Origin of the sequence: Rhodanobacter sp. MP1X3, assembly GCF_014207165.1 — a bacterium.
Classification (GTDB): Bacteria; Pseudomonadota; Gammaproteobacteria; order Xanthomonadales; family Rhodanobacteraceae; genus Rhodanobacter.
In genome coordinates this window covers 288,155-344,144 of the sequence record NZ_JACHCO010000005.1, presented here as the reverse complement: position 1 = coordinate 344,144, position 55,990 = coordinate 288,155, and the positions used below count along the sequence as shown (strand labels likewise).

The window sequence follows — 55,990 nt, the reverse complement described above, 5'->3', positions numbered from 1 at the left end:
GCCGGTCAATGCGGCTTGTGTGCGTGGGCCAACGATGCCGTCGACCACCTGGCCATGACTACGCTGAAACGCGCGCACCGCGGCCTCGGTCGCAGCGCCATACCAGCTGTCGACGGTGAGTGGCTGACCCGCGCGGACCAGCCGCGTCTGCAGCACGGTGACGTCGCTGCCGTGGTCACCGACGCGCAGGCTGTTGGGGTTGTTCATCGTGGTTCGTCCGTAGGATGGCGGCGACGTTGCCGCGGGCGGTGAGGCTGAGTACGCACAGCACCAGGGCAATGCCGATGTCGCCGAGGTGAATGTCACCGGGTGGGTACTGGCCGAGTGCAATGCCGAGCGCCGTGCTGCCGGTGGAGACGATCAGCAGCCAGGCGGCGATGCTGACGATCGGCCGGTAGCGGGCGCCCTCGCGGCGGTAGAGGAAAAGGCGCACGCCGGTGATGGCGTTGGTGGCGAACAGCAGCAGGGCGATCAGGTGATCCATTACGGGCCTCCGCGGCGCAGCAGATTGCTGATCCACGCCGTGAGGTCGATCGTCTTGATGCGCTCGATCAACTGGACGGTGAGGGCAATGACGATGGCGGCGGCGATGAAGGACGCGACGCCGGATTCCTGCAGGGGGATCTGCCGCATGAGCAGCGGTGCAGCGAGGTAACCCATGATCCAGCTGATGCCGAAGTAGGCCAGCCGCGAGCGCATGGACACCTCACGCGCATGCAGCGCCATCAGTGCGGCACCGGCAAAGGCGCCGATGATGGCGTTGCCATCGATGCCGGGGATCAGCGTGGCGATGCTGACGCCGGTGGCGACGAGAGCGATCGAGCTGGTGGTGGTCGGTTCGGCCATCGGTGGTCCCCTGTCAGTTCCAGAGCTGCACCAGCGCGGTCTGCGACTGCGTGGCCTGTACGGTGTCGGGCAGGTAGACGACAGTGCCCAGCGGCAACACGACGCCGAGGTCGGCGAGGCCGGGATTGGCAGCGAGCGCCGCTTCGGTGACGCCCTCGGTGCGGCCCAGCACGCGCCAGCACAACGCGTCCAAGGTCTCGCCCTGGTTGGCGCGCACGATCACAACAACTCCACATCGGCACGTGGCCGGCCGAGGATGTCGCGGATGGCGTAGCGCACGTTGCGGCGGTAGTCGTCGATGGTGGAGTCGAGTGTGTCGGCGTGTTTGTGGCCGGCGTGCGTGGTGTCGACATCGCGGTAGCGCTCGATCAGTTCGGCCTGCGCGCTGGCGTACACCGCGCGGCGATACAGCCGCACCAGGCGCGAGGTGCCGGCGATGATTTTGCTGGGCACCTCAACGAGCGTGGCGCGGCCAAGGGCGACCTGTTGCTGTTGCCAGGCGTCGAGCTGATCCTCGACGGCAGACATGGCCAGCGCGATGCACTCGGTGAGGCGCTCATTGGTGACGGTGCCATCCACGCGCATCACAGCACGCGCCTCGGTAAGGTCGATGGACGGATACCAGTCGCCGGAACGCAGGGGATCGGGCGCGGTAGCAGGCGCGGTGGCGACGAGACCGGACATCATGACCTCACAGGGGTGTGGCGCGGAATAAGTGCGGCGGTGATCGGTGGTGCATCGGGTGGGAGAGAGGTCACACGATGTCCACCGAGCCGCCGCGGTGCTCGGGGCGAGCTCAGGTGGCGACCGGCGTCGACAGAGCCAGCTGCTTTTGCAGCTTGGTGATCTCTGTCTTGATGCCCAGTCGCGCGTTCAGTTGCAGCGCACGCTGCAGATGGTCGAGTGCCTGCGCGGGCGATGCATCGCGCAAGGCCAGGCCGATGGCCTTGTGGAGTTTGGCGCGCACCTCATCCGGCATGTCGCGCCCTTCAGTAAGTTGGCCCACTTGCAGTAGCTGGGATGCGGTGACGTTGCCGCTATCCGCGTGGCCGGCACGCTCGGCGATTTCTTCCACCACCAGGGTGGCGAGGTCGCGCTGGTAATGTTCGGGCAGCTTGAGGTTATGGGTAAGCATGTGCGTGGCCATGACCAGCGCGCCGTCGATGTCGCCGGTGTCGATACGCCAGACCATGACGGTGGCGAAGACGTCGTCCTGCACCGGCTGATCAGCCTGCAGCACGCCGTCGATCCATGCCGCGTACTCCGGCAGGCGCTGACGCTTGACCTCGATCTTCTGCGCGATCGACTGGATACCTTTGAGCGCGCGCTTGTCCTCGGCGAGCTTGGCGAGCATCAACGCGTACGCGCTGCTGGCGACGACGGCGCTGTGATCGGCATCGGTTGCTACGGTCTGGGACATCGCGGCGGCGATGCGCTGGCGGTGCTGTTGGGCGGGTGACGGCATGGCGATGCTCTCTCGCGGTATCGGCGGGGCACCGTCGACCGGCTCTCCAGCCGACGGGCTTCGCTGTGGGGGAGGGGTTCGGTGATTACGAGACGACGATGTTTTCGACGAACGCTGTCAGCAGGTAGTTCTCGACCACGTAGGCGTCGTTGCTGGATTCGTAGTTCTCGACCCGGTCGCGCTTGGCGTTGTCCACCAACTGCCGGCGACGTGCGCCTTCCTGCGAATAGATGGACAGGTTGTCGAGCGTGGTGATCAGCATCGCGTTCTTCGGAAAGAACGGCACACGCACCGCCTTGAGGCCGCCGATCTGTTTCTGCGACACGATGATGTCGGTCGCCAGTTCGTTCTCGGCGGTCTGCTGCTGGTTGATGCGCTTGAAGTACTTGTCCTGCAGCAAGTCACGACCGCAGATGACCACCAGCGCCGGGTTGTCGCGCACGGCCTCGGCGATCAGGTTCTCGGTCACATCCGACACCAGGGCGTCGAGGTTCTCGTAGTCCTTGCCGGCACCGATGGTGACCTTGCCGCTGGCAGGAACGACTTCCTTCATCCAGTGTGCCGGTGCATCGGTGCGGATGTGTTCCAGCCAGCCGATGTTGACGTCCTGCAGCAGCGGGTTGGTGACCCGGTTGGTGTTCGCGGCCGCGCTGGTGCCGTGGAAGCCGATCATGATGCGATCGAGCGCCTGCTGGCCGACGACCGCATCGCGGAACATCGTCTGGAAGTTGGGGAACTTGGCCCACGCGTCGATCTTGGAATACTTCAGCGACGTGTCGAAGTTGGTCTTCTTGCAGGTGTAGTCGTTCGGGAAAAGATCAGTCGGATCGGCCGGCGCGCGGTCGGTGGTATCGGTGTCGGTACGGCTGGCGATGGTGCCGGTGGTACCCAACGCGAGTTTCTCGCCCCATAGCTCGGTCACCAGAACGACGTTGATCTGTTGGAGGAACGCGCTGGATAACTGGATCTGTTTTTCCAGCGTCTGTTGCACGGTCGGTGCGACGGTGAAGGTCTCGCCTGCCGACGCCACGCCGTTGAGCTGGGCGATGCGCTGCGAGAGGGCGGTGAAAGCAAGGCGGGTTTCGTTGCGCATGGGGTGCTCCGTGACGTGCAGGCGATGACGTGGGTCGGCGGTTCGGAAAGAAAGGGTGGATGCGATTAGCAGTCGGTCTGGCCGACATCACCGCCGCCGGTTGCCGCGGGACGCGGCAGACCGCCGGGCGTAGCTTCGAGCTGGGCGCGCAAGCTGGCGAAGTCCTGGCGATGCGTGGCGTTGGCGGCTTCGATGGAATCCAAGCGCGCGCTTAGCGTGCTGAATTGATCGGCGAACCGCTGGGTCAAAGCGGTATGACTGCTGGCGAATTGCTCCAGCGTGTCGGCCATGCTCTGCAAGGCTTCGCCGACGTCGCCCAGCTGGCCGTCGTTGACCTTGAACTTGGTGCTGATCTTGGCGAGCTTGTCCTTGATCGCGGCGAACAGCGTGCTGGCGCTGGTATCGGCCGGTTCGTCTTCCCACTCGATCTCGACAGCATCGGTGGCGGCGGTGAACACGTTGTCCGGATGCTGTTTGCGTGAGGCGAACGGGTTGGCGTCCGGATGCTGCGCGGCGAAGGTGAGGATCTCGGTGCCGAGGCTGGCCGGACTGTCGGTGATGCCGAGGCCCGATAGATAGGGCAGGCCGGTGTCGGCGAATTTCGGGGTGATCTCGATGCTCGAGTAGATCTTCTGGCGAGCCTTCACCAGGTTGACCATTTCTGGCGTGGGATCGATCTGCGCGTACAGCGCGAGTTTGCCCTTGAGTGGACCGTCGGGAATTTCCTCGGCCTTCACGGCGGTGACGTCGCCATACGCCTTGAACGGGCTGTCCGGCGCGTAGCCGCGAATGTGCTCGGCGAAGATGCGCGCGCCGTAAAGCACGGGGTTGTAGGTCGCGGCCATGCCTTGAATAGCGCTGCGCTCGATCGCTCGCCCATCGGAGGTCGCACCTTCGACAGCGACGCGGAAAAACTTGGACTTGGCCATGGACGAAACCTCGGGGTGGCGGCACGTTGGGGAGACGCGGCCATCGTCGGCACCGTGCGCGAGCCGGGCAACGCGGGGCCGATGTACCAACGGGCTGGTACATCGCGGCAGGCAATAGTTACGTCGGTGCGCTTGCGACGATGCCGCCATGTTGATGCCTGTCCCCCACGTCGATCAGCGACGCGCTGCGCGCTCCCTGTTTTTTCGGGGATGGCCGGTCACGGATATCGCCGACGAGCTGGGTATTGCGCGCACCACGATCGAGTCGTGGAAGACACGCGACGCATGGGCGAAGGCGCCGATGATCGAGCGCGCCGAGAGCTGCATCGAGGTGCGGTTCCAGACGCTGATCGAAAAGGAGAAGAAGACCGGCGGCGACTTCAAGGAGATTGATCTGCTCGGTCGGCAGATCGAGCGGCTGGCGCGGGTGCGGCGCTACCAGGCGCCCGGTGGTAACGAGGCTGATCTCAACCCGAACGTCGAGGCGCGCAACACCGGGCCGAAGCGCGCACCGAAGCGCAACGAGTTCACCGAGGAACAGGCCGCGGAGCTACGCCGGCAGTTCCATGAGTCGTTGTTCGCCTATCAGCACAAGTGGCGCACCTCGGCGGATGAGCGCACGCGCATGATCCTCAAGTCGCGCCAGATCGGCGCGACCTGGTACTTCGCACGCGAGGCGTTGGACGATGCGATCGCCACCGGTCGCAATCAGATTTTTCTGAGCGCGTCGAAAGCCCAAGCGCACATCTTCAAGCAGTACATCCGCCAGTTTGCGCAGGAGGCGGTGGGCATCGACTTGAAGGGTGATCCGATCGTTCTCTGGAACGGTGCGCACCTGTATTTCCTCGGCCAGAACGCGCGCACGGCGCAGGGCTATCACGGCAATTTTTACTACGACGAGTTTTTCTGGTCGCAGAATTTCGAGGAGATCAACAAGGTCGCCAGCGGCATGGCGATGCACAAGCAGTGGCGCAAGACGTACTTCAGCACGCCGAGCGCCACGAGCCACGCGGCGTACCCGTACTGGACGGGCGATCGCTACAACCGGCGGCGCAAGAAAGAGGATCGGGTCGAGATTATCACCGACCGCGTCGCGATAGCCGAAGGCCTGCGCTGCGCCGACAAGGTGTGGCGACACCTGGTGACGATCGAGGACGCCGAGCGCGGCGGCTGCGATCTGTTCGACCTGGAGGAACTGCGCACCGAGTACCCGCCGGACGAGTTCGCCAACTTGCTGATGTGCCAGTTCATGGACGACGGCGACAGCCTGTTCACGCTGGCGATGATGCAGGGCTGCATGGTCGACAGCTGGGTCGACTGGACTGACCTCAAGCCGTTGTTGATGCGGCCATTCGGCATGAAGCCGGTGTGGGTGGGTTACGACCCGGCCTTGGGCCAAGGCGGCGATGGTGCCGGGTTGGTGGTGCTGGCACCCCCGGACAAGCCGGGCGGCAAGTTTCGCGCGCTCGAGCGACACCGACTCAAGGGCATGGACTTCGAGGCGCAAGCCGCGTTCATCCGCACCATCACCCAGCGTTACAACGTGCAGCACATCGGCATCGACGTGAGCGGACTGGGCCAGGCGGTGTACCAGTTGGTGATTCAGTTCTTTCCGCTGGTGCGCAAGATTACTTACTCGCCCGACGTGAAGTCGCTGATGGTGATGAAGGCGCAGAACGTGATCGACAAGGGTCGACTCGAGTTCGACGCCGGCTGGGTGGATCTGGCGCAGTCGTTTATGGCGCTCAAGCGGACGATGACCGACTCCGGTCGGCATGTGAAATACAGCGCAGGACGATCCGCGGAAATCGGCCACGCGGATCTCGCGTGGGCCTGCATGCATGCACTGATCAACGAACCGCTGGAAGGTCGCACCGCGGCCAATACCAGCCAGATGGAGCTTTACTGATGCGCAATATGACCGTGACAACCGGTACGGATAACACGCTTGCACCACGGGCGACGGCTTTCAGCTTCGGCGATCCGACGCCGGTGCTGGATGGGCGAGACATCCTCGATTACATCGAAGCGTGGCGTAACGGCAAATGGTACGAGCCACCAGTGTCGCGCGAAGGGCTGGCCAAATCGTTTCGGTCGACACCGCATCACAGCTCGGCGATCTACGTGAAGTGCAACATCCTCACGTCGATGTTCCGGCCACACAAGCTGCTGAGCCGCGAGACGTTCGGTGCGTGGGTGCTGGATTTTTTGGTGTTCGGCGACGGCTACCTGGAGCAGGTGAAGAATCGACTCGGCCAGCCGATGCCGTTGAAGCACGCGCTGGCGAAGTACATGCGCCGAGGTTGCGATGATCTGGACACGTACTTTTTCGTGCAGGGCTGGAAGACGGACCACGAATTCGCCAAGGGCTCGGTGTTCCAGTTGCGCCAGCCGGACGTACACCAGGAGATCTACGGACTGCCGGAGTACCTGTCGGCGCTGCAGAGCGCGTGGCTCAACGAGGCCGGCACCCTGTTTCGTCGCAAGTACTACCTCAACGGCTCGCACGCTGGCTACATCCTGCACCTCACCGATGCGTTGACCGACGAGACACAGGTCGAGGATCTGAAGAAAGCGTTGAAGGAGAGCAAGGGGCCGGGCAATTTTCGCAACCTGTTTCTCTATGCGCCGGGTGGCAAGAAAGACGGCATCCAGATGATCCCGATCAGCGAGGTCGCGGCCAAGGATGAATTCTTCAACATCAAGAACGTCACGCGTGACGACGTGCTTGCCGCACATCGCGTGCCGCCGCAGCTGCTCGGCCTGGTACCGACGGGTACGACGGGGTTCGGGTCGGTGATTCCGGCCGCTCAGGTGTTCGCGGTCAATGAACTACAACCGCTGCAGACGCGCTTCCAGCAGCTCAACGAGTGGATGGGTCAGGAGGTGGTGACGTTCGATGACTACAAGGTCGCTGGCTTGGCTGCCAATGGAACAGATGCTGCTATCTAGCACTATGCAACCTGCTCATGGAAGGACAGATATTGGCTATGCCAATATCTGTCCTTGGCGCGGCTGAACTATTGCAGTTTCGATTCGTCGAGACCGGTGCTGGTAAAGTCCATTTTATGAACGTTTGAGTTGTGCATGCGCCATATACAACAATTCCTCCGAACGTTTGTGCAATTAAATCGATGGCTTGATCCATAGGTATATCTACATGGAACCCGGAAGATGAGGCAGTCCATTCGCCGGCGGCGTGATCGCCTGATTAGAGACTGTTGGACAAGGGGTGTGAATTTGCTTTGAGATCTGCACCCATACATCATCATTCCTAAAGTTAATGACGACTTTGTTATCAATACAATTGATTTTTATGATTTTTGAAGTGAATAAGTGATAGGGCGCATATGTAGTAAGATCATATTTCCACCCAGCCTTTTCTCGATCCAAGAAAATCCTTAAATCAATATATGTTTGATTACTTTTACTAAGTGACACGTTTTTTGTTGCAATCCCATGGTTGTACTCTGCATATGTTAAATCTGATGGATATTCAAAAACAGGTAAATTGACGCGATAAAATGGGAATATGAGCATCAGAATGGCTTTTAAAAAGAACATTTAATCAATACCTCATGCCTAATACGAGATTGAGTAATTTGAAATATTGAGCCTGTGAATAATTTCGGCAGCTATTTGTCATAACGTTATAGGGCCCAGCATTTCCTAGCTGTTTTCTTAGGTACGCTATAGCCGCAAGATCTTCTAATGGAGTTGTTTTGAGATAAAAGCGGTTGTCTATATTTGTGATGGGATCTTCGTCCTCATAGACCTCTCCACTTCCTTTACCACCCGGCGCCGGATCAGCTGCCGATGAAGTCGACTGCTGGGGTGAATCCCTACTCGTCATTCCGAAACTTTGCCCATATAAAGGACCACCAGGCGGGCCGACAACAATTTTTTCGTGTAACCCGCCCACCTGTGCTGTGTTCGCGACGTAGATATCAAGCCCCTTGGGATCAACGAATCTGACAGGATTATTTCCGACATAGGCATAAGTATTGATGCCGCCTGGCAAGCCACTTGGGTCACTCTCCAGATAGCGCCCCAACCCCGAGTTAAAGTCCCGATAACCATTGTTCCAGGTCAGCGTCTCGGCATCGTAGTATTGCCCCGGGAAACCCAAGTTCAACGTGATGTTCGAAACGATAACCTTCTGGGTAAAAGCAAAGTTCTGTGCTCGCCACACCACGTTCTGCGACGCATCCGTCACCGCTTCCGGTCGACCGACTTGGTCGTCATGAATGGCATAGGCCTGGCCATTGGCGATTCGACCGATCATTCGTCCGTTGAGCCATACGTAGTCTGTCCAACCACTCCCCTGGCTCTCCGCCAACATGCCACCATCGCTGCCTGGAGCAAAATAGGTCGTACCTGCACTCCCGGTTTTGCGCAGGCGCTGACCTTCGGGATCGACGTAGTAAGTCATGCCTGACGATGTGTTGAGTCGATTGAAGGCGTCGTAGTTGTACGCTGCTCCACCATTGACTACCGTGCTGTTGCCCTTTGCATCGTAGCCGTAGGTAGCATTGAGCGTCCCCGCGACACTCGCCAATTGATTGCTCGTACTGCTGGGGGTTTCGTTCAGCGCTGTTCCGTTGACGTTCTGGTAGGTGCGATTGCCGTTGGCGTCGTATTGGTAACTCTCGTTATCCGCCCCGGAATAGACCGACGTCAACTGCGACATGTAGTCGTAGCCAAAGTTCTGCGTCAGCGTGTTATCGATGCCGTTGGTGATCTGCGTGATGCGGTCGGCGGCGTCGTAGGTGAAACCCAGGCTCTGCTTGCCAGGCACGCTAATGCCCGCCAGCCGGCCATCGGTGTCGTAGTTCAGGGTGTTGATCAGCCCGTTGCTGGAGGTCCACGACGCCATCGCCATGTCCGTCGGCCGATACGTAATCGCCGTCGCGCCGTTGATCGGTGAGGCGCTGCCGATCTTCAAGGAGACGCCGGAGACGACGCCGTTGGTGTAGTAATAAACGACTTGATTGCTATCGGGGTAATTCACTACGGTAAGGCGACCTACTTCATCGTAATTGAAACCCAGCGCATACGTCGTGCTACCTATAGTAAAGCCACGCCCGCCGATCCATCCTTCCGGCGTATAGCTGTAGGACGTCGCCCCAATAGCATCGCTGTCTGAGCACAGACGACCCAGGCCGTTGGTGCAGTTGTCGTAGGCGAACGTCTGGGTCAGGCCACCGGCACTCACGCTCGTGCGGCGGTTGAGGCCATCGTAGCCATAGGTGGTCTGCACGCCATCGGCACGCGTCATGCTGGACTGACGGCCATAGCCATCGTAGACGAAATTCGTGGTGCCCGTGTCCGGACTGGTCTGTCGCCACAGCAGGCCCAGGCCATCGTGGGCATAGGTCGTCACCAGACCTCGCGGATCGGTGACGCTCGCCACGTGATCACCGGCGTCGTAGGTCATCACCGTGGTGACGCTCTGGGCGAGCAGCGACGCGGGCGACAGTGAAAGTATCAATAACGCCGGTAACAACTTGAGCGGAAGGCTCCGCTTCTTGGGTTCGCACATGGTTTCTTTCCTTGAAGTTTCCACGCGAAATAGGAACAAAGACGAGGAAATTTCCATTAGTCGGTCCCCGTTATTTCTGACGTCAACGTGCAGGTCGAACTCGAAATGTTTGCACCTGCGGCATTAAAAAACGTCACCGTCAGCTGATATATCTCGCCACGTTGTGGCGACGCAGGACCGTAAGTACCGGTCGTATAGTTACTCACGGGATTGGTGCTGATGGCCACCGGTGAAGCCGCCGGGTTGGTCACTGTACCGGCGGACCCCGATTCACCTTGAGAAGGACCCTCAAGAGTCCACGTGTACTGCACCGTTACCGCCGCACTTGGAACCGTGCCCGTTGCCGCTGCCCTATACGCGCCGCCTGTGCTGGGCGAAGCAGTAAACACTTGCCAGGTGTTACTGCCGGTTATATCGAACCCAATAGTCGTGTAGCCAGTTGTCTTCGCGGGGACAGCGTAGCCAACACTGTACGACTGGCCATTAATCGCGATAGGCACAGGAATCGTCACCACGGTCGTACCGGTGGCGCTGTCAGGCCCACAGCCACTGATATTGCAGCCCTGCACGCGATAGCCGTAACTGCCATTCGTTTCGCCACTGACCCCCACACTCGTCGCCGCCGAATTTTGCAGCGTTGTCCAGCCACCCCCGTTGACCTGCTGCTGCACCGTATAGGTGGCCGCACCATTTACCGTGCCCCAGCTCACCGAATAACTGCCCGTGCCATTCGTTGCTGGCACCGTCAGCGCCGGCGCGGTGCTGGGAACTGCTGGCAGGCTGACCGTGATAGTTCCCACCGCACTCCATGGACCACAGCCCACCGCGTTACAGGCCTGCACCTGATACCCGTAACTGCCACTGGCCCGTCCACTGGCATTCCAGCTCGTGGCCGCCGCCGATTGCACCGTCGTCCAGCTGCCGCCGTTCAACCGCTCCTGCAGGGTGTAACTGCTCGTGTTCGCGACACTGGTCCAGGTCACCGAATAACTGCCCGTGGTGCTGCTCGCCGGTACCGTGAGTGACGGTGCGGAGGTGGGCGCCGACGGTACGTTGACCGTGACAGAACCAGCTGCGCTCAACGGACCGCAACCCGTCGAATTACAGGCCTTCACCTGATAGGCATAGGTGCCGTTGGCTTTACCGCTAGCGCCCCAGCTCGTCGCTGCGCCATTGGCCACAATGACAGCGCCCCCGCCATTCGCCTGTTCCTGCACGATGTAACGGGTCGCCCCACTCACTGTCGTCCAGGTCACGGTATAGGCGCCGGTCGTACTAGTGGCGGGGACCGTCAGTGTCGGTGCCGTTGTGGGCATTGGCGGACTCGCACCGCCGGTCTCGGTCGTCTGGCTGACCCGGTCCAGATGATCGTATTGATTGGTCACTACGTGACCGGCGGCATTCGTCGCCGTCAGCACATTGCCGTTGCCATCGTAACCGTAGGTCACTGTCTGGCCGTTATTGCCAATCTTCTGATACAGCCGACCCAGAGCGTCGTACTGCGCTGTCTCGGACAAACCGACATCGCTGCCGCGCGTGACGACGTGACTGGTTACATCGCCGTTGGGATCGTACCCAAACGTCTCGGTCGACGTGCCGTCCTTGTCGTTGTGCGTGATGGTTTGCACCATCATTTCCGCATTGCGATTCCAAGTGGTCACCTCGTTATCGGGTGTTGTCAGCGTGTAGAGCAGCCCGAAGCCATCGTAGGTATACGTCCACGTCCCGGCGACGCCGTAGGGATGCGTTGTCTTGGTGGCGATGCGACCACGCGTATCGTAGGTGTAATCGGTGGCATCCCCGTTGGGTCCCACGACATGCTGGACTTCGTTGAGCCCGTTGTAGTTGCTGTTGGTCGTGGTGTGGCCTAGGCCGTCGGCAAAGGAGCTCACGTTACCTAGCGCGTCGTACGTCGTCACGTCGGTGTCGCTGTTGTTCGGCGACGGATGCGTCACCGACATCGTTTGCACCATGCCATTGGCGTACAGCGTGTAGTTGTAGGTGGTGGTCAGCGTCTGGTTGGCGGTGCCGTTGGCCGACAGGTTGGTCACGGCCAGGGAGGCTAGGCGATTCTGCGCGTTATAGGTGTAGGCGGTCTTGGACCAGCCCTCGACCGTCACACTGGTCAGGCGATTCAGCTGCGCATTGGGGTCCCAGACGTAGTCGGTCGTCCGTGCCTGCGTCGTCCCCGAGGCCTCTGTCTCCGTCTGCAGCTGGCCGTTGGCCGCATAGGTGTACGTGTGAACGTTGCCGTTGTTGTCCACCGTCTGCTGTAGAAACCCGTTGCTGTCGTATGTACGCGAGTTAACGGTCGACCCACAGTCGGAAACGGCTGTATCGCTAACGGACGCCAGCAAGTTACTGGCGTTGTAGGTTTTTGTTGCCGTATGGCCCAATGGGTTTGTGACAGCAGCCGATACGATTCCCGTTCCACCCGCAACATACTGAATGCTCGACTGCTGGGAATTGTCCGCCAGATATTCGCTCGTCGCATAACCCGTCGTATTATCGTAACTCGTGTACGCGTAAGGGGTGCCGTTATAATCAATTTCGGTAAGGCGCTCAATACCCTCACTGGTAAACGAGCCGTATTTATAGGTAACAACTGTCGCCGGCGTACCCGGATAGGTGACAGAGGCGATATCGGTTGGATGAGCATTTGCAGCGTAACCGTTGCCGGTTTTATAGGTATAAACATTACCACCGGGGTCGGTAACCGTAATAACGTTCGTATAAGTCGACCCGTTTAAAGTGCTTTGCTCGTTGATGGTGATGTACTGGCCGTTGGTATGTGTGACCTTGATGGGCTCAGATTGCGGTGCGGTAACACCCGGGGCGAAAGTGAATGTCCAGCCGATGCCCGATACGTCAACGATCGACTGAATTTGGCCAATGGCGGAGTACGTTTGTGTCGTACTGTCTTCATCCTTGAGTACAAATGTTCCATCAGCATTGTGGGTAAGGCTAGCTGCGCCCTGCGTCCAAGTGGAATAGATCGTTGGATCGGCGTTAAAAACGATGGTAGAACCATCGGGTCTATAAATGCTTACTTGATGGCATTTCCCACTAAGTGCGCCTTGGCATGTCGGGTCAAGCCAATAGGAAAAATTATCATTCCAGTTGGGATTTGTGGCGGTATTGTAGTAGCGCTCGTATTTCAAGCCCATTTCGCCGGGGAGCGCGAAATCGGTATAGCCAAGCACTTTACTTCCCGTGCTTAAAACGATGGGATCGCCGACGCGGCCTTCGCATCCACTGGGATCAAATATTTTCTTAACTGTGGTCTTTTGATTGGTACTTTTGGCGAAGTGTCCGAGGACATTTACCGCCGGAAGCGCTGTCGCATTCGTTTGCTGTACACCGGGAGCGACAGACACGGGGTTAGCCGTCGGGTCAGAAGGTCCAATGACATAATTCTTCTGCAAAAGTTTTGCGTTGGCAGGATCTGGGCCAGTAGCTGCGTACGCCGATCCGATTACCACAGATAAAAGACAAACGCCGTACAACCCAATCTTGGTATTTATTGCTTTTGTTTTCATTAGGAGTCCGTTCCCACGGGGGAATTAGAAATTGAGCGAAAGGGCAGGCTTTATATTCGCCTGGAAATTAAGCGGTCTAGGGATTCCGCTGCATTCCCCATCAAGGCCTGCCCCTATGTACTGATCACCGAGCGCTTAAAATTCAGGTTTGCATTTGGCAAATGCCAGCGGCGCATGGGAACCACGTTGAGACGTTAATCTCAACGTGAATAATTTCGCGAACACGCGATCGTTGGAACGTACTTGCCCGGTCATCCCCTATCCCCTGACTCATCCATGCGCGAATTCATCCTACTCCGCGCCGACGGAGGGTGCGGCTGACGAGCCTAACTTGTCAAGCGCGCATGGATATCGTCATGCGTCCGGGGTCTTGCACGTCACCCGAGCCGCGCAGTTTCCCCCGCCGCACCCGCGTGGTCTTTAGAGATCGATTCTGACGATGGTATCTACAGGCGCCACACGGCGCTGTGTGGCTCTCACGAAGAACTTGGGAAGCCGCCATATATGACGCAGAACGACGCACCAAAGAACCGAATCCCAAAAGAGAAAGGCCCCCTTTCAGAAAGGGGGCCAGTGAACCGCGCAAAGGGGATTGCTAACGGTTCGTGGCGCCCGGTGCATCGGTAAGGAACCAGACTTCCCGGGCGAGGACAGATTGCTGCTACGGCGACGGGACGCCTAGCGGGTAATGACCCGTGACTGCGTAGGCATCTGCTGATGCCTTGTCAGGTGCTGGGCTAGTCACTTTGACCACGATAAGCGGGTGGGGTGCGGAAAAAGGTAATCACGGTGATATGCGGTCAAATGTGGCATAACTTCATGATTTTATTCATTAAATAAATTACCTTTTGAAGGTAATTCCAGGTAACTGGCAAGGTAATTTAAATTTAACCATTTGATTCGAAAGGGTTTTATTTCTTGCCGACGTTACCCTTTGCTATGGTAATTGATTACTTTCAAATTACTATTAAATTACCTTTGGCGTTTGTCCGTATTGCTTTGATTTTTTTGACTAAATAGTCAATGTTGAGCAACGGGTTACCTTGATTACCTTTTGCCGAACGGCTCGGAAATTTTGGCCAGTTAAAGGGGAATGTTCGAGCGTTGGGGCTGATCTTTCGGTAACATTGACTAAACCGGCGCCGCCGCGCTGGGGTACTTGTGGTGGTACGTGTACAGAAGGTCTTAATTATTACCTTTTGTATCATGAACTTACGGTTCTAGTGCGGCGGTACCTATAGCCACCATTTCAGGCGTGTATTGCTCCGCCAACCCACTCCGGCACGCGGGCGTTTGCCATGCAGATCTTCAAGGTATTTCAGCTGGAGGCAGCGCATAAGTTGCCGAATGTGCCGGCAGGACATAAGTGCGCGCGTCTGCATGGCCATTCGTTTCGCATTGAAATTCACGTGGCGGGCGAGCCGGATCCTGCGATGGGATGGGTCATGGATTTCGCCGACCTCAAGACGGCGTTCGCTCCGCTTTACGATCAGTTGGATCACCATTATCTCAACGACATCGAGGGGCTAGAGAATCCCACCAGCGAAATGCTCGCCCGCTGGATCTGGCAGCGACTGGAACCGCGTCTAGCGGGATTGGACAAGGTCGTCGTGCATGAAACCTGCAGCTCGGGCGCGACCTGCAGCCGGGCCAGTTTTTGAGTCGACATCCTGACGTAAAAATATGACCTTCATGGTGCCGAACTGAGTCGCGGCAGTAGCTGAAGTGTGCCGCACTGCAGCGCAAAATCTTCACGTTACAAGTCTCGATGCGAGAGTTGCGCGGTTGTCGTCTAGCAGGAGCGGCTGATATACTTTTCGGGATTGGGATCGTGGCCCGTAGCTGTAGCGGTGCCGCCTGGTGTAAACCGTGCGGGGACCTTACTTGCTAAATAGTCTTGCCTCCGGTCGACGTCTAGCCTTGCGCACCGTATTGCTGCAGCTTGCTGTAGCCGTGTTGGCCGGCCTTGTTTTTTTGACGCTGGGGCGTCGTGAAGCGATGTCAGCCGCTATGAGTGCGGCATTCGTGGCGCTCGGCACCATGCTGTTCTCGATGCGATTTTTTAGCGGATTGAACGGTGCGGGTATGGCTTTCAGCCGGTTGATCGCGGGCGTGATTCTGAAATGGTTCGTGATCGTCGGGGGGCTGTTTTTGATCCTGGCTAAATTCAAGCTGCCACCGCTCGCCGCCATTACGGGGTTGGTGGCTGCCCTCGCGGTTTACTTATTTGCATTCAGATTCAAGGGTTGAGACATGGCAGGCGAGCCGCAGGGCGGACTAACCGAATACATTCAGCACCACTTGACGCATCTCATCCCGATGAATGTCGAAAAGGGTGCGTTTTGGGCGGTGCATATCGATTCGGTCAGCGTATCGCTGGCGCTTGGTGTGGTGTTCTGCCTGCTGTTCTGGCTGAAGGCACGCAAGGCGACGGCTGGTGTGCCGGGCCGCGGGCAGGCGTTCGTCGAGATCGTGCTCGAGTTTGTTGACGGTCAGGTCAAGGACGTCTTCCACGGAGATCGCCGCGTACTGGGGCCACTCGCGCTGACCGTGTTTGTCTGGGTACTGCTGATGAACGCGATGGATCTGCTGCCGGTGGATCTGTTGCCGCTGATCACGGAAAAGTTCGGTCTCGGCCACTTCCGCTCCGTGCCGACGGCTGACATCAACATGACGTTCGCGATGTCGCTGACCGTCTTTGTACTGATCATCTTCTACAGCTTCAAGGCCAAGGGTTTTGGCGGCTACATGCACGAGCTGTTTACCGCGCCGTTTGGCGCGAATCCGCTGCTGTGGATCCCCAATTTTCTGCTCAACGTCGTCGAACTGCTTTCCAAGCCCGTCAGCTTGGCGATGCGACTGTTTGGCAACATGTATGCGGGCGAGCTCGTGTTCATGCTGATCGCCGGATTGTTCAGCGCCGGCAGCTGGGTGCTTTATGGCATGGGCATCATTGGTTACACCGTGTGGGGCATTTTCCACATTCTGATCATCGGCATTCAGGCGTTTATTTTCATGGTGCTGACGATCGTGTACATCTCGATGGCGCACGATCACCATTGATTGCAGTTTCCGCATCACTCATTTAATCAAATAATTTTTCAGCTTCAATTTGCCAGGAGACCACCGTGGAACATCTCGTTCAATTTGCACAAATCCAGGGCTTTACCGCCATTGCTCTCGGCCTGATCATCGGTTTTGGTGCGCTCGGCGCCTGTATCGGTATCGGCATCATGGGCTCTAAGTTCCTCGAAGCCGCTGCACGTCAGCCGGAGCTGGTTCCGCTGTTGCAGGGTCGCATGTTCCTGTTGGCTGGTCTGATCGACGCGGCGTTCCTGATCGGCGTGGCGCTGGCGATGTACTTCGCCGTGGCGAACCCGCTCCTGGGCAAGGTTCTGTCGGCTGCAGGCGCTGGCCAGTAAGTTTCATGTTCCTGGCGCGCCGCGTTTGCGGTGTCGCCGTGTATCCGGCGCGGGTGTATTGATATCCGTACCGGTTTCATTCCGTATCTACAGGTAACGCAGCGATGGATTTCAACGCGACCTTGATTGGCGAAATGCTTTCGTTCGCCATCTTGATCTGGTTCTGTGTCCACTTCATCTGGCCGCATCTCACAAAGGCTATTGAGGATCGGCAGGTCAAGATTGCCGAAGGTCTCAATGCGGCTGAGCGTGCGCATGCTGAATTGCGTGAGGCTGACACCAAGGTTGCCGCTGAAATCAAGGTAGCCCGCCAGCAGGCGACCGAGATCATCGACAAGGCCCAGCAGCAGGCTAATCAGATCATCGAAAAGGCTCGCGCCGAAGCGGTGATCGAAATCAACCGGCTGAAGGCTTCCGCGCAGGACGATATCGCCTCGATGGCGCAGCGTGCGCGTGATCAGCTGCGTGAGCAGGTGGGTGCGTTGGCCGTGCAGGGCGCCAGCAAGATCGTGCAGCGCGAGGTCGATGCATCGACGCACAAGGCGTTGCTCGACCAGCTCGCGGCCGAGATCTGATCGATGGCCCAGGCAATCACCCTCGCCCGTCCGTATGCTCGCGCTGCTTTTGAAGTAGCGCACGCGGCTGGGTCGCTGGATAGCTGGTCGCAGTCGCTGGCGTTCGCGGCGGCGGTTTCGGCGGATGCCCGCGTGGTCGATCTCGACAATGATCCCCGGGTCAAGCCCGAGCAGATCGTGGCACTGCATTTGCCCAATGGCATCTCTGCTGATGCGCCGTTTGCACAGTTTCTGGCCGAGCTGGTCGAAAACCGTCGGGTCACGTTGCTGCCTGAAGTGGCCGAACTGTTTGAAGCCTACAAGCGCGAATCCGAGTCACAGTTGCTGGTCAAGGTGACCAGCGCGATGGCGCTGGATGCCTCTCAGTCCGAGCAGCTGAAGGTGTCGCTCAAGCGCCGCTTCAAGCGCGAGATTGAACTCGAGACCGAGGTCGATGCGTCGCTGCTGGCTGGTGTGGTGATCGATACCGGTAGTGAAGTGATTGACGGTTCCGCCCGCGGACGTCTGGCCCGTATGGCCAGCGCGTTGGCAGTTTAAGTTTTACGCGAAGTCCTTTTCGCGGAAGAGTAAAAGCCGGCCATCCGTGGCCGGACTCTTGAGAAAACAAAATTTCAGGATAACGACCATGTCCAGCACCACTTTGAATCCGTCTGAAATCAGCGAGCTGATCAAGACCCGCATCGAGCAGTTCAAGCTCGGCGCCGAAGCACGCAACGAAGGCACGATCATCAGCGTGTCCGACGGCATCGTGCGCATCCACGGCCTGGCCGATGTGATGCAGGGCGAAATGATCGAGCTGCCGGGCAACTCGTTTGCGCTGGCGCTGAACCTTGAGCGCGATTCCGTCGGCGCCGTGGTGCTCGGTGAATACCAGCATCTGCGCGAGGGCGACACCGCCAAGACCACCGGCCGCATTCTCGAAGTGCCGGTTGGCCCGGAGTTGCTCGGCCGCGTCGTCGATGCGCTGGGCAACCCGATCGACGGCAAGGGCCCGCTCGGTGCCAAGCTCAACGCGGCGATCGAAAAGGTGGCGCCTGGCGTGATCTGGCGCAAGTCGGTCGACCAGCCGCTGCAGACCGGCTACAAGTCGGTCGACGCGATGATTCCGGTTGGCCGCGGTCAGCGTGAGCTGATCATCGGCGACCGCCAGACCGGCAAGACCGCGCTGGCGATCGACGCGATCATCGCGCAGAAGGATTCCGGCGTTAAGTGCATCTACGTGGCCATCGGCCAGAAGCGTTCGTCAATCGCCAACGTGGTGCGCAAGCTGGAGTCGCATGGCGCGCTGGCCTACACCATCGTCGTGGTTGCTTCGGCCTCCGAGTCGGCGGCGCTGCAGTATGTGGCACCGTATTCCGGTTGTGCGATGGGTGAGTATTTCCGCGATCGCGGCGAAGACGCGCTGATCGTGTATGACGATTTGTCCAAGCAGGCCGTGGCCTATCGCCAGATCTCGCTGTTGCTGAAGCGCCCGCCGGGTCGCGAAGCGTATCCGGGCGACGTGTTCTATCTCCACTCGCGTCTGCTCGAGCGCGCATCGCGCGTGTCCGAGGAGTACGTCGAGAAGTTCACCAACGGTGAAGTGAAGGGCAAGACCGGTTCGCTGACCGCGCTGCCGATCATCGAGACCCAGGGCGGTGACGTGTCGGCGTTCGTGCCGACCAACGTGATCTCGATCACCGACGGCCAGATCTTCCTGGAAACCGACCTGTTCAACGCCGGCATCCGTCCGGCCGTGAACGCCGGTATCTCGGTGTCCCGCGTCGGCGGTGCCGCGCAGACCAAGATCGTCAAGAAGCTGTCCGGCGGCGTGAAGCTGGCACTGGCACAGTACCGTGAGCTGGCCGCGTTCGCGCAGTTCGCCTCGGATCTGGACCCGGCCACACGCGCGCAGCTGGATCGCGGTCAACGCGTGACTGAGCTGATGAAGCAGGGCCAGTATTCGCCGCTGTCGATCGCCGAGTTGGCGCTGTCGGTGTACGCGGCTGAGAAGGGCTACCTCGATGACCTGGCGGTCAACAAGGTACTGCCGTTCGAGAAGGGCCTGCATGCCTTCATGCACCAGAATCACGAAGAGCTGATGACCAAGATCGTCGCTACCGGTGACTGGAACAACGAGATCGAAGCCGTCTTCAAGTCGTCGGTGGACGAATACAAGAAGACCGGTAGCTGGTAAGCAGAAATCGGAAACAGGATGCGGCACCGAGTCGCCATCCTGTCCCACGAGCGAGCAGAACGAGCGGATAGAGCATGGCAAGCGGACGCGAAATCAAAACCAAGATCAAGAGCACGCAGAACATGCGCAAGGTCACGCGCGCGCTCGAAATGGTCTCGGCGGCGAAAATCCGCCGCGCGCAGGACATGATGAAGGCCTCGCGCCCGTATGCCCGTTCGATGCGCAAGGTGATTGCGCATGTAGCCCAGGCCAGCACCGATTTCAGCCATCCGTTCCTGACCCAGCGCGAGAACATTGCGCGCGTGGGATACATCGTGGTTTCGACCGATCGCGGCCTGTGCGGTGGCCTCAATTCCAACCTGTTCCGCCGACTGCTGCCGGCGATTGCCGAATGGCACAAGCAGGGCGTGGAAGTGGACGTGGTGGCCGTTGGCCAGAAAGCGATTTCGTTCTTTCGTCGTATCAAGGGCGTCAACCTGATCGGCAGCGTCAGCCATCTCGGCGAAAAGCCCAAGCTCGAGCAGTTAATCGGCGTGATCAAGGTGATGATGGACGTCTATACGTCCAATGGCCTGGATCGGGTATTTCTCGCCTATAACGACTTCGTTAACACGATGACGCAGAAGCCCACCATCGATGCGTTGCTGCCACTGCCGGCTGTGGCGGCGGAGATGGAAAACACAGATGGCGTCAAGCTCGAGCAGACGAACGAGTGGGACTACATCTACGAGCCCGACGCACAGACTGTGCTTGAGCATGTGCTGGCCCGTTACGTCGAGTCGCTGGTGTACCAGGCTGCGCTGGAGAATCTGGCCAGCGAGCACGCGGCGCGCATGGTTGCCATGAAGAGCGCATCGGACAACGCGAACAAGGTAATCGACGAGTTGACGCTGATCTACAACAAGGCGCGTCAGGCCGCGATCACCCAGGAAATTTCGGAAATTGTGGGCGGCGCAGCGGCGGTGTAAGCGCCGCGGTAATTAAATAATTGGCGACGCGTAGCGGCGCCGCAACAGAAACTTGAAAGATCCATCCGGAGCAGGTTCATGAGCCAAGGCAAAGTAGTTCAGATCATCGGTGCGGTTGTCGACGTGGAGTTTGCCCGTCACGAAGTGCCACAGGTCTATGACGCACTGAAAATCGACGGCACCGAGATCACGCTGGAAGTGCAGCAGCAGCTCGGCGACGGTATCGTGCGCTGCATCGCGCTCGGTTCCACCGACGGCCTGCGCCGCAACCTCGTTGCGCGCAACACCGGTGAAGGCATCAAGGTGCCGGTTGGCAAGGCCACGCTCGGTCGCATCATGGACGTGCTGGGCAACCCGATCGACGAGGCTGGCCCGATCGGCGAGCAGGATCAGTGGGTGATCCATCGCGAGGCGCCGAGCTATGACGACCAGGCGGCGGCCAACGACCTGCTGGAAACCGGTATCAAGGTGATCGACCTGATTTGCCCGTTCGCCAAGGGCGGCAAGGTCGGCCTGTTCGGTGGTGCTGGCGTGGGCAAGACGGTCAACATGATGGAGCTGATCAACAACATCGCCAAGGCACACGAAGGCTTGTCGGTGTTCGCTGGCGTCGGTGAGCGTACCCGCGAGGGCAACGACTTCTACCACGAGATGAAAGACTCCAACGTGCTCGACAAGGTCGCAATGGTCTACGGCCAGATGAACGAGCCGCCGGGCAACCGCCTGCGCGTCGCGCTGACCGGTCTGACCATGGCCGAGTACTTCCGCGACGAGAAGGACGCCAACGGCAAAGGCCGTGACGTGCTGTTCTTCGTCGACAACATCTATCGCTACACACTGGCCGGTACCGAAGTGTCCGCGCTGCTCGGCCGTATGCCATCGGCGGTGGGTTACCAGCCGACGCTGGCCGAGGAAATGGGCGTGCTGCAGGAGCGCATCACCTCGACCAAGACCGGCTCGATCACCTCGATCCAGGCCGTGTACGTGCCCGCGGATGACTACACCGATCCGTCGCCGGCCACGACCTTCGTGCATCTGGACTCGACCGTCGCGCTGTCGCGCGAAATCGCCAGCCTGGGTATCTACCCGGCCGTCGATCCGCTGGCTTCGACCAGCCGTCAGCTCGATCCGCTGGTGATCGGCGTCGAGCACTACGAAGTGGCTCGCAAGGTGCAAGGCACGTTGCAGCGCTACAAGGAACTGAAGGACATCATCGCGATTCTCGGCATGGACGAGTTGAGCGAAGAAGACAAACAGTCCGTCACGCGCGCGCGCAAGATCGAACGCTTCTTCTCGCAGCCGTTCCACGTGGCTGAAGTGTTCACCGGTTCGCCGGGCAAGTACGTGCCGCTGAAGGAAACCATCCGCGGCTTCAAGATGATCGTCGACGGCGACGTGGATCACCTGCCCGAGCAGGCTTTCTACATGGTCGGTGGCATCGACGAGGCGATCAAGAAAGCCGAAGACATGGGCGCCAAGAAGGCGGCCTGATTTCGCGGGGCGGCTTCATGCCGCCCACCGCTCTTGCATTCGGAACCTGAGTCATGACCAATACCATTCGCGTCGACATCGTCAGTGCCGAAGCCGAGATCTTCTCCGGCGACGCGACGATGGTCATTGCTACCGGCGAGCTCGGTGAGCTAGGTATTACACCTCGCCACGCGCCGCTGATCACTCGCCTCAAGCCCGGCCATGTCGACGTGGTGCTGGACGGCGGTGAGCGTCAGCAGTTCTACGTCTCTGGCGGCATTCTGGAAGTGCAGCCTCAGGTGATCACCGTGCTGGCCGATACGGCCGCCCGCGCGTCGGATCTGGACGAAGCCGCCGCGCAGCGTGCCAAGAAGGAAGCCGAAGACGCCCTCGCGCATCGCACCGAAGCGGTCGATATTGCCGAGGCCCAGGCCAAGCTGGCCGAGGCGATGGCCCAGCTGCAGGCGTTGGAGCGTTTGCGCAAGAATCTCAAGCACTGAGTTCGTGACTGTTTCGTGGAAATAAGAAACGCCGGCCTCGCGCCGGCGTTTTGCCATACGTGCATCTCTACACCGCCGGTTCTTGCCAGCACGCGGACATTCGCACGACTAGAATGCAGTGACTCGCACTGCGGACCGATCACCATGAAGCTCCATTACCGCCGCCACCTGGCCGTGCTGCTGATCGTTATCGTGCTGCTGTTGATCGTGCGGGCCGTGCTGCCGTACGCGGTGCGTCACTATCTCAACACCCGCATGGACAAGATGGGCGACTACCACGGTCAGATCGCCGATATCGATCTGCACCTCTGGCGCGGCAGTTACACGATCAACCAGCTGAGCATCGTCAAGGACGCCGGCAAATTGCCAGCGCCGCTGTTGGATGCCCCCCGCACCGATATCTCGCTGAGTTGGAGTGCGCTCACTCATGGCGTCTTTCGCGGCAAGGTGACCTTTACCCAGCCGACAATCAATTTTTTCGATGGAGGCAGCCAGGGCGATAGCCAGACCGGCAAGGGCGTCGACTGGCGCGATCAGCTCAAGCTGCTGGCGCCGATGCGGCTGGACGAAATCAATGTCATCAACGGCACGGTCACCTTTCAGAGTTTCGTGTCGAGCCCGCGTGTCGATCTGAAGATGACCGACGTCAACGGCACGGTTACCAACCTCACCAATATTCAGCGCCGCAACGGTAACCGCGTCGCGGAGCTCCATGCTACCGCGAAGATCTTCGGCGGCGCACCGTTCGAAACTCAGGCGACGTTCGACCCGTTGCAGCAACTTGGCGATTTCTCCTACGAACTGCGCGCCACCAATATCCAGCTGGTGAAGGCCAATGATCTGGCGCGGGCTTATGCGGGCCTTGATTTTGCTGGTGGCACCGGAGATTTCACGATGGAGCTGCAGGCCAAGGATGGACGTTTGGACGGCTATGCCAAGCCGCTATTCCATAACCTGCAAATCTTCAGCTGGAAACAAGACGTAGAGCAGGAAAAGAAAAGCCCGCTCAAGATCGCCTACGAGGCTGTCGCCCAGGGTATGGTTTCGGTGTTCAAGAATCAGGAGAAGGACCAGTTCGGCACCCGCGTGCCGATCTCTGGGCGCATTGGCGACAAGCACGCCGAGCCGTCGCAGGCGATTCTGGGCATTCTGCACAACGCGTTCGTGCAGGCGTACACGCCGCAACTGGAAAAGCTGAAGCCGGCCAGCGATGCGCCGAAAGAGTAGTGAGAGCAGATCTTGATCAACGCCGCGACTGATCCAGCCAATACTGGTGGTCAAAAGCAAGAGCAACGTGCCGCGGAAGACGGACTATATTCTTCGCGGTCCATAACCCTGAATAACGTGGTGCTGTTATGCCAGAGCAAACCTTGCACGTAATCATCCTTGCTGCAGGCGAAGGCAAGCGGATGAAATCCAGGCATGCCAAAGTGCTGATGCCGCTGGCGGGTCGGCCACTACTGGCGCATGTGCTAGTTGCTGCGCGCGCGTTGCAGCCGGTAGGTATTCATGTCGTTTATGGGCATGCCGGTGAAGAGGTACGGACGGCATTCGCTGATCAGGCAGACCTGCACTGGGTGTTGCAGGCTGAGCGGTTGGGCACCGGCCACGCGGTCGAGCAAGCGCTGAAACAGATTCCTGATGGTTCGCAGGTACTGGTGCTCTATGGCGATGTACCGTTGATCCGCACCCAAACGCTGCAGCTACTGGTGCAAGCTAGCGGTGAGCTGCGCCTGCTCACGACGCGTCTCGATAATCCGCATGGTTACGGTCGAGTCCTTTGCGATGCTGCAGGACAGGTCCTCGAAGTCATCGAAGAGAAAGATGCCAGTGATGGCCAGCGCGCGGTTGACCTGGTCAATACCGGCATTCTCGCCGCCGAGTCGATGGCGCTGCGTAGCTGGATCGCCCGGCTCGATCGCAACAACGCTCAGGGCGAGTATTACCTCACCGATATTTTTGGTATGGCTGCGCATGAAAACCGTGCTGCACTGAGCATCGAATGTGCCGATCCGATCGAGGCGGCTGGTGCCAACGATCCATGGCAACTCAGCGAACTCGAGGCGCACTTCCGTCTTCGTGCGGCTCGCGCCTTGGCGCTCGATGGGGTGCGTCTGGCCGATCCGACACGCGTTGATGTGCGCGGTACGGTTACTGCTGGCTGTGACGTCGAGCTTGATATCAACGTCATCCTTGAGGGCAACGTGGTGCTAGGCGATGACGTGCGCGTCGGTGCATTCAGCCGGCTGAAAGACGTGCAGCTCGCCGCCGGTACCGTGGTGCATCCGCATTGCGATATCGAGGGGGTAGTCACCCATGGTCCGTGCATCATCGGCCCGTTCGCCCGCCTGCGTCCCGGCACCGAACTGGCCAGCGGCGCGCATGTCGGCAATTTCGTCGAGGTCAAAAAAACCACTATCGGCGAAAACAGCAAGGCCAACCACCTCAGCTATCTCGGCGACAGCATCATCGGTCGTGGCGTCAACATCGGTGCCGGCACCATCACCTGCAACTACGATGGCATCAACAAGTCGATCACCCGCATCGAAGACGGTGCCTTTATCGGCTCCAACAGCGCACTGGTCGCGCCGGTAACGATCGGCGCCCAGGCCACCATCGGCGCTGGTTCCGTGATCACCCACAATGCGCCCGAGGGTGAGCTGACTCTGACACGCGCGAAGCAAAGCACGCTGCGTGGCTGGAAGCGGCCAACAAAAAAATAAGCAGCTTGCTAGAAAATCTTTTCCACACTTTCGAATCGCCAGATGTTTCAAAGGCACTACAGCATGGCCAACGTTCGAGTTCGTGCGATGGTTTGCTTTGCAATGCTGTTCATGGCCATGTTTGTTTCCAGCTTGGCCGTGGCTAAGGACGGTAACGTCAAACAGCTCCCGCAGGGTCTCGACAGCCGTCATGGCAACCAGCCGACAAGCTTGGAAGGTAAGGATTTTCGCCTTCATCGGACTCACGCGATGGATGCAAGCGGCAGAGTGATTGACGACGTGCCGGCTTGGTTGGTGGACGTGAGGGACGCATATCCAGGGAACGATAAGTTTGATCCCATGTATGACACCAAGATTCCGGCTTTCGAAGGAGCCATCCCCAACGTGCTACACGGGAAGATTGCGCTGTACTATTTTTACGGATGGAAGATCGTCCCAAAGGATTGGCAAATTCGATATGCCTTTATTTCTGTAGATGGAAGTGATGGTTTTTCGCTCGTCGCTCCTGCGGGAGAGCAGCAAGGATGGATGGATTTTTCGTGGTTCAATGCCTGCGTTGGCTGTATGGATGAGGAGGCGGACGGACTCATTCTTGGAGCCCATCAGGCATACAAGGACGATATGCAGATCGACGACATGCCTTCGGGGGAGCCAAGGCTTTTACCGAGGCCGTGGATGCTTGTTCGTCCGGACAAGTGCAGTGTCTTATTTGCTTATCGACCGAAAGAATCGCTACCGGTTGAAGCGGCGATGGTCGCAGTGTGGTCTGAGCGCAATCTGATCTTTGTCGGCAGTGTCTACGCGGCGCTTCCGTCCGCGCAAAAGTCGTTGGCAGATTTCATCGTGCGCCAATATCGGAAAGATCGGTCAAGGTGCGTACATCAGCGGCTCTGAACGATAAATATCACTCCCTACGCATACCGCCACCCATCGATCTCCGCCAGCAGCTCGCGGCGGCAGATATCGCCGTGCAGCAGCAGCACCGGTACGCCGGGCAGACGGCGGCGGAAGAAGTCGCGTACGCGCGGGGCGTCGATGGCATGGCGCACGTAGGCTTTTAGCGGCGAGTGGGTGTCGAAGCCGGCGGGCATGTCAGCGCTGGCGAGCAGGGCTTCGAGGTTCAACAGGGTTTCGTCGAGTTGCGCATCCAGATCGTCGTTATGCGCCGATGCGTGGCCTACCACTGCCGCTGTGCCGGAGATCGCCAGCACATCCTGCGCGGGCAAACTCATGGCGCGGGCGAAGCTCGGTGGCGTGCGGCCGTACTGGCGCGGATAGCGCCAGGCACTGACTTGACGAGGATTTTCCACGCGTGCACCGGGCTGATCGCAGGCCAGCAGATAGACCTGCAACCGGTGGGCCGGACCGTGGTGGCCGATCGCGCTGGCCGCAGGGAAACCTTCGGCGAAAAACGCGCCCATACCGGCGGCGCGACCGTCGCAGAATTGCTTGTAGCGCTCGGCATCGCCCGCGCCCTGATTGATCGCGTCCAGGTAATTCCAGATGCGCAACACGTGCTGCTCGTTACGCTGGTGGATGAACTGACGTAGCTGCGCATAGGCGCTGGACGCAGCGCCTTCGGGGCCGCCGTGTTCGCGTTCGTCCAGCTCGATTGCGGCGAACAGCCAGCCGCCGCCGGCTGACCAGCGCAGGGCGCCTTCAGTACCGCAGTTCACCGGTGCATCGACGTGCCAGATCTCCAGCGCAGCGGGCGCATCAAAGCACTCCAGGGCGACTTGTAGCACCCGCGGATCATTTACAGTCTGACTACCGGCGCCAAAGCTGAGCAAGGCCAGCGTGCCAGCTTCCTTCAGCGTCGAGGTGATATCGCCAACGCGATACGACACGCGCGGCGCGCGGCGCATAAGCGGGTCAAACTGAGGTTTTTCACATCCCTGAACCATGTGGTGCAACCGAGAGCATTAAGGTCGCTATGTTACACTCCGCGGGCACTGCCACCGGGGGGGAGGCAATGAATCACGATGACGGAATCGAGCATGGCAGAGCAGACAGCGGCAGAACACGAATTGGCCACATTGGTCGTGGAATGCCTGAATCTCGATACCGTCACGCCGGATCAAATCGACCCCGATGCGCCGCTGTTCGGCGGTGATCTCGGTCTGGACTCCATCGACGCGCTGGAAATTGCGCTGGCCGTGTCCAAGCGCTATGGATTCCAGTTGCGTTCGGACAATCCCAACAACCGGCAGATCTTCACCAGCCTGCGCACACTGTCGGCGCATGTCGAGCAGAATCGCATCGCAGCATAACGACACCCGTGGCGCGTCTGCCTGCGTGGCCATTCATCGCGGTATCCGGCATGACGTATTCGCTTCCGCCCTGTGAGCAGCCTTCGTCCGCCGTTGTCATGCGGCGCTACCTGCTGCCGCTTTTACTGGCGTACCCGGTGCTGGCGATTGTCGGCGATGTAACGCATCGACAAATTTTTCCGCTGATCGCGCTGTTGTTGCTGGCGACGGCATTCATGTTGCCGTGGCTGCTGACACGGCGCCTCGGCGCCTGGCTTTCGTGGCTGACTGTGTTGGCGGCGCTGGTGTCGTCGTCGCTGTTCGGATTCGCCGACCTGCTGCTGGAAAGTGTGCCGATTCTGGTCAGTGCGCTGCTGGCGATCGGTTTTGGTCGTACGCTCGGCACGCCAGAGCCGCTGGTGGCGCGTTTCATCGTGGTGCTGGAAGGCCCCGAGCGGCTGGCGCAACCTGGGGTGGCGCGCTATGCCAGGGAGATCACCTGGAGTTGGACGCTGTTGCTGGCGGCCCAGGCGCTGCTGTTGGCCGTGCTGCTGTTGTGTGCCGAGCACGCGGGCGTGCTGGCGCGCCTGGGTTTTACTTCGCCACTGGCGGTGCCGGATCGCTGGGCCGCGATGTGGCTGCACGTCGGCGGTTATCTGGTACTGGCTGTCGCCTTCGTGCTGGAATATGGCTATCGGCGCTGGCGTTTGCGGCATCTCAGCCATCCGGGCCTTCACGACATGCTGCTTAAGCTCATGCTGCACTGGCCGGAACTGATGCATGGCAAAGGTGCGATATCGTGATGAGTACCGATGTGATTAAGACGGACGTAAGAAAGACGGACGCCATCAACGATGCATTCGAACATGATTTCTGTATCGGTGCCGATCACCCTTCGCTGCCCGGACACTTCCCTGGTCATCCGCTGGTGCCGGGCGTGATCCTGTTGGAGCAGGTGGCGATTGCCTTGCGCGCATGGCGCGGGGAGCACTTGATCCGTGTGCTGGAAGCGAAATTCATGGCGCCGCTGCTGCCGGCCGAACAGGCGCTTGTGCGTCTGACAGTGGTTGCCGCAAACGGGGCGACTGAAAAGGCTTCCGCTGCGCGCATCCGCTTCGAGTTTTTTCGTGATGACACATTGCTGGCGCGCGGCACGATCGAGGGCGCGGCGTGAGCACGAACGAACACTGGCAGAACCGGCCCGAGGGCGGCAGCTTTTTCGGTATGTGGGTCGTCCGCACCATCGCACTGCACGGCGGTCGTGGACTGGCGCGCGCGTGCCTTTATCCGATCACGCTGTATTTCTATTTGCGTCGCAAGCCCGAGCGGGTCGCTTCGCAGCAATATCTGCAGCGCGTATTCGGCAAGCCGGCCACAGCGCGACAGGTGTTCCGGCACATGCACAGTTACGCGGCGACCAGCCTGGACCGGATCTTTCTGCTGGCGCGTGGCGAGAAGCAATTCCAGATCGAAACGCAGGGACTGGAACTGCTTGACGAGAGCATCGCGCGCGGCCAAGGCGTACTGCTATTTGGCTCGCATCAGGGAAGCTTTGAGGCTTTGCGTACGGTCGGTGTGCGACGTCCTGACATGTCGGTACGCGTGGTGCTGGACAAGCAGAAAACCCCGGCGATGACCAAGTTGCTTGAGGACCTGGCGCCGGACATCGGCGCCAACGTGATCGACGCTTCGCAGGATGGCACCAGCATCGCGCTGGCCATGGCAGAGGCCTGCCAGGGCGGCGCGATGGTGGCGATGCTGGCCGATCGCGGTCGTGGCCACGAGGTACTTCGGTACGCCGATTTTCTGGGCTCGCCAGCACCGTTTCCGATCAGCCCCTGGCTGCTGGCGCATACCCTGCAGGTGCCGGTGGTACTGTGCTTTGGCCTGTATCTGGGCGGCAACCGCTACCGTGTAGTGTTCGAGGCGATGGCCGAGCGGGTGGAGATTCCGCGCAAGGAGCGGGGCCCGGCCCTGGACGCGTTGATCTCCCGCTATGCCCAACGCCTGGAACACTACGTCCATGTCGCTCCCTACAACTGGTTCAACTTCTATGATTTCTGGCAGCAAGATGTTCGCGCTACTGCTGTGCATGATGTTGCTGCCGTGGGCGAACGCGTCCAGGTGTGAAACCACGGCGGCGGTCGCCACGTCGTCCGCCACGTCGGAGCCGTTGATCGCTGCACTGGGCCAGCCCGCACCCGCGCGCACGGCGTTCGCCGAAGCGCGATTCCTGAAAGTGCTGGACAAGCCGCTGGTGGTCTCCGGCGAGCTGGCCTGGCTGGGTGGTGACCAGTTACAGCGACGCGTCGATCATCCCAATCCTGAAACCGCCAGCATTGCCAACGGCGAAGTGACCCTGCAGCGCGCTGGCAAGGCCGCGCGCACGTTTTCGCTGTCGCACGCACCGCAGCTGCAGGTGTTGCTGGACAGTTTCGTGGCCTTGCTCAGTGGTGACGGCAGCCGCTTGCAGCAGGCCTTCAACATTAGCCAGACCGGCGAAGCCAGCGGCGCGTGGACGCTCACGTTGCTGCCGCGCGATGCGAAGGTGGCCAAGGCTGTCGCCAGCATCGTGGTCGACGGCTACGGCAAGCAGTCGCGCTGCATGCAGATGCAGGAAGCCGACGGCGATCTGGCCATCGACCTGCTGGGTTCGCTCGCGGAGAAAATGCCCGCGCAGCCGACCCGCGAATCGTTGCAGGCGCTGTGCCGGGGCGCGCACTGAGCATGGGCTTACGAGGTCGCGTCACGCTGCTGGTGCTCTGGCTGCTGGTGCTGGCCGGGCTGGGCTGGATGGTCAGCCAGCGACTGAAGGTGAGCACCGACCTGCGCAGCTTCATGCCGGCGCCGACCACGCCCGATCAGCGTCTGTTGATGGAGCAGGTCGGGGAAGGCCCGGGCTCGCGTCTGCTGTTGCTGGCGATATCCGGCGGCTCCGATGCCCAACTCGCGGCACTCAGTCAGGGACTGGTGGTGGCGCTGAAGGCGGACAAACGCTATAGCCAGGTGCTCAACGGCGGCTTCGATCTGGACGCGCTCGATCCGAAGTTGTTGCCGTATCGCTACCTGCTGTCGCCGACGCTGGATACCCAGCCGCTGGATGAGGCGTACCTCACCGATCAGCTGCAGCAGCGGCTCGATGATCTCTCTTCGCCCGGCGCCAGCCTGTTGAAGGATCTGCTGCCGCGCGATCCCACGCTGGAAGTCTTGAAGCTGGCCGAGCGCTGGGCACCGCCGAAATCGCCGGAGTTGCGCGAAGGCGTGTGGTTCTCGCCACAGCACGAGGCGCTGCTGGTGGTGCAGACCGCCGCGGCTGGTTTCGATCCCGAGGCGCAGGCGCGAACCATCGGTGGCATCGAGCAGGCGTTTCACGCGTTGCCGGGTAGCGCCAGTGCCCATCTGGATCTCAGCGGGCCGGGTTACTTCAGCATGGTGATTGGCGCGCAGACGCAGCACCAGGCGGAGTGGATCGGGCGCATTTCCACCGTGGGTTTTATCGCGCTGCTGCTGCTGGCGTATCGCAGCGTGAGTTCGCTGTTGCTTGGCGCGTTGCCGATCGTCAGCGCGGCACTGGCCGGCATTGCCGCGCTGACCCTCGCGTTTCCCGACGTGCACGGCATCACGCTGGCGTTCGGCTTCACCCTGCTCGGCGTGGCGCAGGAGTATCCGATCCGCGTGCTCAGCCACCGCCGCGCGGGTGAGGATGCGGTGCAGAGCGTGCGTGCGCTGTGGCCGCTGCTGCTGACCGCGATCGCCTCGGCCTGTATCGCGTATCTGGCGTTCTACGCCTCCGGCGTGAACGGGCTGAAACAGCTGGCGGTGTTTACCATCGTCGGCCTGCTGGTCGCCGGTTTCAGTACGCGCTACCTGCTACCGCACCTGCTACCGCGCAAGGTGCGCGACGTGGCCGATCTGCACTGGCTGGTCCGGGCCCGTGACGTGGTCGATCGTCTGCCACGGCCGCGCTGGATTCCCCTGGTGGTCGCGTTGGCGATCGTGCTGATGCTGACCTTCGCCCCCGGGCCGTTCTGGCAGAACAATCTCGCGGCACTGACCCCGCTACCACAGGATATGTTGCTGCACGACGCGCGCCTGCGCGAGGCGCTGGGCGCGCCGGACGTGCGCTACCTGCTCGTGCTGCAGGCGCCGACCGAGCAGGGCGTACTGGCGCTGTCCGAAGCACTGCAGCCGAAGGTCGACGGACTGGTCGCGAAGCATGCCGTGGATGGCCTGGAACTGCCGTCGCGCTACCTGCCCAGTGTCGCCGTACAGCGCGCGCGGCAGCAGAAACTGCCGGACGATGATGCGCTGAAAAAAGCGTTGACGGATGCGCTGCAGGGCATGCCGTTCCAGCCGAATCTGTTCCAGCCGTTTCTCGATGACGTCGCCATTGCGCGCCGTTTGCTGCCATTGACGCCCGCGCTGTACGCGCAGTCCCCGTTGGGCCAGCGTCTGGCTTCCATGCTGGTTCAAAGGGATGGCCACTGGCTTGGCCTTGGCACGATCAGCGGCTTGCACGATGTGGCCGCTGTGCAGGCCCTTGGTGATCATAGTGGCGGCACGGTGCGCCTGCTCGACCTCAAGGCAGCCTCCGAATCGCTGGTGGTCGACTACCGCACGCGGATCCTGCAGGCGCTGTTGGCGGCGGTGGTGCTGCTGATTTGCACGATCAGCTTTGCCCTGCGCAGCCTGCGCCGCGCCTGGCACGTGCTGGCGCCGATGACGCTGGCCACCTTCCTGGTGCTGGCGGTGGAGCGCATGGCCGGTATCGAGATCTCGCTGTTTCATCTCGTGGCGCTGATCCTCGCCGGCGGCCTGGGCCTGCATTACGCGCTGTTCTTCGAGCGCGATACCGGCGATCCGGCCGAACAGCGGCGTACCCTGCATGCCACTCTCGTCTGCGTGCTGTCCGCGCTGCTGGTGTTCGGCATGCTGGCATGGGCGACGATTCCGGTGCTGCGCGCGATCGGACTCACGGTGAGCCTCGGTGTAGCCTTCCATTTCTGTCTGTCCATCTTGATGGCGCCGCATAGGCCAAAGACTGACTGGGCTGCACTGATCCCCCATGCTGGCAGCATGTGTCTGCTGGATGGCGTGCTTGCGTGGGACGAGCGCACCATTCACGCGATTAGCGAAAGCCAAGCCCGTGCAGACAATCCTTTGCGCAGCGCGCAAGGTTTGCACGCGGTGCACCTGGCCGAGTACGGCGCGCAGGCGATGGCTGTGCACGGAGCGCTGCTGGCGCGCGCTAGTGGGGCGCAGACGGCCCGGCCCGGTCGACTGGTCAGCTTGCGTGACGTGCAATTGTTTGTTGAATATGTTGATCACTACGATGGCCATCTGGACGTCCATGCCGAATGCCTGCAGGCCAGCGAGGCCAGTGCGCAATACCTCTTCCGTGTCGAGCATTGCGGCCAGCTGCTGGCCAGCGGTCGCGCGGCCGTCATTCATCCCGAATCCTGAGAGCGCATGCCATGACCACAATTCCTGCCTTGCGTCGCGCCTTGGTCACCGGTGGCAGCGGCGAGCTCGGTAGCGCGATCTGCCACGCGTTGGCTGCCGGTGGCTATCACGTGATCGTGCACGGCCATCAGAGCCTGCAGCGTGCACAAGAGGTGGCAGCGGAAATTATCGAAGCCGGCGGCAGTGCGGAGTCCGATGCCTTTGATGTGACCGATGCCGGCGTGACCCGCGCCGCATTGGATGCGCTGCTGGCCGAGGGCACCATCCACGCCGTGATCAACAACGCCGGGATCCACGACGATGCGCCGATGGCCGGCATGTCCGACGAGCAGTGGCATCGGGTGATCGACGTGTCGCTGCACGGGTTTTTCCATGTCACCCAGCCGCTGCTGCTGCCGATGGCGCGTGCGCGCTTCGGTCGCATCGTGTCGGTGAGCTCGGTGGCCGCGCAGGTCGGCAATCGCGGGCAGACCAATTACGCCGCGGCCAAGGCGGCCCTGCACGGCGCCACCAAATCGCTGGCGCGCGAGATGGCATCGCGCGGCATCACCGCCAACGTGGTGGCGCCCGGTATCATCGAAGGCCGCATGATCGGCGACGACTTTCCGCCTGAGCGCATCCGCGAAATGGTGCCAGCGCAGCGCGCCGGCAAGCCGGAGGAAGTCGCCGCGCTGGTGGCGTTCCTGTGCAGCGATGCGGCAGGCTACATCAACGGCCAGGTGATCGGTGTCAACGGCGGCATGGCCTGAGTTCCGACGGATAGTTGTTCACGCCGCCGCAAACAGCGTCGGCCGCAGGCGCGCACGAGTCAGGTCATGCATATCGCCACGCAGCGAATCGCCGCCGTCGGCCACGGCGCGCTCGACGATGCTGGCGGCCAGGCCATCGAGCAGGTCGACGTTTTCACGCAGACGCGTGCGCAAGGCTGCATCACTCAGCTGATCGTGCAACGTGGCATTCATCTCGGCAAACCATGGCAGCATGCCCTGATCGAGCATGCCGCGCGGATTGCGGCCCTGCGACAGCACATGCCAGCGTCCGAAGAAATGCTGCATGCGCTCGTTGAGTGCCTGTGCCGTTTCCAGTTCACGCGCCATGTCGGCAAACAGCGCGACATCGCCGAGGCGCTGTTGGAACACCAGCTGACACAGCACACCCCAGTAATAGGCGTAGTCCCAGATCACCTTGATCGGCAGCACTTCGGCATTGCCGAAGAGCGGGTATTGATGGCGATAGAGGGTGAGCGTGCTTTCGTAAAACGAGAAGAACAGCCGCTCGTACAGTCGTGCATACGGGGCCAGTGGCTGGCCGGCGCGGTCCAGCGCCACCAGTCGGCAGATATACGTATTGGCGATCGCGATGAAGTCGGTTCCCGGCGAGTAGAACGGATCGAGAAACGGCCCCGCCTCGCCGGTCAGCGCCCAGCGGTCCGCGCTGAACATGCGCGCGCAGCCGTAGGAGTAGTGACGGAAAAACGCGAAGTCGAGCAGCTTGTCGTGGCGCTTGCCGACTTCACGTGCGATGGCTGGCTGATGGGCGCCGAGCCAATCCTGCGCGCGTGCGAAGGTGTTCATCGTGTCGATCGGATGCATCGCCGCATCGGTGACGATACCGACCGAATGCGCACCCGATGCCAGCGGAATCAGCCACGTCCAGTAGCCCGGGCCGCACAGATGGTTGGTTGAGCGCCAGCGTTCTGCCGGCGTGCAGCGGCTCTGCCAGTCGCCATCGCTGCACCAGCCGTCGATCGCCAGGCGGTCGTCGATGCGAAACCACACGGCGTTGGCGTGGTGGCCGTTATCGCGGGTGAGGTCGAGCTTGCGGCGGATCAGTCCGGCACGACCGGAAGCATCCAGCAGCCAGCGTGTGGTGAGCGCGTACTGCTCGCCACCAGCATCGGTACAACGCACGCTGTGTGCATCGCCGTGGCTGCCCATGTCGAAACCCTGAACGGTGACACCGTCGCGAAAATCGATGCCGCGTCGGCGTGCTTCATCGCCGAGAAAATTCTCGAAGATGCCGCGATCGATCTGGTAGCTCGACGTGGGCAGCACCTTGCGCACGCCCAGCTCGGTCACGTTCTCCAGATCGCTGCGGCCATCGGAGAAAAAGAAGCGGAAGCCGAATTTGCGGATGTGCTCGGTTTCCAGGTGCTCGCGCAAGCCGAGTGTCTCGGCCAGATAGTGCGCGGCGATTTCCACCGTCGATTCGCCGACCTTGTGTGCGGCCAGTGGCAGCGGATGCGCATGGCGCTCAAGTACCACGATATCCATGTCGGGAAACTCGCCGCGCAGCTGCAGCGCCAGGCACAGTCCGGCGAGGCCGCCACCGAGAATCACTGCATCATGCGTCGTGTTGATCATGCAGACTCCGTGCCGCCAACCAAGCCTTGATTGTGTACCTTTCGATACTCGCATGTAGCGAGTGACGAGGCGGTCAGTGCGAAGGCATCGTGCCATGCATCATTCCGCTGCACAGCATGGGGTGAAACGGACGGTGATCCTGCGACGTCAGCTTGCGTTGGTGTCCTGGACAATCAGGGGTCGCGCGCGCGAACGGCGGTAGCTGGCAATCACGTTGCCGTAATGGAACACGCAGCCGATGGTGTAGGTGGTGATGCGGGTGACATCGCGCACCGGACTGAAGTGGCTGCGTCGGAATGTGTCGTGGTAACGGGAAGCGATGGGTACCGCGACGACGCCGAGTTTTTTCTCACGCGAGGCGGCAATCAAAATGGCCGCTTCGAACACGAAATGTTCGGCCGACAGATTCACCAACTCCATCGCTGTACGCGGATACCAGCGCTGGCCACTTTGCGTGTCGGCCACCGGCTGCGCGCAGGCCCAGGAAATGCCCCAGTCAGCCACTGCATTGGCGCGGCGGCGAGATTTGGGTTGCTGCGCGCGATCGAGCAGGCGCGCACCGATCACGATGTGCTCCGGATAACCAGCGGCTGCTGCGACGATGCGTGGAATGTCCTCGGCCACATGCTGGCCGTCGCCGTCCATCGTCAGCACCGCGTCGAAACCCTGCCGCAGCGCCTCGCGGAAGCCGTGGCGCAGCGCTTCGCCTTTGCCGCATCGCTGCGCGTGGCGCAGCAGGGTCACCGGCAGGCTGGCGACGATCTCGGGCGTGCGGTCATCCGAGCCGTCGTCGATCACGATCACGGCCGCACCCAGCGCCAGCACGGATTCGATCACCGATTGGATCGCCTCTTCCTCGTTGAGGCACGGGATCAGTACGCACCAGCGCGTGGTGTTGGCGGTCAAGCGACATGCTCCGCGTTGCGGTGATGCGCGTCGAAGGCACGCACGTCGACCTGCTGCAGCTCAATATGCAGTCCCAGCGTAGCGGCGGCATCGACCTGGCAACGACCATGACCACGCGCCAGCAGGGCCAGCAGCAGCAGCGCATCTGCCGAAGCGTTGGCATCGCGCCAGCCGGCCAGCGGCTCGGGCAAAGTTTCGACCGGGCCGTTTGGCGCAAGCGTGATGTCCAGCGAGGCCAGTGTCGTCCCGCTGACCGCGGGTGCCAAAACCAGCGCGCAGCCGAACGACTGCGTGCAGCCGGTTTCTTCCACCAGTGGATACACGCCGGCGATATCGCTGCACACCAGCAGCACCGGGCGTTGGTCAGCCAGCGCCTGGCTTATCGCTTCCAACAAGCCGGCACCGAAACTCATGCGGTGCGCACACACCGCGGTTGACGGTTCGTGGCAGCCGGTGGCGATGGTCCAGTAGCCGGCCGGCGCGTTGTGTACCGAGTTGTGGAAACGGATCGGTGACAGCTCGGTCGGCGCGCTTGCCAGCGTGGCGCACATGTAATCGGTGATCGCTTGATCGCCGTGCGACGAGGAAAACACGCAGGTCAGTGACGCCGCTGCGCGGCCACTCATCGCCACTGCCTGGCCGGCCACCTCGACCGCTAGCAGCACACTTTCCGGCGCGCGCCGGCGTTCGTTCGGCGGCAGCGTGGTGGCAGCGGGCTTCGACAGCGGTGGCTCGGGCGTATTGCCGACCAGCAGCGACTGCAGCGCGGTGTAGCTGCCAAGATGCTTCGACCACAGGCCGATGCCTTCGATATGGATGCGCAGCGGGCTCATGCGGAGAATCCAGCGCGAGCGAAAGCGAGGCATGCATTGTTGCCGCCAAAGCCGAACGAGTTGCTGAGCGCTACATCAACGCGTTGATGCTCGTTTTTCCAGGCGAACTGCGGGCCGCAGCCCGGATCGGGCATGCTGCCGCCGAGGTTGCCAGGGATCAGTCCATGCTCGATGGCCTGCAGTGCGATAGTCGCCTCGATAATGCCTGCCGCGCCCAGCGTGTGACCGGTGAAACCCTTGGTGGAACTGCTGCGTGTGCGCGCGGGAAACGCGCGACTGACCAGCGCGGCTTCCACCTCGTCATTCTTCGTGCTGGCGGTGCCGTGCAGGTTGATGTAATCGACCTGCACCGCGTCCAGCCCCGCGCGCGCCAGCGTGTCGCGCAACGCCAGCTCAGCGCCGAGGCCTTCGGGGTGCGGTGTGGACATGTGGTGGGCGTCGCTGGCTTCGCCATAGCCGAGCAGGCGTGGCGCATCGGGCACTGCATCGACGCGCTCCAGCAGCGCGAAGCCGGCCGCTTCGCCGATCGAGATGCCGTTGCGCGCGGCGTCGAACGGGCGACACGGCTGCGATGACACCAACTCCAGCGCGTTGAAGCCGAACAGCACGCTGTCGCACAGGGTATCCACGCCACCGACGACGGCTGCGTCCACCAGTCCGAGACGGATCATGCGTTCGGCGCTGGCAAATACCTTGGCGCTGGACGAGCAGGCGGTAGAAATGGTCAGGCACGGGCCTTCCAGTGCCAGCACGGCGGTAACGAAAGCCGCCAGCGAATGCGGCGCATGGATCGCCGGGCGCCGCATATCGTCGGGGAAGCCGCCGTCGGCATCGAGCCGGCGATAGGCCGTTTCCGTTTCACCAATGCTGGCGGTGGAGGTGCCCAGCATCAGCGCGATACGCCCGGCGCCGTAGCGATCGCGCGCCTCGCGCACGCGATCGAGGAAACCGTCCTGATTCAGGCCCAGCCACGCCAGCCGGTTGTTGCGGCATTCCCACACGGCATGCTCAGCTGGCAACCGCGTGTCTTCCACACCGACCACGCGGCCGATCCAGCAGTTCAGCGACGCACTGCTGAAATCGTTGGGGCGCAGGCCGCTGCGTGCGTGACGCAGCGCATCAAGCTGGGCGGCAAGGCCGTGTCCGATGGCCGAGGTGGCGGTATACGCGGTGACCGCGAGAGGAGTCATGGGATCGGACATCGCGAGAGCCTAATGGTCGGTTCGGGGATTGCCTAGCCCGTCATGGGTTTGGCGACGGGTTGGCGAGAATGGTGGGCCTCGCGGCATGAAGGTCATGGGAATGTCAGTCAGTGGCTTATCGGCGCTGCGTGCTCCGATTCAGCGGTGACGCAAGTCAAGGTACGCGGCATCGCGGCGCATCGCCGCCGGTGATTTGCCTTGCTAAGCTCGCTGCTGTTGAAGAATCGAGTAGCGAGATGAGCGAGCAAGCCGAACGTGCCGAAACCTTCCTGCGTGGATTGCAGGACCGCATCTGCGCCGGGGTCGAGCAGATTGACGGCCGTGGCCGCTTCGTCGAGGATGCCTGGGTGCGCGAAGGCGGCGGTGGTGGCCGCACGCGGGTGCTGACCGATGGCGACGTATTCGAGCAGGCTGGCGTCAATTTCTCCTACACCCAGGGCAAGTCGCTGCCGCCGGCTGCAACGGCGCGCAAGCCCGAACTCACCGGTGCCTCATATGTGGCGGCCAGCGTGTCGCTGGTCCTGCATCCGCGCAATCCGCATGTACCGACCACGCACGCCAACGTGCGCTACTTCGAGGCGAACAAGCCGGGTATGGAGCCGGTGTGGTGGTTTGGTGGCGGCTTCGACCTTACGCCGTTCTATCCGCATGACGAAGACGTACGCCATTGGCATACGGTCGCCAACGACTTGTGTACACCGTTCGGTTCGGACGTCTATTCGCGCTATAAAAAATGGTGCGACGAATATTTCTATCTCAAGCATCGCGATGAGACCCGCGGTGTCGGGGGCCTGTTTTACGATGACCTCAATGAAGGCGGCTTCGAGCGCTGCTTCGCTTTCACTCAGGCCGTAGGCGAAGGATTCCTGGACGCCTACCTGCCGATCGTCGAACGCCGCAAAGCCATGCCGTACGGCGAACGCGAGCGCGAGTTCCAGCTGTACCGGCGCGGCCGCTATGTGGAGTTCAACCTGGTCTACGACCGTGGCACGCTGTTTGGTCTGCAGTCGGGTGGACGTACCGAATCGATCCTGATGAGTCTGCCGCCGCGGGTTCGCTTTGAGTATGCCTATGCGCCTGAGGCTGGTTCAGCCGAGGCGAAGCTGGCCGCGTATCTGAAGCCGCGCGATTGGGTGTAGGCACTATGCAGGCGTCTGGCACGCCAGACGCTGCGAAGCTTGATGCGTCGAATCAGCTGGGCATGCGCGCCGTAAAAGCCACGCACGTCCCGAAGCCAGGTCTACAGTTAATACCCACTTCCTGAAAAATCGTGCCCCGATGTTGCCATCCTTTATTAAATCAAGCGTGATCGCTTGTCCCTCAACGGGAATACCTCCGGCGATTTCGAACTTTGTTGATTGAGGATCCTTTTTGTTGGGATCGAGATGAAACTGGTCCGCAAGATATTTCGCAATCACCAAAACGCCGCCGCCATTTCCTGAATCCATCTCCATCCACGCCATGCCATGCGAAGTTGGCACGGCTACATCCACCGTAAGCGCGACGCCCTCGGCATCGCGTACAAGCCGTATGGGGACTTCTTTGGCGTTGCGTATTCGGTCTTTGAAACTGTCCACGCTCTCGATGGTGAGCGTTTTTCCGGATTCATCGAAAGTGATCGTCCGCCCCGCAAAAATGTCCAGACCGAGTGAACCATCCAAATGAGGCGCGCCCTTTGGGAGCATGCCCATGATGTCGAGTACCCCAACAGTTGGCGCTTTCAAAATGGCGCCTGCCGTTTTGAATTGCAGATCGTCACAACGCTGAAAATCCAGACGTTCTCCTGTCATGCGAAATCCGGTAACCCTCCCCCAGGGAGTGCATCCGATGGTTTTGGCGAAATCCGAGCTGATGATCGATTCGCCTCCACCGGTATCGAACTGAAAGAGTCCCTCGTGACCGTTGACCTCCGCGCGCATCGTCAACGTTGAACCCATATAGGGCTCAAGCTGAATGGTTGTTGCTACCGAAGCGAGTGCGTCGGCATAGGTTACGCTGATCATGCACGACATGAGCACGCAAGCAAGAGCCTTCTTCCGCATGTTTATCCTTCGTGCAAGATCACAATGAGGGCAGATGGGACTTATGGCGTCGCCCCGCTGAACTTCACCACCGTGGCGCCTTTCACCGGTCCGATCTGCGCGCTGTCGCTGACCTTCAGCACCACCTCGCGGCGAAATTCCAGCGTGCCCTGAACGACGGCGTGTGGCCCGATCACGATCACCGGCGTGTGGGTGTTGTTGTGGATCCAGCCGTGCGACTCATCGACAAGGATGCCGCCCTCGACGTGCGAGTTGGCGCCTACCGTGATGTCGCCGGTGACCGTGTTGATTCCGCCGGCCACATGCGCCGCCTCCAGGGCGATGGCACCGTTGACGTTGCCGACCTTGCCGAGCACTTCGGCGCCCTGGGCCAGACGCAAGCCGCCGTTGACCGCGGTGACGTCACCGCCGACGCGGCTGGCGCTGCCCAGTGTCACGGCGCCATTGACCGTTTCCAGCGACTTGGCGTGGCCGTTGTCGCCCAGATCGATCGAGCCGTTGACCGTGTTGGCCTTCTCGACCTGGGCGCCAGAGCCGATATGGACCGAGCCGTTGACCGAGCTCACGTCGCCGGCCGGCTGACCGGCCTCGACGGTGACCGAACCGTTGATCTTGCTGATGTCGTCGCCGCTGGCCCAGGCTGAGGAGGGCAGCGTCGCCAGCGGCAGCGCCAGCGCGAAAGCGGCGCTGATGAAAATCGTCGGAATTCGACGCATGACAGTCTCCGTGAGTGATTGGTGCAGCTAGGATGCACCCGCGCCGCCGCGGGTTTACCATGACCTGTGGCAGGGGTCGGTATTTGACGCTGCCGGCCGGTGGCCGCACCATGCCGGCCTGTCCCACGTTGATGATCGCCTTATGCACAAGCTCGTACTGATCCGCCACGGCCAATCGCAGTGGAACCTCGACAACCGCTTCAGCGGCTGGGCCGACATCGACCTCACGCCGCAGGGCAACGCCGAGGCCATCGCTGCTGGCGAGCTGCTGAAATCGTCCGGCTATACGTTCGACGTGGCGCACACCTCGGTGCTGAAGCGTGCGGTGCGCACGCTGTGGGGCGTGCAGGACGCGCTGGAGCAGATGTGGATCCCGGTACTCACCGACTGGCGCCTCAACGAACGCCACTACGGCGGCCTCACCGGCCTCAACAAGGCGGAGACGGCGGCCAAGTACGGCGAAGACCAGGTCAAGATCTGGCGCCGCAGCTACGACATTCCGCCACCGCCGCTGGAGCGCAGCGCCAACGAATCCGTTGACGATCCGCGTTACGCCACGCTCGATCCGAAAGACATCCCCGACACCGAATGCCTCAAGGACACCGTTGCCCGCGTGTTGCCGTACTGGCACGAAACGCTGGCGCCAGCGATCCGCGCCGGTCAGCGCGTGCTGGTGGTGGCTCACGGCAATTCGCTGCGCGCGCTGGTGAAGTACCTCGATAACATTTCCGACGAGGCCATCGTCGAGTTGAATATCCCCAACGGTATTCCGCTGGTCTACGAGTTCGACGAACACCTCAAGCCGCTGCGCCATTACTACCTCGGCGATGCCGCCGAGATCGAGGCCAAGATGGCCGCCGTGGCCAATCAGGGCAAAGCCAAATAAGGATCGTCCGTGACCAAGGTCAGTTCACCGAAAGCCGTCGCTGCGTCGCTGACCGACTACTGGTCGCCGCGCATCGTCGGCGAAGTGGACGATGCCTTCATCAAGGTCGCCAAGGTGTTGGGCACGCTGTGCTGGCATAGTCATGACGACGAGGACGAGCTGTTTCTTGTCCTCAAGGGTCACCTGCGTATCGAGCTGGAAAACGCCGAAGCCGTTGAACTCGACGAAGGCGAGATGTTCGTCGTGCCGAAAGGCGTGCGGCATAACCCCGTGGCTGCGGACGAGTGTCACATCCTGCTGATCGAGCGTAAATCGACCCTGCATACCGGCACCGTCGTCACCGACAAGACGCGCTCGCTGGCCGAGCAGCTCGGCAGCGTCTAGTTCGCCATCTTGGATAGCTGACAACGGATGAGATGACAGCCGTCATGTGCGATGACTGTGTCCGGTCAGTCGCCAGTGTCGCGCCGCTCGATTAAGCTGTGCTTGTATCCACCACCTTGCGATGACGATGCCTCCCCATCTGTCCCAATATTTCATCATGGTGCCGCTGCTGGCATGGGTGGTCTGGCGGCGCGTCAGCCGCTCGTTCGGACGTCAGCCAATCAAGCGCAAGACGATGATTGTGCGCATCGCGATCTTTGCGGTGCTCGGGGCGCTGCTGGCGCTCAGTGGCCTGCACAAGATCGAGCTGGCCGAAGGCCTGCTTGGCGGCGCGATTCTCGGCGCCGGACTGGGTGTCCTCGGCGTACGCCTCACCCGCTTCGAAGTCGACCCGGTGCGTGGCGACTGCTATGTGCCCAACCCATGGATCGGCGCGTTTCTCACCGTGCTATTGCTTGGTCGACTGGCCTACCGTTTCCTGGTGGTGCTACCGCAGGTGCAGCAGGCGCATGCCGCGGCACAGGGTGCTTCCGATGCGGGTGCGCAAGCCTGGTCGTCCGGCTATACCTCCAGCCCACTCACCATGTTGGTGGTCGGGCTGCTGATCGGCTACTACATCGTCTATTTCACCGGTCTGCTGATTCATCACCGGCGTTTTCAACAGGCGCAGCTGCACGCTACGGTGATGTAGCGAATGAGCGGCAATACTTCAATACGCATTACAACGAGCGGGTGTCTTGTCATTGCGGTATTTCTGCTTTCGTGTGTCGTAACGACAAGCGTCGCAAGCTCACCCTTGTCATGCCCGAAGCCCGATAAATCGTTTCCTGCGTTTCTATCGCGATTTACCAGCGATGCCGTATTTCAAGAGTCGCGAGTGATTTTCCCACTCGTTTCGCGCTTTGGTGACTATCGGCTATCCAACCAAACCGTCGAGCTCTGGAGCTTGAGTGATATCCACAAACAAAAAAATCCGCTCATCTATTCAAGATCCGACCTAAAAAAGCAGTTTCTTGTGCAATCCATTTCGTTATTTCAGCCGCATCGCTATGCGGAAGTCATTCAAGAAAATGCTGGAGAGGCTGATAGCACACGGCTGCTATATAAATTCAGGGAAGTGGGTGGTTGCTGGTTTCTGGAGGAGGTCCATGACCGCTCACTTTAGTCGTCTTGATCAGATGCGCTAATTTATGGGCGGTTAAACGCAGGAATCTTTCTCGCCTAGCATCGCCGAAAATTCCCTGGCGAAGCGATGCACATCACCGGGCCAGCGCGCCGACACGTAATTGCCATCACGTACCACGAAGGCTGGTGAATCATCCTTGACGCTGTCGCGCGCGATGCCGCTGGTCTTGCGGGCATAGTCTTTGGCGTCGCGCGGCACGTCCTTGAAATCGGCCGGATCGGCCAACGCACGTGTCACTTCCTGTTGCACCGACATATAGCCGCTCGGTTGATCGGCGCTCTCGTTATAGGTGCGGTAATAGTGTGGATCCCAGAAGCGGGTGATTCGCGCCGTGGTCCACGCCTTTTTCTCGAGCACCCAGGTCAGCGCGGTGGTGCGTTTGCCGAACAGCACCGACTTGCCGCTCAGCTTCGAGCGACTACGCGCGGCCAGCAGCACGCCGTGACAGATCGCTGCGACCGGTTTGCCGGCATCAAAGAACGCCGCGACGATGCCTTGTAGTAGCGGACTTTCAAGGTATTCGCGCATCCCACGCGCGCGATGACCACCGGGCAGCAGCAGTCCGGCGTAATCCGCCGCGTCGAGTTCGTCCCAACGCAGCGGCGCGCAAAACGCGGTGTCTTTCAGCATCGTGGCGTAGGCCTTTCGTGCATCGCCATTCGCGCGCAGGATCAGCCCGACCACCCGTAGTTGCCGCAGCCCCGGCAGCCAACCCCACGGGTCGAGTCCGACGCCGCTGAGCATCATTTCGTCTGCGCTGGCCGGATGGCCATCAGGTGTGGCGAACACGATCTCATGCCCATCATTGCGCAGGATCTGCCAGCTCACCGCGACCTCGGAAGGATCGGCATCGCGGCTTGGCAGCGGGATAAGAATTTTAGCCATGAGGAGATAGATGCTCTTATGCGGTTGGTCCGTTGAGATAATCCAGGCTCGCCTGCAGCATCGATTCCATCCCGATCGTCAGTGCACCTTCGTCGAGGAAGAATTTCGGCGAATGGTTGGACGGCGCCTTCGAGGCGTCCTGTCCTTTCGGCGTGGCGCCGACGAAGAAGTACACGCTCGGCACGGCCTCGGCGAAGTAGGCGAAATCTTCCGAGGCCATCCACGGTTTGGCTTCGATCGCATGTTCGCTGCCGATGGCCTTGCCGATGCTGACCCGTACGCGCGCGGCGAGGGCAGGGTCATTGACCAGTATCGGGTTGCTGTCGCCGATCGGGATCTGCTCTTCCACTGTCGCGCCGTTGGCGGCGGCGATATGCTCGGCGGTGCTCTTCAGATCATCCACCGCCTGTTGGCGCATGCCTGCGTCGAAGGTGCGCAGCGTGCCCTGCAGTTCCACCTGGTCGGGCACGATGTTGTAGCGCGAGCCGCCCTCGACGATGCCGAAGCTGAGCACCGCGGGTAGCGTGCTGATATCAAGGCGGCGGCTGACGATGGTTTGTGCGGCAGTGATGATCTCGGCCGAGGTTACAATCGGGTCGATGCCATTCCAGGGCATCGCGCCGTGCGTCTGCTTGCCGTGCACCACCATGCGGAACCAGTCCGAGCCGGCCATGGTCGGCCCCGGTCGCACCGAGACGGTGCCGACGTTGAGCGAGGAGACCACATGCATGCCGAAAATCGCATCGGGTTTGAAATCGCGGAACAGCCCCTCTTTCAGCATCAGCGCGGCGCCGCCTTCCTCGCCGACCGGCGCGCCTTCCTCGGCGGGCTGGAACACGAACAACACCGAACCGTGCAGAGTCTTCTTCATGCCGCTGAGCGCCTGCGCCATGCCGAGCAGCATTGCGGTGTGTGCGTCGTGGCCGCAAGCATGCATCACGCCGGTCGGCTTGCCGCGGTATTCGCCCGTCGCCTTCGAGGCGAACGGCAAACCTGCCGGCTCGGTCACCGGCAGCGCATCCATGTCGGCGCGAATTGCCAGTCGCGGGCCGGGCAGGTCGCCCTTGAGCAAACCGACCACACCGGTGTGTGCGATACCGGTATGTACTTCCAGCCCCAGCTTTTTCAGCTCTGCCGCCACCAAGGCCGACGTGCGCACCTCGCGGTTGCTCAGCTCGGGATGCTGATGGATATCGCGCCGCCACGCCGTAACCTGCGGCAACTCCTTCTGCGCCATGGCCTGCACGCTGGGGGTATCGGTGGCGTGCAAGGACGTGATGGCGGCGGCAAGCGTCAGGGCGAAAGCAGTACGGCGCATGGGCATCTCCAAGGTAGGGATGATCGATGCTAGCGCGTGTGCGCGTTGCGTTGCCGTTTTTTTGGCGAGTGATTCGTCGGAAAGTGATGTAGCTGCTTGCGTCGGGCGGTGACTCATTAAGCGCTTTGGGCCGCGACCGGCCAAAAGAAGACACCGGCACTCTATCTGCTTGTTGGGAAAAGGAGGGAGCGAAATATAACGGTCCGATTCGATTCCACCGTCCCGGTGGCCTGCAGCCATCGTTCCTTGGCGATAATCGGCGTGCATGGGCCAAAAGTGCAGATGCGAATCTCACGGCCCATCGCTTCCTGTCGCAGCGAATCCAGCACAGCACGCATGATCGTGTCGGTGAAAGGCGTATACAGATAAAACACCGTGCCACTGGATAGATCGGCAGCCTGTGCATCCTGCTGAATAAAGGTCACCTGCGTCAGGTTCAACGCTCGGGCGCTCCGTTGCGCGCAGTTGACATAGGCTGCCTCGAGTTCAATCCCGATGCTGCGCGTACCTGAACAGATGGAAGTGAGCAACGGGACATGACCCATGCCCGAGCCAAGATCAACCAGTACATCCCGTTCGGTGAGTGCGGCGCGCTCGATCAGATCTAAGATATGGCGCGCCGGAGTGGGTTGATAAAACACCATCTCTGGCGGCAGCTCAGCTACTCCGGTGCAGGGCTCTTCGAACTCTAAAACTCCGCTGATCAGTTCATCAAGATAGTCATAGCGTTCACCGCTTGCCCGAGAGGCATGATGGCCATCATCAGCGGACGCGATCACCCATTGCAACAGCGATTCCGCCCCGGCACCCCGCTGGATGTCGCGACGGATGGTGTGGTAGATCGCGTAGTTGACTGCCTCCAGCCTGGCATAGATCGCCTCAGCTCGATGATGGAGTTCCGCCTCCAGAGAGGATTCAGCATCGCGGACTTGAGCCTGTCCATTCGGGAGATGGGCCTCGAGGCAGTCAAGCGCCTCGAGGCGTTGACGCAGCCGCCCCGGTTCGTCGAGCGAGCAATCCTGCTCCATCTCCTCGATCAAGGTTTGCAACACACTCACCAACGTTCTGAAATTCCCTTCGTCCAGCTCCAAGTCCTCCAAATGAACGTGTGCATCGGCGCTTGGAATTTGCTTCATGAGGCAAACTTCTCATCACATTGGCATAGGGTTGAATCAGCTGCAGTCAAATTGAATTCAGCGTGTAATCGATGCTTGGTTTTTCTCGACGATCTTATCGACTATTGAAAAGTGTATCCGAGTCGATTGCGGCCGCCATTGCCTTATTGCCGATATCGCCAGGGTGCAGGTGGTCACCGGAATCGTAGGCAGGCAGCAGGCGCGTTGGATGCGTGGGGTCGCGCAATAATTTGTCGAAGTCGACGACAGCATCGAATTCACCGCTCTCGCGTATCCAGCGATTGACGGCTTGCCGTACCTGCTCTTTCTCGGCGGAGTAATAGCCAACCATGGGCGTGTCTTTCAGCGCACCCTCGAATGGCGTCAGCGTCGCCCCGATGATTCGCACGTTTCGCGCATGCGCGCGGGCGATCAGCTGTCGATAACCGGCGATCAACTGCTGGGCGGTCGCGGGCATGTCGTTCGGAGCAAACGCCATGTGATTCCAGCTGATATCGTTGATGCCCAGCAGCACGATCACTGATTCGATATTCGGCTGACTCAGCACATCGCGATCGAAGCGAGCCAGCGCATTGACGCCCATCTTGTCCTGCAAAAGGCGTGCGCCGGAAATGCCGGCGTTGAGCACTGCAACGTGATTGTCGACAAGTCGCGCAGCTAGAAAATCGGGCCAGCGCGCATTGCTATCCATGGTCGAGCCCGCGCCGTCGGTGATCGAATCACCCAGCGCAACGACGGTTCGTGTTTTCGATGGCGCATCAACCTGAATCGCGCTGAGGAATACGCGGGTCGTCATGGTTGCATCGGGCTTGATGGAATCTTTGGCTGTCTGGTTGCCGCTGACGATGTAAGCCGTTTGCCGCCCGTCCCAGTGAAAAGTGGAAGGCGAGACAGGTTCTGGAAAATAGAGACTGACCGATACGTTCTGTAGTGCTGCCACTTTCAGATCAATCGGATCGCTGAGCACCGGTGCGCCTGGCGGAATGCTGATCGATCCTTGGCCGCCAAACGTTATCGACCGATCCGTTCCATCCACAATACCGGCATCCTTTCCGGTCAATGCGATGTGGGCCGAGCCGATAACCAAGGGTGTCGAGCCGTAATCATTCGACAGCTGGATGCGCACGCTGTGCCCTCCCACGCTGACGCGCGCGGCCTGTCTCACCGTCTGATTCCAGAAATTGAAAGGCACATTGGTGGTTAACGGAAAATCACCCTTCCACAGTGGCTGCGGGCTGGCGATCCAGGTCGTGATCCATTGGGGTTTGTCGAATCCTGAAGGCGCTGCAGCACGCGCTGAAGCGGCGAAGCAACCCACCACGACAAGTAAAAGCAGCGTAGTAAATCGATGACTCGATCCAGTTATGCGGAGGCAGGATTTTGCCGACGGTAGAGTGCCGAGACGCATGACGATCTCCTGAAGTGGCTGGGTGGATTCTTGTGTTGCCTGATTTGATTCAGGATTTAAGCGGACGCGCAAACAGCGGATGTTCGGGATTCAACACGTCTGACCGAATCCAGCCGCACACTCACCAGTGCCACCATCAGGCCCGATATCGTCACCAGCGCGGCAACCCATGTCACAGCAGTCATGCCGGGACCGTGCGTGATCACCACACCGCCCAGCCATGCGCCGATCGCGTTGCCCAGATTGAATGCGGCGATGTTGAAGCTCGATGCCAGGCTCTGTCCGCTGCCAGCGGCCTTTTGCAACACGCGTAATTGCAGCGGTGCGACGGTGGCGAAGGCCGCGATGCCGAGCAGGCCGGTAAACACGATCATCGCCGGCTTGCTGTGCAGCGCGAACGTCATTGCGCCAAGCACAATGGCCAGTGCGATCAGCGACCCGAGCAGCGTCGGCGTGAGCTTGCGATCGGCCAGGCGGCCACCCAGCAGGTTGCCGACCACCAGCCCACCGCCGAACACCAGAAGGATCGGTGAGACCGAGCTGTCGGCGAAACCGGTGATGCCGGTGAGGATCGCCTGGATGTAAGTAAATACCGTGAACACGCCGGCGAAGCCCAGCACAGTCATCAGCAACCCGAGCAGCACCTGCAGCTTGGCGATCCCCCGCAGCTCTTCAAGAAACAGCACCGGCGCAGTGTCGCTGCGATCTGACGGTACCAGCAGCGCGATGATCGCGGTGGCGACCACACCGATCGCGGTCACTGCCCAGAACGTGGCGCGCCAGCCGTAGGCGTGCCCCAGCCATGCGCCGGCCGGTACGCGCAGCAACGTGGCCACGGTCAGACCAGTGAACATGATCGATATGGCCGAAGCCTTGCGATCTTCGGCCACCAAACCGGTCGCCACCACGGCGCCGACACCGAAGAAGGTGCCGTGGGCCAGCGAGGTAATGACGCGCGCGATCATCAGCACCGTGTAATTTGGTGCGAGCGCGCTGGCCAGGTTGCCAACGGTGAAAATCAGCATCAGTGCAACCAGCGCTGTCTTGCGGTGCAGTCGACTGGTCGCCGCGGTCAGTAACGGCGCGCCGACGAACACACCCAACGCGTAGCCGGTGATCAGCAAGCCGGCCGCGGCGATGCTGACGTGTAGATCGGCAGCGACCTGCAACAGCAGGCCCATGATCACGAATTCGGTGGTGCCGATGCCGAACGCGCCAGCCGTCAGCGCGTAGAGCGCGAGCGGCGTGCGGGGTTTGGAGAGGGATGGGGCAAACATGATGACGCTCCAAAACAGGAATGGCGTCAGCGTAGAGCTTTGCATTTAGTAATAAAACAGACAAAATGTGGAATCATTTTCAATGAATGATTGATAGTCATGGACCGCATCGGTGACCTGAGTCTGTTCATGCGCGTGCTCGATCTGGGCACCATCAGCGCGGCGGCGCGAAGCCTCGGTTTATCCGTGGCCGTGGCCAGTCAGCGCCTGAAGCGACTCGAGCGCGAGCTTGGTGTAGTGCTGCTGCATCGGACCACACGCCAGCTGCATGCCACGCCGGAAGGTCTGGCGCTCGCCGCACAGGGTCGCGTGCTGGTGGAAGATCTCGAAGCGCTGACCAGCGGCCTGCGCCAAGCCGCAAACGAAGTGTCAGGCACGTTGCGCGTCACCATGCCTGCCTCCTTCGGCCGTCAGTACGTGTCGCCGCTGCTACCGGAATTTCTGACTCGCCATCCGCGCATCAAGTTGAGCGTGAACCTCAGCGACGAGCTGCTGGATTTGGTCGGCGCGGGCTTCGACCTCGGTATCCGTGTGGGCGCGCTTGGCGATTCCGGTCTGGTCGCGCGCCAACTGGCCACCAACCGGCGTGTACTGTGCGCCTCGCCTGCCTATCTGCAGCGGCACGGGCATCCGCGCAAACCGAAGGACTTGGCCGAGCATGCCTGCCTGTTATTGACGGGCACGTCGGGACAGCAGGACCTATGGCGTTTCGGTGATGGCAAGGGCGGCGAAATTTTGCAGCGCGTGCACAGCCGCTTCGAAAGCAACACCGGCGAACTGCTGCGCGATGCGGCCGTGGCGGGCCTGGGCATTGCCATCCATTCGTTCTGGCATGTTTGCGACGAGCTACGCACCGGTCGCCTGGTGGTGGTGATGCCGAAATACCCGATCACCACCACCGGCATCCACGCCGTCATGCCGCAACGACGCATGGTGCCGCCACGCGTACGCGCCTTCGTCGATTTTCTGGCCGAGCACTTTGGCAAAAATCCGCCGTGGGAGCGCGGTATCGAAAAACGTAGCCGCGTTGAGCGCCGTTGATTTTCAACGGACGTCTATGCGTCAGGTTCACGTTGATCAACGCGTTCTGCGTCACCTCAACCCTCTCAAGGTAGCAGTGGCCGCGTTGCAAATGTCAGCGCTACTGAGCCGGCAGCTGATGTCGTGTCCAATTCCCAATGGCATACCTCGATGACAGGTACACCACACACAACGGGAAAAGCAGGTATCGCGAAGTAATTGAGAGGATTTGCGAAATGAATCCATAGGAGCCCGAGATGCCATCGGCGCCGTAGAACGAGAAGTACCAGAATGAGGTGAAGGCAATCAACAGGGCAAGATTGCCTTCAACGTCACCAGCAACAGCCTGGCAGACCTTCGGAAACATTCTGCAGAAGAAGTGGTAAGTAATGTAGCCCGAAACGAGCATTACAAATGGAAATAATCCCCAGGTGGAGATACCCAGGCCTTGCGCCGCGATGGCAATATCGGCGTGCGTGGTAATCGCCCGTATGGGGACATAGCCCCAGACATTGGCAGCGCACATCAGGGATAGCCAATAGAAAAAGGCCAATACGAATCGGCGCGACTTAATGAAACTGGTCGAAGTCAGCCCGTACAGGATGAAGTACAGCAAACCATTTCCCATGAAAGGACCCGCAAGCGCAATCAGTGCGGCGCTGTGCCCATTACCACTGGCGAGGATGGGCGAATAATCCACATTGTCCGAAACATCTCCCAGAAAGATGATGTTGTAGGCCGTGGCAGGTCCATAGTCGATACCGAATGGCTGTTTCATCCACCCTAGCGACCAGGCTGTCAGTGAATGGCTGTATTCGTGAGTCAGATAAGCCACGGCATGTGCGATAAGCACAAAGACAAAAGTCACTAAGGCAAATGCCAGATTTTTCACTGTGACGTGACTGCTACCCGGGTTGGCGCTGGAATTCATGGGCTTGTATCCGTATGAAAAGTCGGCGAGGGTGTGAAGATCAACGGCTTTCATTGGCGAGCAGACTTGCCAGTTTTAGCTCTGCCATTTTGTCGCATTGCGCATAGCCACGACAGTCGGTCCGCGCTAAGTTGATTGCTCGGAACAACACCGGAGCACGCATGAGCGAAAGCACTGATGTGATTGTGATTGGCGCAGGGTTGGCCGGACTCGTGGCGGCCACGGAGTTGACCGACGCGGGCAAGCGCGTACTGGTGCTGGAGCAGGAGCCCGAGCAGAGTCTGGGCGGGCAGGCGTTCTGGTCGTTCGGCGGCTTGTTCTTCGTCGACTCGCCTGAGCAGCGGCGGATGGGCGTGCGCGACTCGCACGCGCTGGCGCTGACCGACTGGATGGGTAGCGCGGGTTTCGATCGCGCCGAAGATCGCTGGCCACGCCGCTGGGCCGAAGCTTACGTGGATTTCGCCAGTGGCGAAAAGCGCGCCTGGCTGCATGCTATGGGCATGCGCTGGTTTCCGGTGGTCGGTTGGGCCGAACGCGGTGGCTACGGCGCGATCGGCCACGGCAATTCGGTGCCGCGCTTTCATGTCACCTGGGGCACCGGCCACGGCGTGATCGAACCGTTCGTGCGGCGCGCGCGCGAAGCCGAGGCGAAGGGACTGCTGCGCTTCGCGTTCCGTCATCGCGTTGACGAACTCATCGTCGACAAAGGCACTGTGGTCGGCGCACGCGGCAGCGTGCTGGCCACCGATACCGCGGAGCGCGGCAAGCCCAGCTCGCGCGAAACGATCGGCCAGTTCGAACATCGGGCGCAGGCGGTGATCATCTGTTCCGGCGGCATCGGTGGCAATCACGAATTGGTGCGCCGCTATTGGCCCGAGCGTATGGGGGCGCCGCCGGCGAAGATGATCTGCGGGGTTCCGGCTCATGTCGACGGCCGCATGCTGGATATCGGCGCCGCCGCCGGTGCCAGCCTGATCAATCGCGACCGCATGTGGCATTACGTCGAGGGCATCGAGAACTGGAACCCGATCTGGCCGATGCATGCGATCCGCATTCTGCCCGGCCCATCCTCGCTATGGTTCGATGCCACCGGCCAGCGCCTGCCCGGTCCGTTGTGGCCTGGCTTCGACACCCTGGGCACGCTGGAACACTTGCGCCGTACCGGTTACGACTACAGCTGGTTCATCCTCGACCAGGCGATCATCAAGCGCGAATTCGCGCTGTCCGGCTCCGAGCAAAATCCCGATCTGACCAGCAAGAGCTGGCGGCAGGTGGCCAAACGCGCGATCGGCAAAAGCGCACCGGCGCCGGTGGAAGCGTTCAAGCAGCACGGCCGCGATTTTATCGTGCGCGACAACCTGGAAGAACTGGTCGCTGGCATGAACGCGTTGGCAGGTAATAACCTGCTCGATCTTGCGCACATCCGCCGCGAGATCGAAGCACGCGACCTGCAATTCGATAACCCCTTCAGCAAAGACAGTCAGGTCATGGCGATCCACAACGCGCGCCGTTATCGTGGCGACAAGCTGACGCGTGTAGCCAAGCCCCATCGCATGCTCGATCCAGCGAACGGCCCGTTGATCGCGGTCCGACTGAACATCCTCACCCGCAAGAGCCTCGGCGGTTTCCAGACCGATCTCGATGCTCGCGTGCTGGCGCCGAATGGCCAGCCATTGTCCGGTCTCTACGCTGCTGGCGAAGCCGCCGGTTTCGGTGGCGGTGGACTGCACGGTTATCGTGCACTGGAAGGCAGCTTCCTTGGCGGCTGCCTGTTCTCCGGTCGCATCGCTGGTCGCGCCGCGGCAAAGGCCTGCGCATGATCGCTTCAGGGCGCGCCGTCGTCTATGGCGCCGGTAGTATCGGCTGCTATATCGGTGGACGTCTGGACGGCCAAACATCGGTTCGTTATATCGGCCGCGAAGGCATGCTGAATAGCTTGCGCGAGCACGGACTTACGGTGAGCGACTATCGCGGTCACCAGCAGCGGATAGAGCCAGCTGTACTCGATCTGCATACGGAAGCATCCGCTGCAGCGGATGCTTCTCTGGTGCTGGTCTGTGTCAAATCAGCGGCTACGGCCGAAGCTGCGCAGCAGCTTGCTGGCGTCCTCAAACCCGGCACGCTCGTCATCAGTCTGCAGAACGGATTGCACAATGCGGAAACGTTGGCCGTAGCGTTGCCGCTGTGTACGGTGCTGGCAGGTATGGTGCCGTTCAACGTGGTACAGCGCGCACCCGGCGTGTTTCATCAGGCTTCGTCCGGCGAACTGATGGTGCAGTCCGATACAAAGCTCGGCGCGTGGCTGGCCGCCTTCGCCAACGCCGGCCTGCCGTTGCAGTTGCACCACGACATGGCCGCCGTGCAACGCGCCAAGTTGTTGCTCAACCTCAACAACGCGATCAACGCGCTGTCCGATCTGCCGTTACGCGACGAGCTGTCACAGCGTGGCTGGCGCCATTGTCTCGCACTGGCTCAACGCGAGGCGCTCGATGTTTTTCGGAGCGCGCGATTGCCGGTCGCCAAGCTAACGCCACTACCGCCGACATGGATGCCACGTGTGCTGGCATTGCCCGACGCGTTGTTCAGCCGTATCGCCTCGCGCATGCTGGCGATCGATCCACTGGCCCGCTCATCGACCTGGGATGACCTGCAAGCCGGCAAGCGCACGGAGGTCGACTACATCAATGGCGAAGTGGTGAAATTGGCCGAAGCACAGAATCGACAGGCACCGGTCAACGCGAAGCTATGCGCCTTGATTCACGAGGCAGAAGAAACGCCACGATCATGGACGGATGCGGCGCTGCTGGCGGAACTGCGTACGGCGATATAGCCAGTCATGAAGAACGCGTCGCTCATCGCATGCGTTGCGAAGTGTTCGTTGTGTCCATACGACGATAACGCACGTTACGAGATTGCCGTTTGGCCTTCCCCGATGCAATGCCTGTTGTCGGCAAGAAGTGGGCATTAGCGCAGGAAGAACAGAAGAGTGCTCGCATGCGCCCTGGCGAACTGATCGCCCGAACAATTTGGCAAGCACGGACTTTTCTGCACTCGACATGCCGAAGATGGATACAGCAGTCGTGATGTTCGTGGGCGTGCAAGCACAGCCCACGCTGTGTTAGTGATCGCGGGTGATTTCCGTTGGCGCTGCATCCCCTGCATTCTGTGCGAGCGGCAAGACATCGGTCACCAGATGCATCAAGAACCGGCCCGGTTGTTCCTGCATGATCATATGGGCCGAGTCGGCAAACCTCACCAGTCGCTTCGAAGGTGCCTGTATATCGCCGAACCACTTTTCCGTCAGCTCGTGCGCCGTGGTGTAGTCGTGCTGCCCCACGAACACGATCACCGGGCAATCGAAATGTGTGGTGTTGTCGAAATCGACCGCCAACAGCGGCTGCAGCAGATGATTCAGCGAAAACAGGCTGCCCTTGCTGATCGCGGCGAGGTCCGCTTTGCTGTAATCGGGCGACAACGATTCAGCATCGTCTTCGAACTGGTAATCCTGGCGACCATAGGCGAGACCGCCGTAATACATCTCCCATTTGCTGCGCATGCCGATGTTGTCGAGGGTCAGTTTCGGGCCAGGGTATGGCGCCATGGCTTTTAGTTCGCGCACGGCCTGAGCATTGCCTTGCGCTTTCGCTTCGCGGAGGGCGAAGGCGTAACCGACCTCTTCGTTGTGGCGCCCGTTCACGACCTGGCCTACCGAGATATAGGCGTAGAACCAGTCCGGATGCAGCTGGGCCAAGTGAACGCCCAGCACCGTGCCCCAGGAATGTCCCAGCAGGAATATTTTCTGCTTGGCATAGTGCTGACGCAGGTACTCAGTCACCTGTGCCGCATCGTCCGTCATGCCTTCGATGGTCATTCGCGACACCATCGCCTGCTCCGAGTTGGCCGCATAGGTTTTGCCAGCGCCACGCTGATCCCACTGCACCACGGTGAAGTAATCCTCCCAGGGCGTCTGGAATGTATAGGCTTCAGGCATCGCCGGGGAGGCAGGGCCACCATGCAGGAACAGCAGGATAGGATTGCGTCGATCCTTGCCGCGAATCGACAGCCATTGGTCGATGCCACCGATACGTACTTTGACCATCTCGTCGATGCCATCGGGTGAGACGATCTTGCGATTACTCGCGAGGATCCGGGTGATCTCGTCACGCGACATCAGTGGTGATTTGTCCTGTGCTGGAATGGTTGCCGTGCTGGATGCGCCAGCCGGCGTCGCAGCCGAGGAAACATGGGTCGCAGCCATTCCAACGGCCAGTGCCAACATGAAAGAAAGAATGGTTGTGCGAAACATAGTCAGCAAAGCTCCTGATACGGATATTTGGCAATACCACTGTGCTCAGCGAGCCAAGCGAAGTGGGAAAAGGCTGCAGTCTGTGGACGGAAGCGAACGCGGCAGCTGTATTCGGACACAGCAAACCCTGTGCCAGCGGGAGATTCACGGCTGAAGCAAGTCAATTCAAGAGTTTGCTGGCCGGCGGCGGATACGTGTCACCGTCCGCGGACAGATACGCGGACGTTCGGC

The 55,990-nt window shown here is 60.6% G+C and carries 55 protein-coding genes and 1 pseudogene (1 of these 56 only partly in view); 31 read left to right on the top strand and 25 right to left on the bottom strand.

Translation table 11 applies throughout. From position 1 onward, the window contains the following. The 8 genes from HDE79_RS15265 to HDE79_RS15230 form a co-directional block, all read right to left on the bottom strand. Positions 1–207 carry the start of an N-acetylmuramidase family protein gene (locus tag HDE79_RS15265; protein WP_184602938.1) on the bottom strand. Its footprint begins 612 nt before the window's first position, so only the first 207 of its 819 coding nucleotides appear in the window; its start codon is at positions 205–207; its stop codon lies off the left edge, out of view. Next, complete coding sequence (locus tag HDE79_RS15260; RefSeq protein ID WP_184602936.1) at positions 176–484, bottom strand: phage holin family protein; 309 nt, start codon at positions 482–484, stop codon at positions 176–178. The genes HDE79_RS15265 and HDE79_RS15260 overlap by 32 nt, the downstream gene beginning before the upstream one ends. Next, a complete protein-coding gene (locus HDE79_RS15255) occupies positions 484–846 on the bottom strand; it encodes a putative holin (protein WP_184602934.1) in 363 nt (120 codons plus the stop codon). The genes HDE79_RS15260 and HDE79_RS15255 overlap by 1 nt, the downstream gene beginning before the upstream one ends. A gap of 13 nt (positions 847–859) precedes the next feature. Beyond that, positions 860–1,069, bottom strand: a complete 210-nt coding sequence (locus tag HDE79_RS15250) for a tail protein X (protein WP_184602933.1) — start codon at positions 1,067–1,069, stop codon at positions 860–862. Continuing rightward, positions 1,066–1,530 (bottom strand): head completion/stabilization protein, encoded by a 465-nt coding sequence (locus tag HDE79_RS15245; protein ID WP_184602931.1) that lies wholly within the window; start codon positions 1,528–1,530, stop codon positions 1,066–1,068. The genes HDE79_RS15250 and HDE79_RS15245 overlap by 4 nt, the downstream gene beginning before the upstream one ends. Before the next feature lie 112 nt (positions 1,531–1,642). Then, positions 1,643–2,311, bottom strand: a complete 669-nt coding sequence (gene gpM / locus HDE79_RS15240) for a phage terminase small subunit (RefSeq protein WP_184602928.1) — start codon at positions 2,309–2,311, stop codon at positions 1,643–1,645. Between the two features lie 85 nt (positions 2,312–2,396). Beyond that, complete coding sequence (locus tag HDE79_RS15235) at positions 2,397–3,404, bottom strand: phage major capsid protein, P2 family (protein ID WP_184602927.1); 1,008 nt, start codon at positions 3,402–3,404, stop codon at positions 2,397–2,399. Positions 3,405–3,469: 65 nt separating this feature from the next. After that, the gene (locus tag HDE79_RS15230) at positions 3,470–4,333 is read right to left on the bottom strand and encodes a GPO family capsid scaffolding protein (RefSeq protein WP_184602925.1); all 864 of its coding nucleotides are present in this window, start codon (positions 4,331–4,333) and stop codon (positions 3,470–3,472) included. A gap of 148 nt (positions 4,334–4,481) precedes the next feature. On the opposite strand from HDE79_RS15230, the gene HDE79_RS15225 reads away from it, so the two are divergent. Further along, positions 4,482–6,242 (top strand): terminase family protein, encoded by a 1,761-nt coding sequence (locus HDE79_RS15225; protein ID WP_184602923.1) that lies wholly within the window; start codon positions 4,482–4,484, stop codon positions 6,240–6,242. Beyond that, complete coding sequence (locus tag HDE79_RS15220) at positions 6,242–7,285, top strand: phage portal protein (protein WP_184602921.1); 1,044 nt, start codon at positions 6,242–6,244, stop codon at positions 7,283–7,285. The genes HDE79_RS15225 and HDE79_RS15220 overlap by 1 nt, the downstream gene beginning before the upstream one ends. 204 nt (positions 7,286–7,489) lie before the next feature. Here HDE79_RS15220 and HDE79_RS15215 read toward each other — a convergent pair whose 3' ends face one another. The 3 genes from HDE79_RS15215 to HDE79_RS15205 are packed head-to-tail and all read right to left on the bottom strand — an operon-like array spanning position 7,490 to position 13,414. Continuing rightward, positions 7,490–7,897 (bottom strand): hypothetical protein, encoded by a 408-nt coding sequence (locus HDE79_RS15215; RefSeq protein WP_184602919.1) that lies wholly within the window; start codon positions 7,895–7,897, stop codon positions 7,490–7,492. A gap of 4 nt (positions 7,898–7,901) precedes the next feature. Further along, positions 7,902–9,875, bottom strand: a complete 1,974-nt coding sequence (locus HDE79_RS15210) for an RHS repeat-associated core domain-containing protein (RefSeq protein ID WP_255488433.1) — start codon at positions 9,873–9,875, stop codon at positions 7,902–7,904. Positions 9,876–9,931: 56 nt separating this feature from the next. Next, positions 9,932–13,414 (bottom strand): DUF6531 domain-containing protein, encoded by a 3,483-nt coding sequence (locus tag HDE79_RS15205; RefSeq protein ID WP_255488432.1) that lies wholly within the window; start codon positions 13,412–13,414, stop codon positions 9,932–9,934. A 1,298-nt stretch (positions 13,415–14,712) separates the two neighbouring features. Here HDE79_RS15205 and queD point away from each other — a divergent pair. From queD to HDE79_RS15140, 13 genes are all read left to right on the top strand, one after another. Continuing rightward, positions 14,713–15,075 (top strand): 6-carboxytetrahydropterin synthase QueD, encoded by a 363-nt coding sequence (gene queD / locus HDE79_RS15200; RefSeq protein ID WP_184602913.1) that lies wholly within the window; start codon positions 14,713–14,715, stop codon positions 15,073–15,075. A gap of 259 nt (positions 15,076–15,334) precedes the next feature. Further along, a complete protein-coding gene (locus tag HDE79_RS15195) occupies positions 15,335–15,664 on the top strand; it encodes a hypothetical protein (protein ID WP_255488431.1) in 330 nt (109 codons plus the stop codon). Positions 15,665–15,667: 3 nt separating this feature from the next. Next, the gene (gene atpB, locus HDE79_RS15190; RefSeq protein WP_184602911.1) at positions 15,668–16,477 is read left to right on the top strand and encodes a F0F1 ATP synthase subunit A; all 810 of its coding nucleotides are present in this window, start codon (positions 15,668–15,670) and stop codon (positions 16,475–16,477) included. A gap of 65 nt (positions 16,478–16,542) precedes the next feature. Further along, positions 16,543–16,836, top strand: a complete 294-nt coding sequence (atpE, locus tag HDE79_RS15185; RefSeq protein WP_007807016.1) for a F0F1 ATP synthase subunit C — start codon at positions 16,543–16,545, stop codon at positions 16,834–16,836. Positions 16,837–16,940: 104 nt separating this feature from the next. Next, complete coding sequence (locus HDE79_RS15180; RefSeq protein ID WP_184602909.1) at positions 16,941–17,411, top strand: F0F1 ATP synthase subunit B; 471 nt, start codon at positions 16,941–16,943, stop codon at positions 17,409–17,411. 3 nt (positions 17,412–17,414) lie between these two features. After that, a complete protein-coding gene (locus HDE79_RS15175; protein ID WP_184602907.1) occupies positions 17,415–17,948 on the top strand; it encodes a F0F1 ATP synthase subunit delta in 534 nt (177 codons plus the stop codon). An 88-nt stretch (positions 17,949–18,036) separates the two neighbouring features. Then, positions 18,037–19,587 carry a F0F1 ATP synthase subunit alpha gene (gene atpA / locus HDE79_RS15170; RefSeq protein ID WP_184602905.1) on the top strand — a complete coding sequence of 517 codons (1,551 nt, stop codon included), beginning with the start codon at positions 18,037–18,039 and terminating at the stop codon, positions 19,585–19,587. A 74-nt stretch (positions 19,588–19,661) separates the two neighbouring features. Next, positions 19,662–20,555, top strand: coding sequence for a F0F1 ATP synthase subunit gamma (atpG, locus tag HDE79_RS15165; RefSeq protein ID WP_184602903.1), 894 nt, complete (start codon positions 19,662–19,664; stop codon positions 20,553–20,555). A 78-nt stretch (positions 20,556–20,633) separates the two neighbouring features. Further along, a complete protein-coding gene (atpD, locus tag HDE79_RS15160; protein WP_184602901.1) occupies positions 20,634–22,046 on the top strand; it encodes a F0F1 ATP synthase subunit beta in 1,413 nt (470 codons plus the stop codon). 53 nt (positions 22,047–22,099) lie between these two features. Continuing rightward, positions 22,100–22,525: a F0F1 ATP synthase subunit epsilon gene (locus tag HDE79_RS15155; RefSeq protein ID WP_184602899.1), complete on the top strand. Its 426-nt coding sequence runs from the start codon at positions 22,100–22,102 to the stop codon at positions 22,523–22,525. Positions 22,526–22,669: 144 nt separating this feature from the next. Then, on the top strand, positions 22,670–23,752 hold the full coding sequence (locus HDE79_RS15150) for a DUF748 domain-containing protein (protein ID WP_184602897.1): 1,083 nt from the start codon (positions 22,670–22,672) through the stop codon (positions 23,750–23,752). Positions 23,753–23,880: 128 nt separating this feature from the next. Further along, positions 23,881–25,248: a bifunctional UDP-N-acetylglucosamine diphosphorylase/glucosamine-1-phosphate N-acetyltransferase GlmU gene (glmU, locus tag HDE79_RS15145; protein WP_184602895.1), complete on the top strand. Its 1,368-nt coding sequence runs from the start codon at positions 23,881–23,883 to the stop codon at positions 25,246–25,248. Between the two features lie 63 nt (positions 25,249–25,311). Then, complete coding sequence (locus HDE79_RS15140; RefSeq protein WP_184602893.1) at positions 25,312–26,142, top strand: hypothetical protein; 831 nt, start codon at positions 25,312–25,314, stop codon at positions 26,140–26,142. Between the two features lie 17 nt (positions 26,143–26,159). Here the strand turns inward: HDE79_RS15140 and HDE79_RS15135 are convergent, their stop codons facing one another. Further along, positions 26,160–27,152: a pteridine-dependent deoxygenase gene (locus tag HDE79_RS15135; protein WP_184602891.1), complete on the bottom strand. Its 993-nt coding sequence runs from the start codon at positions 27,150–27,152 to the stop codon at positions 26,160–26,162. Positions 27,153–27,230: 78 nt separating this feature from the next. Between HDE79_RS15135 and HDE79_RS15130 the strand changes: the two genes are divergently transcribed. The 8 genes and pseudogenes from HDE79_RS15130 (at position 27,231) to fabG (ending at position 33,709) form a co-directional block, all read left to right on the top strand. Beyond that, the gene (locus HDE79_RS15130; protein WP_304625078.1) at positions 27,231–27,518 is read left to right on the top strand and encodes a phosphopantetheine-binding protein; all 288 of its coding nucleotides are present in this window, start codon (positions 27,231–27,233) and stop codon (positions 27,516–27,518) included. An 8-nt stretch (positions 27,519–27,526) separates the two neighbouring features. Further along, positions 27,527–28,300, top strand: coding sequence for a xanthomonadin biosynthesis protein (locus HDE79_RS15125; RefSeq protein ID WP_343205982.1), 774 nt, complete (start codon positions 27,527–27,529; stop codon positions 28,298–28,300). Between the two features lie 11 nt (positions 28,301–28,311). Next, positions 28,312–28,671, top strand: coding sequence for a hydroxymyristoyl-ACP dehydratase (locus HDE79_RS15120; RefSeq protein WP_343205981.1), 360 nt, complete (start codon positions 28,312–28,314; stop codon positions 28,669–28,671). Then, entirely contained in the window at positions 28,668–29,627 is a 960-nt protein-coding gene (locus tag HDE79_RS15115) for an acyltransferase (RefSeq protein WP_184602886.1), read from the top strand. The genes HDE79_RS15120 and HDE79_RS15115 overlap by 4 nt, the downstream gene beginning before the upstream one ends. Then, the gene (locus HDE79_RS15110; RefSeq protein ID WP_255488430.1) at positions 29,569–30,222 is read left to right on the top strand and encodes a LolA-related protein; all 654 of its coding nucleotides are present in this window, start codon (positions 29,569–29,571) and stop codon (positions 30,220–30,222) included. Before HDE79_RS15115 ends, HDE79_RS15110 begins: the two co-directional genes overlap by 59 nt. A gap of 2 nt (positions 30,223–30,224) precedes the next feature. Further along, a pseudogene (locus tag HDE79_RS15105) lies at positions 30,225–32,528 on the top strand (MMPL family transporter); the annotation flags it as partial. Next, a complete protein-coding gene (locus HDE79_RS21845; protein ID WP_221440197.1) occupies positions 32,517–32,960 on the top strand; it encodes a phosphotransferase in 444 nt (147 codons plus the stop codon). The pseudogene HDE79_RS15105 and the gene HDE79_RS21845, both read left to right, overlap by 12 nt. 11 nt (positions 32,961–32,971) lie before the next feature. Beyond that, on the top strand, positions 32,972–33,709 hold the full coding sequence (gene fabG, locus HDE79_RS15100; protein WP_184602882.1) for a 3-oxoacyl-ACP reductase FabG: 738 nt from the start codon (positions 32,972–32,974) through the stop codon (positions 33,707–33,709). An 18-nt stretch (positions 33,710–33,727) separates the two neighbouring features. Here the strand turns inward: fabG and HDE79_RS15095 are convergent, their stop codons facing one another. The 4 genes from HDE79_RS15095 to HDE79_RS15080 all read right to left on the bottom strand — a co-directional run bounded on the left by HDE79_RS15095 (position 33,728) and on the right by HDE79_RS15080 (position 38,264). After that, positions 33,728–35,323: a tryptophan 7-halogenase gene (locus HDE79_RS15095; protein ID WP_184602880.1), complete on the bottom strand. Its 1,596-nt coding sequence runs from the start codon at positions 35,321–35,323 to the stop codon at positions 33,728–33,730. A 147-nt stretch (positions 35,324–35,470) separates the two neighbouring features. Then, entirely contained in the window at positions 35,471–36,229 is a 759-nt protein-coding gene (locus tag HDE79_RS15090) for a glycosyltransferase family 2 protein (RefSeq protein ID WP_184602879.1), read from the bottom strand. Further along, positions 36,226–37,062, bottom strand: a complete 837-nt coding sequence (locus tag HDE79_RS15085; RefSeq protein WP_184602877.1) for a beta-ketoacyl synthase chain length factor — start codon at positions 37,060–37,062, stop codon at positions 36,226–36,228. The genes HDE79_RS15090 and HDE79_RS15085 overlap by 4 nt, the downstream gene beginning before the upstream one ends. After that, the gene (locus HDE79_RS15080) at positions 37,059–38,264 is read right to left on the bottom strand and encodes a beta-ketoacyl-[acyl-carrier-protein] synthase family protein (protein WP_184602875.1); all 1,206 of its coding nucleotides are present in this window, start codon (positions 38,262–38,264) and stop codon (positions 37,059–37,061) included. The genes HDE79_RS15085 and HDE79_RS15080 overlap by 4 nt, the downstream gene beginning before the upstream one ends. Positions 38,265–38,500: 236 nt before the next feature. On the opposite strand from HDE79_RS15080, the gene hemF reads away from it, so the two are divergent. Further along, complete coding sequence (gene hemF, locus HDE79_RS15075; protein ID WP_184602873.1) at positions 38,501–39,403, top strand: oxygen-dependent coproporphyrinogen oxidase; 903 nt, start codon at positions 38,501–38,503, stop codon at positions 39,401–39,403. A gap of 3 nt (positions 39,404–39,406) precedes the next feature. Here hemF and HDE79_RS15070 read toward each other — a convergent pair whose 3' ends face one another. Both HDE79_RS15070 and HDE79_RS15065 read right to left on the bottom strand, forming a co-directional pair. Further along, on the bottom strand, positions 39,407–40,306 hold the full coding sequence (locus tag HDE79_RS15070) for an aspartyl protease family protein (RefSeq protein WP_184602871.1): 900 nt from the start codon (positions 40,304–40,306) through the stop codon (positions 39,407–39,409). A 41-nt stretch (positions 40,307–40,347) separates the two neighbouring features. Further along, positions 40,348–41,022, bottom strand: a complete 675-nt coding sequence (locus HDE79_RS15065; protein WP_184602869.1) for a hypothetical protein — start codon at positions 41,020–41,022, stop codon at positions 40,348–40,350. A 142-nt stretch (positions 41,023–41,164) separates the two neighbouring features. On the opposite strand from HDE79_RS15065, the gene gpmA reads away from it, so the two are divergent. From gpmA to HDE79_RS15045, 4 genes are all read left to right on the top strand, one after another. Continuing rightward, positions 41,165–41,908 carry a 2,3-diphosphoglycerate-dependent phosphoglycerate mutase gene (gene gpmA / locus HDE79_RS15060; RefSeq protein WP_184602867.1) on the top strand — a complete coding sequence of 248 codons (744 nt, stop codon included), beginning with the start codon at positions 41,165–41,167 and terminating at the stop codon, positions 41,906–41,908. A gap of 9 nt (positions 41,909–41,917) precedes the next feature. Next, complete coding sequence (locus tag HDE79_RS15055; protein ID WP_184602865.1) at positions 41,918–42,292, top strand: cupin domain-containing protein; 375 nt, start codon at positions 41,918–41,920, stop codon at positions 42,290–42,292. Positions 42,293–42,419: 127 nt separating this feature from the next. Then, a complete protein-coding gene (locus tag HDE79_RS15050) occupies positions 42,420–42,983 on the top strand; it encodes a DUF1453 domain-containing protein (RefSeq protein ID WP_184602863.1) in 564 nt (187 codons plus the stop codon). Positions 42,984–42,986: 3 nt separating this feature from the next. Further along, positions 42,987–43,457 (top strand): hypothetical protein, encoded by a 471-nt coding sequence (locus HDE79_RS15045; RefSeq protein ID WP_184602861.1) that lies wholly within the window; start codon positions 42,987–42,989, stop codon positions 43,455–43,457. 33 nt (positions 43,458–43,490) lie between these two features. Here the strand turns inward: HDE79_RS15045 and HDE79_RS15040 are convergent, their stop codons facing one another. The 5 genes from HDE79_RS15040 to HDE79_RS15020 form a co-directional block, all read right to left on the bottom strand. Next, positions 43,491–44,363, bottom strand: coding sequence for a type 1 glutamine amidotransferase domain-containing protein (locus HDE79_RS15040; RefSeq protein ID WP_184602860.1), 873 nt, complete (start codon positions 44,361–44,363; stop codon positions 43,491–43,493). A gap of 16 nt (positions 44,364–44,379) precedes the next feature. After that, positions 44,380–45,681, bottom strand: a complete 1,302-nt coding sequence (locus HDE79_RS15035; RefSeq protein ID WP_184602858.1) for an amidohydrolase — start codon at positions 45,679–45,681, stop codon at positions 44,380–44,382. Positions 45,682–45,842: 161 nt separating this feature from the next. Further along, positions 45,843–46,817, bottom strand: a complete 975-nt coding sequence (locus HDE79_RS15030) for a hypothetical protein (protein WP_184602856.1) — start codon at positions 46,815–46,817, stop codon at positions 45,843–45,845. A gap of 94 nt (positions 46,818–46,911) precedes the next feature. After that, entirely contained in the window at positions 46,912–48,225 is a 1,314-nt protein-coding gene (locus HDE79_RS15025) for an SGNH/GDSL hydrolase family protein (protein ID WP_184602854.1), read from the bottom strand. A gap of 56 nt (positions 48,226–48,281) precedes the next feature. Beyond that, positions 48,282–49,502 carry an MFS transporter gene (locus HDE79_RS15020; RefSeq protein WP_184602852.1) on the bottom strand — a complete coding sequence of 407 codons (1,221 nt, stop codon included), beginning with the start codon at positions 49,500–49,502 and terminating at the stop codon, positions 48,282–48,284. A gap of 99 nt (positions 49,503–49,601) precedes the next feature. On the opposite strand from HDE79_RS15020, the gene HDE79_RS15015 reads away from it, so the two are divergent. After that, entirely contained in the window at positions 49,602–50,543 is a 942-nt protein-coding gene (locus tag HDE79_RS15015) for a LysR family transcriptional regulator (RefSeq protein WP_184602850.1), read from the top strand. Between the two features lie 100 nt (positions 50,544–50,643). Here HDE79_RS15015 and HDE79_RS15010 read toward each other — a convergent pair whose 3' ends face one another. Further along, the gene (locus HDE79_RS15010; protein ID WP_184602848.1) at positions 50,644–51,453 is read right to left on the bottom strand and encodes a hypothetical protein; all 810 of its coding nucleotides are present in this window, start codon (positions 51,451–51,453) and stop codon (positions 50,644–50,646) included. A 161-nt stretch (positions 51,454–51,614) separates the two neighbouring features. On the opposite strand from HDE79_RS15010, the gene HDE79_RS15005 reads away from it, so the two are divergent. Continuing rightward, positions 51,615–53,273 (top strand): FAD-binding dehydrogenase, encoded by a 1,659-nt coding sequence (locus HDE79_RS15005; protein WP_184602846.1) that lies wholly within the window; start codon positions 51,615–51,617, stop codon positions 53,271–53,273. Next, entirely contained in the window at positions 53,270–54,283 is a 1,014-nt protein-coding gene (locus tag HDE79_RS15000) for a 2-dehydropantoate 2-reductase (RefSeq protein ID WP_184602844.1), read from the top strand. The genes HDE79_RS15005 and HDE79_RS15000 overlap by 4 nt, the downstream gene beginning before the upstream one ends. Positions 54,284–54,571: 288 nt before the next feature. Here HDE79_RS15000 and HDE79_RS14995 read toward each other — a convergent pair whose 3' ends face one another. Beyond that, positions 54,572–55,759, bottom strand: a complete 1,188-nt coding sequence (locus HDE79_RS14995) for an alpha/beta hydrolase (protein WP_255488429.1) — start codon at positions 55,757–55,759, stop codon at positions 54,572–54,574. Between the last annotated feature and the right edge of the window lie 231 nt (positions 55,760–55,990).

What these genes read in the sequence shown, in the direction of transcription:
- HDE79_RS15260 (WP_184602936.1), bottom strand. Translation starts at nt 484, where the DNA reads ATGGATCACCTGATCGCCCTGCTGCTGTTCGCCACCAACGCCATCACC.
- HDE79_RS15255 (WP_184602934.1), bottom strand. Translation starts at nt 846, where the DNA reads ATGGCCGAACCGACCACCACCAGCTCGATCGCTCTCGTCGCCACCGGC.
- HDE79_RS15245 (WP_184602931.1), bottom strand. Translation starts at nt 1,530, where the DNA reads ATGTCCGGTCTCGTCGCCACCGCGCCTGCTACCGCGCCCGATCCCCTG.
- gpM (WP_184602928.1), bottom strand. Translation starts at nt 2,311, where the DNA reads ATGCCGTCACCCGCCCAACAGCACCGCCAGCGCATCGCCGCCGCGATG.
- HDE79_RS15235 (WP_184602927.1), bottom strand. Translation starts at nt 3,404, where the DNA reads ATGCGCAACGAAACCCGCCTTGCTTTCACCGCCCTCTCGCAGCGCATC.
- HDE79_RS15230 (WP_184602925.1), bottom strand. Translation starts at nt 4,333, where the DNA reads ATGGCCAAGTCCAAGTTTTTCCGCGTCGCTGTCGAAGGTGCGACCTCC.
- HDE79_RS15225 (WP_184602923.1), top strand. Translation starts at nt 4,482, where the DNA reads ATGTTGATGCCTGTCCCCCACGTCGATCAGCGACGCGCTGCGCGCTCC.
- HDE79_RS15220 (WP_184602921.1), top strand. Translation starts at nt 6,242, where the DNA reads ATGCGCAATATGACCGTGACAACCGGTACGGATAACACGCTTGCACCA.
- HDE79_RS15215 (WP_184602919.1), bottom strand. Translation starts at nt 7,897, where the DNA reads ATGTTCTTTTTAAAAGCCATTCTGATGCTCATATTCCCATTTTATCGC.
- HDE79_RS15210 (WP_255488433.1), bottom strand. Translation starts at nt 9,875, where the DNA reads ATGTGCGAACCCAAGAAGCGGAGCCTTCCGCTCAAGTTGTTACCGGCG.
- HDE79_RS15205 (WP_255488432.1), bottom strand. Translation starts at nt 13,414, where the DNA reads ATGAAAACAAAAGCAATAAATACCAAGATTGGGTTGTACGGCGTTTGT.
- queD (WP_184602913.1), top strand. Translation starts at nt 14,713, where the DNA reads ATGCAGATCTTCAAGGTATTTCAGCTGGAGGCAGCGCATAAGTTGCCG.
- atpB (WP_184602911.1), top strand. Translation starts at nt 15,668, where the DNA reads ATGGCAGGCGAGCCGCAGGGCGGACTAACCGAATACATTCAGCACCAC.
- HDE79_RS15180 (WP_184602909.1), top strand. Translation starts at nt 16,941, where the DNA reads ATGGATTTCAACGCGACCTTGATTGGCGAAATGCTTTCGTTCGCCATC.
- HDE79_RS15175 (WP_184602907.1), top strand. Translation starts at nt 17,415, where the DNA reads ATGGCCCAGGCAATCACCCTCGCCCGTCCGTATGCTCGCGCTGCTTTT.
- atpA (WP_184602905.1), top strand. Translation starts at nt 18,037, where the DNA reads ATGTCCAGCACCACTTTGAATCCGTCTGAAATCAGCGAGCTGATCAAG.
- atpG (WP_184602903.1), top strand. Translation starts at nt 19,662, where the DNA reads ATGGCAAGCGGACGCGAAATCAAAACCAAGATCAAGAGCACGCAGAAC.
- atpD (WP_184602901.1), top strand. Translation starts at nt 20,634, where the DNA reads ATGAGCCAAGGCAAAGTAGTTCAGATCATCGGTGCGGTTGTCGACGTG.
- HDE79_RS15155 (WP_184602899.1), top strand. Translation starts at nt 22,100, where the DNA reads ATGACCAATACCATTCGCGTCGACATCGTCAGTGCCGAAGCCGAGATC.
- HDE79_RS15150 (WP_184602897.1), top strand. Translation starts at nt 22,670, where the DNA reads ATGAAGCTCCATTACCGCCGCCACCTGGCCGTGCTGCTGATCGTTATC.
- glmU (WP_184602895.1), top strand. Translation starts at nt 23,881, where the DNA reads ATGCCAGAGCAAACCTTGCACGTAATCATCCTTGCTGCAGGCGAAGGC.
- HDE79_RS15140 (WP_184602893.1), top strand. Translation starts at nt 25,312, where the DNA reads ATGGCCAACGTTCGAGTTCGTGCGATGGTTTGCTTTGCAATGCTGTTC.
- HDE79_RS15135 (WP_184602891.1), bottom strand. Translation starts at nt 27,152, where the DNA reads ATGGTTCAGGGATGTGAAAAACCTCAGTTTGACCCGCTTATGCGCCGC.
- HDE79_RS15130 (WP_304625078.1), top strand. Translation starts at nt 27,231, where the DNA reads ATGACGGAATCGAGCATGGCAGAGCAGACAGCGGCAGAACACGAATTG.
- HDE79_RS15110 (WP_255488430.1), top strand. Translation starts at nt 29,569, where the DNA reads ATGTTCGCGCTACTGCTGTGCATGATGTTGCTGCCGTGGGCGAACGCG.
- HDE79_RS21845 (WP_221440197.1), top strand. Translation starts at nt 32,517, where the DNA reads ATGGCGCCGCATAGGCCAAAGACTGACTGGGCTGCACTGATCCCCCAT.
- fabG (WP_184602882.1), top strand. Translation starts at nt 32,972, where the DNA reads ATGACCACAATTCCTGCCTTGCGTCGCGCCTTGGTCACCGGTGGCAGC.
- HDE79_RS15095 (WP_184602880.1), bottom strand. Translation starts at nt 35,323, where the DNA reads ATGATCAACACGACGCATGATGCAGTGATTCTCGGTGGCGGCCTCGCC.
- HDE79_RS15085 (WP_184602877.1), bottom strand. Translation starts at nt 37,062, where the DNA reads ATGAGCCCGCTGCGCATCCATATCGAAGGCATCGGCCTGTGGTCGAAG.
- HDE79_RS15080 (WP_184602875.1), bottom strand. Translation starts at nt 38,264, where the DNA reads ATGTCCGATCCCATGACTCCTCTCGCGGTCACCGCGTATACCGCCACC.
- hemF (WP_184602873.1), top strand. Translation starts at nt 38,501, where the DNA reads ATGAGCGAGCAAGCCGAACGTGCCGAAACCTTCCTGCGTGGATTGCAG.
- HDE79_RS15070 (WP_184602871.1), bottom strand. Translation starts at nt 40,306, where the DNA reads ATGCGGAAGAAGGCTCTTGCTTGCGTGCTCATGTCGTGCATGATCAGC.
- HDE79_RS15065 (WP_184602869.1), bottom strand. Translation starts at nt 41,022, where the DNA reads ATGCGTCGAATTCCGACGATTTTCATCAGCGCCGCTTTCGCGCTGGCG.
- gpmA (WP_184602867.1), top strand. Translation starts at nt 41,165, where the DNA reads ATGCACAAGCTCGTACTGATCCGCCACGGCCAATCGCAGTGGAACCTC.
- HDE79_RS15050 (WP_184602863.1), top strand. Translation starts at nt 42,420, where the DNA reads ATGCCTCCCCATCTGTCCCAATATTTCATCATGGTGCCGCTGCTGGCA.
- HDE79_RS15045 (WP_184602861.1), top strand. Translation starts at nt 42,987, where the DNA reads ATGAGCGGCAATACTTCAATACGCATTACAACGAGCGGGTGTCTTGTC.
- HDE79_RS15040 (WP_184602860.1), bottom strand. Translation starts at nt 44,363, where the DNA reads ATGGCTAAAATTCTTATCCCGCTGCCAAGCCGCGATGCCGATCCTTCC.
- HDE79_RS15035 (WP_184602858.1), bottom strand. Translation starts at nt 45,681, where the DNA reads ATGCGCCGTACTGCTTTCGCCCTGACGCTTGCCGCCGCCATCACGTCC.
- HDE79_RS15030 (WP_184602856.1), bottom strand. Translation starts at nt 46,817, where the DNA reads ATGAAGCAAATTCCAAGCGCCGATGCACACGTTCATTTGGAGGACTTG.
- HDE79_RS15025 (WP_184602854.1), bottom strand. Translation starts at nt 48,225, where the DNA reads ATGCGTCTCGGCACTCTACCGTCGGCAAAATCCTGCCTCCGCATAACT.
- HDE79_RS15020 (WP_184602852.1), bottom strand. Translation starts at nt 49,502, where the DNA reads ATGTTTGCCCCATCCCTCTCCAAACCCCGCACGCCGCTCGCGCTCTAC.
- HDE79_RS15015 (WP_184602850.1), top strand. Translation starts at nt 49,602, where the DNA reads ATGGACCGCATCGGTGACCTGAGTCTGTTCATGCGCGTGCTCGATCTG.
- HDE79_RS15010 (WP_184602848.1), bottom strand. Translation starts at nt 51,453, where the DNA reads ATGAATTCCAGCGCCAACCCGGGTAGCAGTCACGTCACAGTGAAAAAT.
- HDE79_RS15005 (WP_184602846.1), top strand. Translation starts at nt 51,615, where the DNA reads ATGAGCGAAAGCACTGATGTGATTGTGATTGGCGCAGGGTTGGCCGGA.
- HDE79_RS15000 (WP_184602844.1), top strand. Translation starts at nt 53,270, where the DNA reads ATGATCGCTTCAGGGCGCGCCGTCGTCTATGGCGCCGGTAGTATCGGC.
- HDE79_RS14995 (WP_255488429.1), bottom strand. Translation starts at nt 55,759, where the DNA reads ATGTTTCGCACAACCATTCTTTCTTTCATGTTGGCACTGGCCGTTGGA.